Annotated in this window: 35 protein-coding genes; 17 read left to right on the top strand and 18 right to left on the bottom strand. The window is 70.1% G+C overall.

Translation table 11 applies throughout. From position 1 onward, the window contains the following. The 4 genes from BKE38_RS12210 to BKE38_RS12195 form a co-directional block, all read left to right on the top strand. Positions 1 to 1757, top strand: a 1757-nt coding sequence (locus tag BKE38_RS12210; RefSeq protein ID WP_076957589.1) for a protein-disulfide reductase DsbD family protein, incomplete at its 5' end; no start/stop codon positions are given. A 41-nt stretch (positions 1758 to 1798) separates the two neighbouring features. Further along, entirely contained in the window at positions 1799 to 2434 is a 636-nt protein-coding gene (locus BKE38_RS12205) for a redoxin domain-containing protein (RefSeq protein WP_076957588.1), read from the top strand. Positions 2435 to 2558: 124 nt separating this feature from the next. After that, entirely contained in the window at positions 2559 to 4091 is a 1533-nt protein-coding gene (locus tag BKE38_RS12200; protein ID WP_076957587.1) for a UxaA family hydrolase, read from the top strand. A gap of 308 nt (positions 4092 to 4399) precedes the next feature. Then, the gene (locus BKE38_RS12195; protein WP_076957586.1) at positions 4400 to 5122 is read left to right on the top strand and encodes a calcium-binding protein; all 723 of its coding nucleotides are present in this window, start codon (positions 4400 to 4402) and stop codon (positions 5120 to 5122) included. A gap of 24 nt (positions 5123 to 5146) precedes the next feature. Here BKE38_RS12195 and urtE read toward each other — a convergent pair whose 3' ends face one another. The 5 genes from urtE to urtA form a co-directional block, all read right to left on the bottom strand. Beyond that, positions 5147 to 5839: an urea ABC transporter ATP-binding subunit UrtE gene (gene urtE / locus BKE38_RS12190; protein ID WP_076957585.1), complete on the bottom strand. Its 693-nt coding sequence runs from the start codon at positions 5837 to 5839 to the stop codon at positions 5147 to 5149. A gap of 3 nt (positions 5840 to 5842) precedes the next feature. Beyond that, entirely contained in the window at positions 5843 to 6580 is a 738-nt protein-coding gene (gene urtD / locus BKE38_RS12185) for an urea ABC transporter ATP-binding protein UrtD (RefSeq protein ID WP_076957584.1), read from the bottom strand. Then, positions 6577 to 7677 carry an urea ABC transporter permease subunit UrtC gene (urtC, locus tag BKE38_RS12180; protein WP_076957583.1) on the bottom strand — a complete coding sequence of 367 codons (1101 nt, stop codon included), beginning with the start codon at positions 7675 to 7677 and terminating at the stop codon, positions 6577 to 6579. The genes urtD and urtC overlap by 4 nt, the downstream gene beginning before the upstream one ends. Beyond that, complete coding sequence (gene urtB, locus BKE38_RS12175; RefSeq protein WP_076957582.1) at positions 7674 to 9227, bottom strand: urea ABC transporter permease subunit UrtB; 1554 nt, start codon at positions 9225 to 9227, stop codon at positions 7674 to 7676. The genes urtC and urtB overlap by 4 nt, the downstream gene beginning before the upstream one ends. Before the next feature lie 83 nt (positions 9228 to 9310). Then, positions 9311 to 10558: an urea ABC transporter substrate-binding protein gene (gene urtA, locus BKE38_RS12170; RefSeq protein WP_076957581.1), complete on the bottom strand. Its 1248-nt coding sequence runs from the start codon at positions 10556 to 10558 to the stop codon at positions 9311 to 9313. A 184-nt stretch (positions 10559 to 10742) separates the two neighbouring features. Between urtA and BKE38_RS12165 the strand changes: the two genes are divergently transcribed. From BKE38_RS12165 to pncA, 10 genes are read left to right on the top strand one after another with little or no spacing between them, the layout of a single operon-like run. Beyond that, a complete protein-coding gene (locus BKE38_RS12165) occupies positions 10743 to 14066 on the top strand; it encodes a hybrid sensor histidine kinase/response regulator (protein ID WP_076957580.1) in 3324 nt (1107 codons plus the stop codon). After that, positions 14066 to 14962, top strand: coding sequence for a response regulator transcription factor (locus tag BKE38_RS12160; RefSeq protein ID WP_083747505.1), 897 nt, complete (start codon positions 14066 to 14068; stop codon positions 14960 to 14962). Before BKE38_RS12165 ends, BKE38_RS12160 begins: the two co-directional genes overlap by 1 nt. Positions 14963 to 14989: 27 nt before the next feature. Beyond that, the gene (locus BKE38_RS12155; protein ID WP_076957578.1) at positions 14990 to 15817 is read left to right on the top strand and encodes an urease accessory protein UreD; all 828 of its coding nucleotides are present in this window, start codon (positions 14990 to 14992) and stop codon (positions 15815 to 15817) included. Between the two features lie 48 nt (positions 15818 to 15865). Continuing rightward, positions 15866 to 16168: an urease subunit gamma gene (locus BKE38_RS12150; protein WP_076957577.1), complete on the top strand. Its 303-nt coding sequence runs from the start codon at positions 15866 to 15868 to the stop codon at positions 16166 to 16168. A 10-nt stretch (positions 16169 to 16178) separates the two neighbouring features. After that, entirely contained in the window at positions 16179 to 16484 is a 306-nt protein-coding gene (locus tag BKE38_RS12145; protein ID WP_076957576.1) for an urease subunit beta, read from the top strand. A 3-nt stretch (positions 16485 to 16487) separates the two neighbouring features. After that, complete coding sequence (ureC, locus tag BKE38_RS12140; protein WP_076957575.1) at positions 16488 to 18200, top strand: urease subunit alpha; 1713 nt, start codon at positions 16488 to 16490, stop codon at positions 18198 to 18200. Positions 18201 to 18214: 14 nt separating this feature from the next. Further along, positions 18215 to 18754: an urease accessory protein UreE gene (locus tag BKE38_RS12135; protein WP_076957574.1), complete on the top strand. Its 540-nt coding sequence runs from the start codon at positions 18215 to 18217 to the stop codon at positions 18752 to 18754. Next, the gene (locus tag BKE38_RS12130) at positions 18657 to 19427 is read left to right on the top strand and encodes an urease accessory protein UreF (protein ID WP_420014324.1); all 771 of its coding nucleotides are present in this window, start codon (positions 18657 to 18659) and stop codon (positions 19425 to 19427) included. Before BKE38_RS12135 ends, BKE38_RS12130 begins: the two co-directional genes overlap by 98 nt. Further along, entirely contained in the window at positions 19424 to 20101 is a 678-nt protein-coding gene (gene ureG, locus BKE38_RS12125) for an urease accessory protein UreG (protein WP_242662332.1), read from the top strand. The genes BKE38_RS12130 and ureG overlap by 4 nt, the downstream gene beginning before the upstream one ends. Beyond that, positions 20098 to 20715, top strand: coding sequence for a bifunctional nicotinamidase/pyrazinamidase (gene pncA / locus BKE38_RS12120; RefSeq protein WP_076957573.1), 618 nt, complete (start codon positions 20098 to 20100; stop codon positions 20713 to 20715). The genes ureG and pncA overlap by 4 nt, the downstream gene beginning before the upstream one ends. A gap of 51 nt (positions 20716 to 20766) precedes the next feature. Here the strand turns inward: pncA and BKE38_RS12115 are convergent, their stop codons facing one another. The 9 genes from BKE38_RS12115 to BKE38_RS12075 form a co-directional block, all read right to left on the bottom strand. Continuing rightward, positions 20767 to 21609 (bottom strand): fumarylacetoacetate hydrolase family protein, encoded by an 843-nt coding sequence (locus tag BKE38_RS12115; protein WP_076957572.1) that lies wholly within the window; start codon positions 21607 to 21609, stop codon positions 20767 to 20769. Positions 21610 to 21685: 76 nt separating this feature from the next. After that, a complete protein-coding gene (locus tag BKE38_RS12110; protein WP_076957571.1) occupies positions 21686 to 22435 on the bottom strand; it encodes an SDR family oxidoreductase in 750 nt (249 codons plus the stop codon). A 16-nt stretch (positions 22436 to 22451) separates the two neighbouring features. Next, positions 22452 to 24233 carry an IlvD/Edd family dehydratase gene (locus BKE38_RS12105; protein ID WP_076957570.1) on the bottom strand — a complete coding sequence of 594 codons (1782 nt, stop codon included), beginning with the start codon at positions 24231 to 24233 and terminating at the stop codon, positions 22452 to 22454. A gap of 146 nt (positions 24234 to 24379) precedes the next feature. Then, positions 24380 to 24631 (bottom strand): hypothetical protein, encoded by a 252-nt coding sequence (locus BKE38_RS12100; RefSeq protein ID WP_076957569.1) that lies wholly within the window; start codon positions 24629 to 24631, stop codon positions 24380 to 24382. A 39-nt stretch (positions 24632 to 24670) separates the two neighbouring features. Continuing rightward, complete coding sequence (locus BKE38_RS12095) at positions 24671 to 24880, bottom strand: hypothetical protein (protein WP_076957568.1); 210 nt, start codon at positions 24878 to 24880, stop codon at positions 24671 to 24673. A gap of 185 nt (positions 24881 to 25065) precedes the next feature. Beyond that, entirely contained in the window at positions 25066 to 25272 is a 207-nt protein-coding gene (locus BKE38_RS12090) for a cold-shock protein (RefSeq protein ID WP_076957567.1), read from the bottom strand. A gap of 212 nt (positions 25273 to 25484) precedes the next feature. Further along, on the bottom strand, positions 25485 to 26531 hold the full coding sequence (locus BKE38_RS12085) for an alpha/beta hydrolase (RefSeq protein ID WP_076957566.1): 1047 nt from the start codon (positions 26529 to 26531) through the stop codon (positions 25485 to 25487). Between the two features lie 87 nt (positions 26532 to 26618). Next, entirely contained in the window at positions 26619 to 28190 is a 1572-nt protein-coding gene (locus tag BKE38_RS12080; RefSeq protein ID WP_076957565.1) for an ABC transporter substrate-binding protein, read from the bottom strand. Positions 28191 to 28384: 194 nt separating this feature from the next. Then, a complete protein-coding gene (locus BKE38_RS12075; RefSeq protein ID WP_076957564.1) occupies positions 28385 to 29584 on the bottom strand; it encodes an MFS transporter in 1200 nt (399 codons plus the stop codon). A 154-nt stretch (positions 29585 to 29738) separates the two neighbouring features. Here BKE38_RS12075 and BKE38_RS12070 point away from each other — a divergent pair, with 154 nt between their 5' ends. Next, the gene (locus BKE38_RS12070) at positions 29739 to 31148 is read left to right on the top strand and encodes an MATE family efflux transporter (RefSeq protein ID WP_242662331.1); all 1410 of its coding nucleotides are present in this window, start codon (positions 29739 to 29741) and stop codon (positions 31146 to 31148) included. Between the two features lie 82 nt (positions 31149 to 31230). After that, positions 31231 to 32229: an asparaginase gene (locus tag BKE38_RS12065; RefSeq protein ID WP_076957562.1), complete on the top strand. Its 999-nt coding sequence runs from the start codon at positions 31231 to 31233 to the stop codon at positions 32227 to 32229. Between the two features lie 299 nt (positions 32230 to 32528). Here the strand turns inward: BKE38_RS12065 and BKE38_RS12060 are convergent, their stop codons facing one another. Then, entirely contained in the window at positions 32529 to 33449 is a 921-nt protein-coding gene (locus BKE38_RS12060) for an EipB family protein (protein WP_076957561.1), read from the bottom strand. A gap of 59 nt (positions 33450 to 33508) precedes the next feature. Beyond that, positions 33509 to 35311, bottom strand: coding sequence for an aspartate--tRNA ligase (gene aspS / locus BKE38_RS12055; protein ID WP_076957560.1), 1803 nt, complete (start codon positions 35309 to 35311; stop codon positions 33509 to 33511). A 232-nt stretch (positions 35312 to 35543) separates the two neighbouring features. Between aspS and rnd the strand changes: the two genes are divergently transcribed. Next, positions 35544 to 36728, top strand: a complete 1185-nt coding sequence (rnd, locus tag BKE38_RS12050; RefSeq protein WP_076957559.1) for a ribonuclease D — start codon at positions 35544 to 35546, stop codon at positions 36726 to 36728. A 292-nt stretch (positions 36729 to 37020) separates the two neighbouring features. Here rnd and BKE38_RS12045 read toward each other — a convergent pair whose 3' ends face one another. Then, positions 37021 to 38496: a Ppx/GppA family phosphatase gene (locus BKE38_RS12045; protein WP_076957591.1), complete on the bottom strand. Its 1476-nt coding sequence runs from the start codon at positions 38494 to 38496 to the stop codon at positions 37021 to 37023. A gap of 248 nt (positions 38497 to 38744) precedes the next feature. After that, positions 38745 to 41024, bottom strand: a complete 2280-nt coding sequence (locus BKE38_RS12040; RefSeq protein WP_083747504.1) for an RNA degradosome polyphosphate kinase — start codon at positions 41022 to 41024, stop codon at positions 38745 to 38747. Between the last annotated feature and the right edge of the window lie 83 nt (positions 41025 to 41107).

Here is a 41107-nt window from a genome sequence, read left to right as displayed (position 1 = left end):
ATGAGGGCGCGGTGGTGCTGCCGCTGACGGTGACGCCGCCCGCCTCGCTGAAGCCCGGCGACGTCTTCACGCTGGAGGCCCGCGCCAGCTGGCTGGTCTGCGAGAAGGTCTGCATCCCCGAGGAAGGCGTCTTCCGCCTCGACTTCCCGGTCGAGGCCGCGCCGCGGATGGATCCTGCCCAGGCGGCCGATTTCGCCGGCGCCGAGGCCGCCCTGCCCCGCCCCGCCCCCTGGGCCGCCGCCATCGGCTTCGACGGCCAGCAGGGCGCCATCCGCATCGACAGCCCCGACCTCACCCCGGCGACGGTGAAGTCGGCCGAATTCTTCCCCGCCGAATGGGGCGTGCTGGACCATGCGGCGCCACAGGTCCTGCAGGTGGCCGATGGCGCGCTGCGGCTCGGCCTGCCGCGCGGCGCGGCGCCGATGCCGCCCGGCCCGATGCAGGGCGTGCTGGTGCTGACCGATGCCGGCGGCCAGCGCAGCGCCTTCACCGTCGCCGCCCAGCCCGGCGCGCTGCCGGCCGCCGTCTCGACCGCCGCCGCCCTGCCGCTGTGGCAGGCGGCGCTCTGGGCGGCGCTGGGCGGGCTGATCCTCAATTTGATGCCCTGCGTCTTCCCGATCCTGGCGATGAAGGCGATCGGCCTGGCGCGGCTGTCGGGCGCGGCGCGCGGCACGGTGCGCGCCCATGCCGCCAGCTACACCGCCGGCGTGGTTCTGTCCTTCCTGGCGCTGGCGGGGCTGATGCTGGGGCTGCGCGCGGCGGGCAGCGTCGCCGGCTGGGGCTTCCAGTTCACGGCACCCTTGTTCGTCACGGCGATGGGCTGGCTGATGCTGGCGGTCGGCCTGAACCTCTCCGGCGTCTTCGAATTCGGCCGGCCGGTGCGGATGGGCTCGACCGTCGCGGCGCGCGGCGGGCATCTCGGCAGCTTCGCCACCGGCGGGCTGGCGGTGCTGGTGGCGACCCCCTGCACCGCTCCCTTCATGGCGGCGGCCATCGGCGCCGCCATGGCCATGCCGCCGGTCTCGGCCCTGGCGGTCTTCGCGGCGATGGGCTTCGGCATGGCGGCGCCCTATGCGCTGCTGGCCCTGGCCCCGGGCCTGGCGGCGCGGCTGCCCAAGCCCGGCGCCTGGATGGCCCGGCTGAAGGAAATCCTGGCGTTTCCGATGTATGGCGCGGCGCTCTGGCTGCTCTGGGTGCTGGCGCAGCAGGTCGGGCCCGAGGGGCTGGCCGCCGCCCTGGCCGGGGGCCTCGCCATCGGCTTCGCCGGCTGGGCGCTGGGCAGCGCCCAGGCGGCGCGGCGGCGCGGCGCGCAATGGCTGGGCCGCGGCACCGCGGTGCTGGCCGTCTGCGCGGCGCTGGCCCTGCTGCCGCAGATGGTCGGCGCGCCGGCGGCCAGCGCCAATACCGCGGCCGAGGCCGGGTCGGAGCCCTGGTCGGAGGCCCGCCTCGCCCAGCTGCGCGCCGAGGGCCGCCCGGTCTTCGTCAACATGACCGCCGCCTGGTGCATCACCTGCAAGGTGAACGAGCGGGTGGCGCTGCAATCCGACGGCGTCCGAAAGGCCTTCGAGGCCGGCAACATCGCCTATCTCAAGGGCGACTGGACCGATGGCGGCCCGGCGATCGCCGCCGTGCTGCGCGCCCATGGCCGGGAGGGCGTGCCGCTCTATCTGGTCTATCCCGCCGGCGGCGGCGCCCCCGTGGTGCTGCCGCAGATCCTGACCGAGCAGATCGTCCTGCAGGCGCTGCCGGCCAGCTGATTTCCCGACACCTCCAAGAGACACAGACAGGAGTGACCGACATGGCTCTGATCTCCCGCCGCGCCACCTTGGCCGTGCCGCTGGGCGCCATCCTGATGCCGCTGGCGCCGCGCCTGGCGATGGCCGCCCCTGCCATCGGCGCCGCCGCCCCCGCTTTCAGCGCCCCCGACCAGGACGGGCAGACCCGCAGCCTCGCCGATTACCGCGGCAAGGTCGTGGTGCTGGAATGGACCAACCACGACTGCCCCTTCGTCAAGAAGCACTACGGCAGCAACAACATGCAGGCGCTGCAGCGCGAGGCCGCGGCCAAGGGCATCGTCTGGCTGTCCATCGCCTCCTCCCCCCAGGGCGAGCAGGGGCATGTGACGCCGGCCCAGGCGAAGGCCCTGACGACCGAGCGCAGCGCGGCGCCCGCCGCCGTGCTGCTGGACCCGCAGAGCCGCATCGCCCGCGCCTATGCCGCCACCACCACGCCGCATATGTACGTGATCGATGCCGAGGGCGTGCTGCGCTACATGGGCGGCATCGACAGCATCGCCTCCAACCGGATCGACGACGTGGCCAAGGCCGAGCCGCTGGCCAAGAACGCCATGCTGGCGGTGGCCGAGGGGCGCCCGGTCGCCCAGGCCGTCACCCGCAACTACGGCTGCGCCATCAAATACGCCCCCGCCGCCTGAGCGGGTCGGCCGGCCGAGGTGGCAAGGGCCTGGGGGAAACTTCCTCCGGGCCCTTTCTTTTTCCGGCGGGTTGGGGGCTAGACTGATCATCCCCAGCCCTGCCTGCCGGAGGAAACAAACCAAGATGGACGCTGTCGCCGACACCCCTTTCATCCGCCTGCATCCCGAGGACAGCGTGCTGATCGCCCGCCGCGCCGCCCCCGAAGGAACCCCGGTCGGGCCCAATGTCCTGGCCCGCGCCCGCATCCCGCCCGGCCACAAGGTCGCGCTGCGCGCCCATGCCCCGGGCGAGGCGGTGAAGCGCTACGGCCAGATCATCGGCTTCGCCACCCAGCCCATCGCCCCGGGCGACTGGGTGCATGTCCAGAACCTTGGCATGGGCGATTTCGACAAGGACTATGCCTGGGGGGTGGATGCTCGGCCGACCCTCTACGTGCCGCAGCCCGCCACCTTCCAGGGCATCCTGCGGCCCGACGGGCGGGTGGCGACGCGCAACTACATCGGCATCGTCACCAGCGTGAACTGCTCGGCGCATGTCGCCTCGCTGATCGCCGACGCCTTCAAGCGCAATCCCTTCACCAGCAGCGACCCGCTGGCCGAATTCCCCAATGTCGACGGCGTCGTGGCCCTCACCCACAAGACCGGCTGCGGCATGGGCGACAATGACGGGTTGCGCATCCTGCGGCGGACGCTGGCGGGCTATGCCCGGCACGTCAATTTCAGCCATGTCATCGCCATCGGCCTGGGCTGCGAGGTCAACCAGATTTCTGGTCTATTGGCCGAGCAGAACCTGGCGGGCCGGCTGCGCAACATGGACATCCAGGAGATGGGCGGCACCCGCAAGACGGTGGAGGCCGGCATCGCCTTCGTCCGCGAGGTGCTGGCCGAATCCAACCAGGTGCACCGCCAGCCGGTCCCCGCCAGCCACCTGACCATCGCCCTGCAATGCGGCGGCTCGGACGGCTATTCGGGGATCACCGCCAATCCGGCACTCGGCGCCGCCTCCGACCTGCTGGTGCGGCACGGCGGCACCGTCATCCTGTCGGAGACGCCGGAAACCTATGGCGCCGAGCACCTGCTGACCCGCCGCGCCACCTCCCGCGCGGTCGGCGAAAAGCTGGTCGGGCTGATGCGCTGGTGGGAGGACTATGCCGAGCGCGGCCAGGCCGAGCTGAACAGCAACCCCTCCCCGGGCAACAAGGCCGGCGGCCTCACCACCATCCTGGAGAAGTCGCTGGGCGCCATGGCCAAGGCCGGCAACAGCAACCTGACCGCCGTCTACGACTATGCCGAGCCGGTGACCGAGAAGGGCTTCGTCTTCATGGACACGCCCGGCTACGACCCGGTGGCGGCGACCGGCCAGGTGGCGGGCGGCGCCAACATGGTCTGCTTCACCACCGGCCGCGGCAGCGTCTTCGGCTGCAAGCCGGCGCCCTCGATCAAGCTGGCCACCAACTCGGCCATGTATGAGCGGATGGAGGAGGACATGGACGTCAATTGCGGCACCATCCTCTCGGGTCGCGAAAGCGTCGAGGAATGCGGCGAGCGCATCTTCCAGCTGATCCTGCGGGTGGCCTCGGGCGAGCGGACCAAGAGCGAAAGCTATGACTTCGGCTCGGCCGAATTCGCGCCCTGGCCGATCGGCGCCACCATGTGACGCAGCCACGATTGTTCAGGCATCCGCAACAGGCCGGGGAGCGTCGCTTCCCCGGCCTGCTTCATGCCAGCTGCACCGCCGTGCCCCGATCATTGCAGGCCGGCAATACTCTTCCAATATTCACCATGAACAGAGACCATGTCGCGGGAAATCGCAGTCAACAAACGATTAACAATTTACATACCTTGTCGTGATCGATGTAAATTTCGGATTGCACAGGATCGTTACTTCATTTTACTGCATGCCGCCGCCAGCATGACCCGCGCAGCACCTCGCTGTTTCGCTGCAGCATCGGGAAGACACAGGTCATGGCGCGCTACGAAGGCACTCTGAAGAACGACAACTTTCTGTTCTCCAGCCACACCGAGGCCGATACCATCCTGGCCGACGGCCTGGCCTCGCCGCGCGACGGGGCCGGCGGCAGCAACCTGATCATGGCCGGCAGCGGCAGTGACAGCCTGTTCGGCGGCTATGGCCGCGACGTCATCTATGGTGGCGACGGCAACGACTATATCACCGGCTATGGCGTGGCCGGGCCGACGCCCAGCGCCGAGAATATCTTCGCCTCCGAGGACCAGGCCGACCGGCTGTTCGGCGGCCGCGGCCGCGACACCATCCTGGGCGGCGGCGGCGACGACCTGATCGACGGCGGCAGCAACCATGACATCCTGTATGGCGGCAGCGGCAACGACACCATCAAGGGCGGCAGCGGCAACGATGTCATCCACAGCGGCGCCGGCGCCGACCAGCTCTGGGGCGGCTCGGGGGCGGACAGCTTCGTCTATGCCTACGACCCCTCCAACAGCGAGCGGGCCTATGACGCCAATGACGGCATCGACACCATCCACGACTTCCAGGTGGGCATCGACACGATCGACCTGCGGCCGCTCTATCTCCGCGCGGAGGACGTGACCCTGGTCGACACCGCCGCCGGCCTCGAGCTGCATTTCTTCGCCGTCTACGAGGACACCGAGATCCATCTGAAGGGCGTGCACGCCCTGCAGGCCGGCGACATCCTCTTCGCGGCCTGAGGCAGCGACGCCGGCGGCCGACGGTCAGACCGTCAGCAGCCGGCGCACCGCCGCCTCGTCCAGAGCGCCGGACTGGCCGGCCAGCGCCACCTCGCCGCGCACCATGATGGCCAGCTGGTCGCCGAGCTCGCGGGCGAATTCGTAATACTGCTCGACCAGCACCACGGCCATGTCGCGGCGCTTCGCCAGCAGCGCGATGACGCGGGCGATGTCCTTGATGACATTGGGCTGGATGCCCTCGGTCGGCTCGTCCAGGATCAGCAGCCGCGGCCGCGCCGTCAACGCCCGCGCGATCGCCAGTTGCTGCTGCTGGCCGCCCGACAGGTCGCCGCCCCGCCGGCGCAGGAACTGCTTCAGGACGGGGAACAGCTCGAAGACGTCGTCCGGCACCTTCGACCCGCGCGGCGCCGCGGCCAGCGCCGTCTCCAGGTTCTCCCGCACCGTCAGGAAGGGAAAGATCTCGCGCCCCTGCGGGACGTAGCCGATGCCGGCCCGCGCCCGGTCGGCGGCGGAATCGCTGGTGACATCGCGCCCCTCCCAGACGATGCGACCGGATTTCACCCGTTCCAGGCCGACGATCGCCCGCATCAGCGAGGATTTGCCGACGCCGTTGCGCCCCAGCACGCAGGTGATGCGCCCCGGATCGGCTTCGAGGGAAACCCCCCGCAAAGCCCGGCTGGCGCCATAGAACAAATCGATGCCGTCGACGCGCAGCATGGCTCAGCGCCCCAGATAGACGTCGACGACCCGCGGGTCGTTCTGGACATGGTCGATGCTGCCTTCCGACAGCACGCTGCCTTCGCAGAGCACGGTGACCTTCTCCCCCAGGGCGCGGACGAATTCCAGGTCGTGCTCCACCACCACGACGCTGCGGCTGCCGGCGATGCGGCGCAGCAGGGCGGCGGTGTGCTCGGTCTCCTGGTCGGTCATGCCGGCGACCGGCTCGTCGACCAGCAGCAGCTTCGGGTCCTGCATCAGCAGCATGCCGATCTCCAGCCATTGCCGCTGGCCATGCGACAGGATGGCGGCACGGTGGTCGGCGCGCTCGGCCAGGCCGATCTCCTCCAGCACCGCCTCGATGCAGCGGCGGGCGGTGCCGGACAGCCGCCAGCGCAGGCAGGACCAGGGGTCGCGTGGCGCCTTCAGCGCGAGCTCCAGGTTCTCGAAGACGGTCAGCGCGTCGAAGACCGTGGGCTTCTGGAATTTCCGGCCGATGCCGAGATTGGCGATGGTCGCCTCGTCCAGCCTGGTCAAGTCGCGGTCGCCGAAGCTGACGGTGCCGGCGGTGGGCCGCGTCTTGCCGGTGATGATGTCCATCATCGTGGTCTTGCCGGCGCCGTTCGGCCCGATGATCGCCCGCAATTCTCCTGGCTCGACGATCAGGGAAAGATTGTTCAGGGCCCGGAAGCCGTCGAAGACCACCGAGACACCGTCGAGATACAGCCTTCCGTCCCTCATCGGCCGGGCCCCTTCTGCAGGAGACCCACGATGCCGCGCGGCAGCAGCAGCGTGACCGCGACGAACAGCCCACCGAGCACGAAGAGCCACAGGTCCGGCGCGAAGGAGGTCAGCCAGGTCTTGATCGCATTGACCGAGAAGGCGCCGAGCAGCGCCCCCACCAGCGTCCCGCGCCCGCCGACCGCGACCCAGACCACGGCCTCGATCGAATTGCCCGGGCTGAACTCGCCCGGGTTGATGATGCCGATCAGCGGCACGTAGAGCGCGCCCGCCAGCCCCGCCAGCATCGCCGACAGCACGAAGACCGACAGCTTCACCGCGGTGGTGTCGTAGCCCAGGAAGCGCACGCGGCTTTCGGCGTCGCGCACCGCCACCAGCACCCGGCCGAGCTTGGATTTCGTGATGTGGCGGCACAGCAGCAGCGACGCCCCCAGCGAGGCCAGCGCCGCGTAGAACAGCGCGGCGCGGGCGCCGGCGGTGTTCAGCGGCATCCCCAGCAGCTCCTTGAAGTCGGTGAAGCCGTTGTTGCCGCCGAAGCCCATGTCGTTGCGGAAGAAGGCCAGCATCAGGGCATAGGTCATCGCCTGGGTGATGATGCTGAGATAGACGCCGGTGATGCGGCTGCGGAAGGCGAGCCAGCCCAGCACCCCCGCCAGCACCCCCGGCACGATCAGCGCCATGGCGAAGGCGAAGGGGAAGAACTGGAAGCCCTGCCAGTACCAGGGCAGCTCGGTATAGCCCAGGAAGACCATGAAATCCGGCAGCACCGGATGGCCATAGACGCCGCGAGGGCCGATGAGGCGCATCAGGTGCATGCCGATGGCATAGCCGCCGAGCGCGAAGAAGGCGCCATGCCCCAGGCTGAGGATGCCCGCATAGCCCCAGGCCAGGTCGATCGCCAGCGCCAGGATGGCGTAGCAGATCCACTTGCCCGAGACCGCCACCACGAAGTCGGAGACATAGAGCGCCGCGTCGGGCGGCAGCCGGTTCAGCACCGGCAGCAGGGCCAGCAGGGCCAGGCCCGCCAGCAGCAGCCCGCGCAGGATGGTGCCGGGTGCGGGGCGCAGCCGCCCGCCCAGGGTGATGGAGGCGCTCATTGTTCCGCCGCCCTTCCCTTCAGCGCGAACAGCCCCTTCGGCCGCCGCTGGATGAACAGCATGATGCCGACCAGCACGGCGATCTTCGCCAGCACCACGCCCGCCCAGGGCTCCAGCATCTTGTTGACGACGCCGAGCGTGAGGGCCCCGATCATGGTGCCGGCCAGGCTGCCGACGCCGCCGAAGACCACCACCATGAAGCTGTCGATGATGTAGCCGGTGCCGAGGTTCGGCGAGACATTGTCGATCTGGCTGAGTGCGACGCCCGCCATCCCGGCGATGCCCGACCCGAAGGCGAAGGTCATCGCGTCGACGCGGCCGGTGCGGATGCCCATGGTCGCCGCGATCCGCCGGTTCTGCACCACGGCGCGCATCTCCAGCCCGAAGCGGCTGAAGCGGATCGCCGCCACCGTCAGGCCCAGCACCACCAAGCTGAAGAGGATGATCCACAGCCGGTTCTGCGTGACCTCGATGCCGCCCGGCAGCAGCAGGGTGCCCTGCATCCAGGAGGGCGACACCACCTCGCGGTTCTGCGCGCCGAAGAGCAGCCGCACCCCCTGCTGCAGGATCATGCCCACGCCGAAGGTCATCAGCAGCGTCTCCAGCGGACGCCCGTAGAGATGCCGGATCAACCCGCGCTCCAGCGCCACGCCCACTGCCGCCGTCACCAGGAAGGCCGCCGGCACCGAGATCGGCAGCGACAACGGCGCCAGCCAGGGCACGCCGCGGCACAGCTCCTGCACCAGCACCGTCGTATAGGCGCCGAGCATCACCATCTCGCCATGCGCCATGTTGATCACGCCCATCACCCCGAAGGTGACGGCCAGCCCCAGCGCCGCCAGCAGCAGGATCGATCCCAGCGACAACCCCTGGAACGCCGTCTCGGCGACGCGCTTCAGCTGCAGCCTCGTGTCGATGGCGGCGACCGCGGCATCGATCTCGGCGGCCAGCGCCGGATTGGCGGCCCGCGCCTCCAGCAGCAGCCCGCGCGCCTCGGCCGAGGCCGTGCCGCCAAGCACCACGATGCCCTGGCGCTTCGCCACATCCTCGGGCGCCGCCAGCCGGGACGCGGCCAGCGCCAGCGTCATCCGGTCGCGGATCGCAGGATCGGTCTCCCGCCCGACAGCGTCTTCAAGCAGAGAGACATTCTCGGGGGATCGGCTGCGGAACAGCCCCTCGGCGGCGGCGATGCGCTCCGCCGGATCCGGCGACAGCAGCTGCAGCCGGCCGAAAGCCCCGCGCAGCGCGCCGCGCACCCGGTTGTTGATGCGCACCACCTCGCCGGCCTCGGCAGCGGCGCCGGTCAGGGCGTCGCGCACCGCGCCACCCTCGACGATCAGCAAGCCCCCATCGGCCCGCTTTTGCATCCGCCCCTCCGCCAGCGCCCGCAGGATCGGCACGGCGCGCGGATCGCCGATCGCGCCCAGCCGCTCCACCGCCTCGGCCTGCTGCGCGAAGCCGCCGGCCAGGCCAGGCAGCGCGGCCTCGAAACCGCCCTGGGCACGCACGGGCAAGGCAAACACCAGGAGCAGCAGCACCACGCGCCACATCGACCCAGCCCTCCAAAGGAAGGTTGGGGGGAAGTATCCCCCCCGCAAACCTATAGGTTTGCGCCCCTTCTATTTTTGAATAATCAGGTCGGCTTCCGGCGAGACGCGTTCTCCGGAATGAATGGCGACCAGTTCTCGGCAGGAATGGCCGAGGACGTCTTCCAGACCACGTTGAACTGGCCGTTCTCCATGATCTCGCCGATCATCACCGGCTTCGACAGGTGATGATTCTCGAACATCTGCTCCTCATAGCCCGACGGCGTCGCGACCTTCTGGCCATACATCGCGGTGCGCACGGCATCGACGCTGGTCGAGCCCGCCTTCGCCACCGCCTGGCTCCACATCTTGAAGCCGGTATAGGTGGCCTCCATCGGGTCGTTGGTGACCCGCTTCGGGTTCTTGATATAGGCGGACCACATCGCCTTGAACTCGGTGTTCACCGGGCTGTCGACACTCATGAAATAGTTCCAGGCGGCCAGGTGCCCGACCAGCGGCTTGGCGTCGATGCCCGCCAGCTCCTCCTCGCCGACCGAGAAGGCGACGGACGGGATATCCTCCGCCTTGATCCCCTGGTTGCCCAGCTCGCGATAGAAGGGGACATTGGCGTCGCCGTTGATCGTCGAGACGATGGCGGTCTTCTTGCCCTCGCCGGCGAAGCGCTTCACCCGGCTGACGATGCCCTGCCAGTCGGAATGGCCGAAGGGGGTGTATTCCTCCATGATGTCGGCGTCGGAAATGCCCTTGCTGTTCAGGAAGGCGCGCAGGATGCGGTTGGTCGTGCGCGGATAGACATAGTCGGTGCCCAGCAGCGCGATCCGCCTGGCGGCGCCGCCATCCTCGCTCATCAGATACTCGACCGCGGGAATGGCCTGCTGGTTGGGCGCGGCGCCGGTGTAGAAGACGTTCTTGGACTGCTCCTCGCCCTCATACTGGACCGGGTAGAACAGCAGGCCGTTCAGCTCCTCGAAGACCGGCAGCACCGACTTGCGCGACACCGAGGTCCAGCAACCGAAGGTCACGTCGACCTTGTGCACCTGCAGCAGCTCCCGCGCCTTCTCGGCGAAGAGCGGCCAGTTGGAGGCGGGGTCGACCACCACCGCCTCGACCTTGCGGCCCAGGATGCCGCCCTTCTTGTTGGCGTCCTCGACCATCATCAGCACGGTGTCGCGCAGCGCGGTCTCGCTAATCGCCATGGTGCCGGACAGCGAATGCAGCACGCCGACCTTGATCGGGCCGGATTGCGCGGAGGCCGGGCGCAGCGCCGGCATGGCCAAGGCGCCGGCGCCCGCCGCCAGCAAAGCGCGGCGGGAGAAGGGGGTCCTGATCGTCATGGGATCGCTCTCCGGGTCGCGGCGCGCAGGCCGCCTGATGCATGGTGCGGAGCAGCATCGCGGGGACCGTTTCCGAAGCGTATACGTCAAATGACGTAGGCCGGCCGGGCGCCGCCGCGCTTGACGGGCTTCCGGGCCACGTCCCACTCTCGGCCCTCGGCTAGCCTCGAGGACCCCGCCCAGCATGGCGACACGCCAGCGCATCCTGCGCATCCGGCGCGACTACAACCGCTGGGTCGCCGACGAGACCATGGAAGACTATGCACTGCGCTTCACCGCCGAGAGTGCGCGCAAATGGTCCGCCTTCCGCGTCGCCAGCACCGCGCTGGGCTCGATCTCCTTCCTGGCGCTGGAGGCGATCGGCGGCGCCCTGACCGTCGCCCACGGCTTCACCAACAGCGTCGCCGCCATCCTCTTCGTCTCGGTGCTGATCTTCGCGGCGTCCTTGCCGATCTGCGTCGCCGCCGCCCGCGCCGGCGTGGATGTCGACCTGCTGACCCGCGGCGCCGGCTTCGGCTATATCGGCTCCACCATCACCTCGCTGATCTATGCCAGCTTCACCTTCATCTTCTTCGGCATCGAGGCGGTGATCCTGGCGGCGATGCTGGACAGCTTCTTCGGCGTCCCGCTCTGGCTGGGCTACATCCTCTGCGCCGTGGTGGTGGTGCCGCTGGTGACGCATGGCATCACCTTCATCAGCCGGGTGCAGACCTGGACCCAGCCGGTCTGGCTGGTGCTGAACGTGCTGCCGCTGATCGGCCTGCTGGTCGCCCATCCCGACTGGATCGCCGGCTGGACCGAATACGAAGGCGAGCGCGGCACCGGCGGCTTCGATCTTCTGGCCTTCGGCGCCGCCGCCTCGGTGCTCTTCGCGCTGATCACCCAGACCGGCGAGCAGGTCGACTACATTCGCTTCCTGCCCGCTGAGAACCGCCAGAAGAAATGGGTCTGGTGGACGGCGCTGCTGGCCGGCGGCCCGGGCTGGATCGTCTTCGACGTGGTCAAGCTGCTGGCCGGCTCCTTCCTGGCCTATGCCGCGCTGCAGGCCGGGCTGACCCTGGCCCAGGCCGTCCAGCCGGCCGAGATGTACCGCCTGGCCTTCGGCACGCTGATCGCCTCGCCGACGCTCGTGCTGGTGGTGACCGCGGTCTTCGTCGCCCTGTCGCAGATCAAGATCAACGTCACCAACGCCTATGCCGGGTCGCTCGCCTGGTCGAATTTCTTTTCCAGATTGACCCATAGCCATCCCGGGCGCGTCGTCTGGCTGGTCTTCAACATCGCCGTGGCGCTGCTGCTGATGGAGCTCGGTGTCTACAACACCATCGAGCAGGTGCTCTTCGTCTATTCCAATGTCGCCGCCGCCTGGATGGGGGCGCTGGTGGCGGACCTGGCGGTGAACAAGCCGCTCGGCCTCAGCCCCAAGGGCATCGAGTTCAAGCGGGCGCATCTCTACGACGTCAACCCGGTCGGCGTCGGCGCCATGTTTCTTTCAGTCGTCGCCTCCTTCCTCGCTTACTACGGGATGCTCGGCACGCTGGCCCAGGCCATGTCGACCTTCATCGCCTTCGGGGTCGCCTTCGCCGCGGCACCGGCGATCGCCTGGGCCACCGGCGGCCGCTACTACCTGGCCCGCAAGCCGCGCGCCGCATGGGCCACGCGATCCCAGCTGCAATGCGTCATCTGCGAGCACGGCTTCGAGCCGCGCGACATGGCCTATTGTCCCGTCTACACCGGCCCGATCTGCTCGCTCTGCTGCTCGCTCGACGCGCGTTGCGGCGATGGCTGCAAGCCGCATGCCCGCCTCTCCGCCCAGATCGTGACCCCGCTGCGCGCCATCCTGCCGGCGCCGGTGATGCAGGCGCTGGGCACCCCCGTCGGCTCCTTCATGCTGGTTTTTCTGGCGTTCGCCGCGACCATCTCCGTCGTCTTCCTCGGCATCCGGGCACAGACGCCAGCGAACGCGCATCTCGACACTGCCTTCTGGAAGGCCTTCTTCGTACTGATGGTGATCGGCGGCATCACCGCCTGGACCCTGGTGCTGGCCCGCCAGTCCCGCCTGGTCGCGCAGGAAGAGACCCGCCGCCAGACCAGCCTGCTGATGAGCGAGATCCGCGCCCACCAGCGCACCGACGCCGCGCTGCAGAAGGCCAAGGAAACCGCCGAGGCCGCCAACATGGCGAAGAGCCGCTATGTCATCGGCATCAGCCATGAGCTGCGCTCGCCGCTGAACGCCATCCTCGGCTATGCCCAGCTGCTGGAGCGCGACCCCGCCATCCCCGAGCGCCGCCGCGACGGGTTGCGCACCATCCGCCGGTCGGGCGAGCACCTGGCGGCGCTGATCGAGGGGCTGCTCGACATCTCCAAGATCGAGGCAGGCCGCATCGAGCTCTATCGCGACGAGGTGCGGCTGCCCGACTTCCTCGAGCAGATCGTGCAGATGCTGCGGCTGCAGGCCGAGGCCAAGTCGATCGGCTTCGCCTTCGACCCGCCCGAGCGCCTGCCCGAGCTGGTCCATACCGACGAGCGCCGGCTGCGGCAGATCCTGATCAACCTGCTGTCCAACGCCATCAAGTTCACCCGGCAAGGCCAGGTGACCTTCCGCCTGCGCTTCCGCTCCGAGGTCGCCGAATTCGAGATCATCGACACCGGCATCGGCATCGCCGAGGACGACCTGCCGCGCATCTTCGAGCCCTTCCAGCGCGGCGGCAATTCCCACGCGCCCTCCACCCCCGGCGTCGGGTTGGGGCTCACCATCACCAAGACGCTCACCGAGATCATGGGCGGCGAGATTTCCGTCAGCAGCCGCCTGGGCGAGGGCAGCCGCTTCAAGGTGCGTCTTCTCCTCTCTGGCAAGGCCGCCCGCGCGCCCGAGGTCGAGCGCCGCATCACCGGCCATGTCCCGCGCGGCCGGGCGCCCGCGGTGCTGGTGGCCGATGACGACGCGGCGCATCGCGCCCTGGTCGCCGACCTGCTGCAGCCCTTGGGCTTCTCCGTGCGCCTGGCCGCCGATGGCGCCGAGGCCCTGGCTATGGCGGCGGAAGCATCGCCCGACATCTTCCTGCTGGATATCGCCATGCCCGGCATGACCGGCTGGGACCTGGCGCGGCGCCTGCGTCTGGCCGGGCAGAGCGCGCCGATCCTGATGGTCTCGGCCAATGCCCTGGAGCTTGGCGCGCCATCGGAAGGCCAGCACCATGACGACGTGCTGCCCAAGCCGCTGTCGCTGTCGTCTCTCCTCGACAAGATCGGCGCGCTGCTCGGGCTCGACTGGACCTTCGCCGACCCGGCGCCGGCGCCGGCCGGGGATGCCGCCCGCCTGACCCCGGCCCAGGCCGCCAATCTGCGCCAGCTGGCCGCCATCGGCTATGTCGGCGGCATCCGCGAGCGGCTGGATGCGCTGGAGGCCGAGGCGCCCGAGGCCGCCCCCGCCATCGCCCTGCTGCGCGGGCTGATCGCCGATTACCGGCTGGACGCCTTCATGGCCGCCCTGCCGGAGGAGGAAGGCTGATGGAACGCCGCGACATCGTGCTGGTGGTCGACGACGCGCCGGGCACGCTGGGCCTCTTGAACGACACGCTGGAGGGCGCCGGCTACATGGTGCTGGTGGCGCAGTCGGCGGCCGCCGCCATGACGGTGATCGAGCGCATCACCCCCGACATCGTGCTGATGGATGCGGTGATGCCCGGCATGGACGGCTTCGAGGCCTGCCGCCGGATGAAGCGCAACGCCCGGCTGGTCTCCGTCCCCGTCATCTTCATGACGGGGCTCACCGAGAGCGAGGACGTGGTGCGCGGCTTCGATGCCGGCGGCGTCGACTATGTCGTCAAGCCGGTGGTGCCGGACGAGGTGGTGGCCCGCATCGCCGCCCATCTGGCCAATGCGCGGCTGACCCGCAGCGCCCATGCCGCCCTCGACGTCGCCGGCCGCTTCCTGCTGGCGGTCGACCGCGACGGCGCCCTGCTCTGGGCGACCCCCCAGGCAGCGACCCTTTTGCGCGACGCCGCCCCGCTCCCCGGCGACGGCCCGGCCGGCCTGGCCCTGCCCGGCTGGGTGCCGCTGGCCGAGGGCGAAACCCCCCGCCTGCCCCCGGTGCCGCTGGCCGATGGCCGCCGCGTCGAGTTCCACCATGTCGGCGCCATCGCGCCCGACGAGCTGCTGCTGCGCGTCACCGCCTTCGATCCCGGCCGCGAGGAAGGCATGCTGCGCGACCGCCTCGGCCTGACGGCGCGGGAGGCGGAGGTGCTGCTCTGGCTCGGCCGCGGCAAGTCGAACCGCGACATCGCCGATATCCTGGTCCTGTCCCCGCGCACGGTGAACAAGCACCTGGAAGGCGTCTTCGCCAAGCTCGGCGTCGAGAACCGCGCCTCGGCCGCGGCGCTGGCCGTGCGCGTTCTCGGCGGTTAGGCACGGGGATTGCTGGGGAACCCGCCGATGCCCCTCGACACCCCCCGCCACCAGCGCGCCCATGGCCGCGCCGAGCTCGGTTTCCGCCAGACGCCGCGCGGCACTGCGCTCGGCCATCTGTTCCATGCCGCGCCCTATCGCATCCTCTTCCCGGTGCCGGAGCCGGACGACCTGCCCTCCGCCGCGCTGGTCAATGTCGGCGGCGGCCTGGCCGGCGGCGATTCCCTGTCCCTGGAGGTCACGCTGGAGGCAGGCGCTGCCGCCCAGGTGACCACGCCGGCGGCCGAGAAGATCTATCGCAGCCTGGGAGATGCCACCCGCATCGACAGCCGGCTGGTGCTGCCCCCCGGCGCCACGCTGGAATGGCTGCCGCAGGAAACCATCCTGTTCGACGGCGCCCGGCTGGAGCGGCGGATGCGCGTCGAGATGGCACCCGACGCCCGGCTGCTGGCCACCGAGATGCTGGTGCTCGGCCGCGCGGCCCGGGGCGAAGCCTTCGACCACGGTTCCCTCTTGGATTCCTGGCGGCTGCAGCGCGGCGGCCGGCTGGACTGGGCCGATGCGCTGGACCTGTCGGGCGACCTGCCGGCCCGCCGCACCGCTCCCTTCGGCTACGCAGGCGCCAATGCCATGGCGCTGCTGCTCTTCGCCGCCCCCGTCGCCGAAGCGCTCGCCGCACGCGACCTGATGCGGGACGAGGGGCTGGACGCGACGCTCGCCCGCCCTGGCCTGCTGCTGGCGCGCTGGCTGGGCGAGGCCTCCTCGGTGCGTGACGGATTGACGAAGATCCTGCCGAAATTCCGGGCATCGCTGCTCGGCCTGCCGCCGCGCCTGCCCCGCCTGTGGACGAGCTGAGCAAAGCCGCGCCACAATGTCCCCACTCGCCGCTACCAGGATGGCCCCATGCAACTGACCCCGCGTGAGAAGGACAAGCTGCTGATCGCCTTGGCGGCCGAGGTCGCCCGCAAGCGGCTGGCCCGCGGCGTGAAGCTGAACCACCCCGAGGCCATCGCACTGATCACCGATTTCGTCGTCGAGGGCGCCCGCGACGGCCGCAGCGTTGCCGAGTTGATGCGCGACGGCGCCACGGTGCTCAGCCGCGACCAGGTGATGGAAGGCATCCCCGAGATGATCCACGACATCCAGGTCGAGGCCACCTTCCCCGACGGCACCAAGCTGGTCACCGTCCACCACCCGATCCGCTGAGGAGCCGCCCATGATTCCCGGAGAGATCATCGCAGCCCCCGGCGAGATCGCGCTGAACGAGGGCCGCGAGGCGATCGAGCTGGAGGTCGCCAACACCGGCGACCGCCCGGTGCAGGTCGGCAGCCACTACCATTTCTTCGAGACCAATGAAGGGCTTTCCTTCGACCGCGCCGCCGCGCGCGGCAAGCGGCTGGACATCGCCGCCGGCACCGCGGTGCGCTTCGAGCCCGGGCAGAGCCGCCGCGTCCGGCTGATCGACATCGCCGGTGGCCGCGTGGCGCATGGCTTCCGCGGCCTGGTCGAAGGGAAGCTCTGAGCCATGGCCACCCGCATCTCCCGCGCCGCCTATGCCGGCATGTATGGACCCACCACCGGCGACCGCATCCGCCTGGCCGACACCGAGCTCTTCGCCGAGGTGGAGCGCGACCACACCATCCACGGCGAGGAGGTGAAGTTCGGCGGCGGCAAGGTGATCCGCGACGGCATGGGCCAGAGCCAGGTCAGCCGTGCCGGCGGCGCCATGGACACGGTGATCACCAATGCCGTGGTGATCGACCATTCCGGCATCGTGAAGGCCGATATCGGGCTGAAGGACGGCCGCATCGCCGCCATCGGCAAGGCCGGCAACCCCGACACCCAGCCGGGCGTCACCATCGTCATCGGCCCGGGCACCGAGATCATCGCCGGCGAGGGAAAAATCCTGACGGCGGGCGGCATCGACCCGCATATCCATTTCATCTGCCCGCAGCAGATCGAGGAAGCGCTGGCCTCCGGCATCACCACCATGTTCGGCGGCGGCACCGGCCCGGCGCATGGCACGCTGGCCACCACGGCAACGCCCGGGCCGTGGCACATGGCGCGGATGCTGCAGGCGGCGGAAAGCTTCCCGATGAACCTCGGCTTCCTCGGCAAGGGCAATGCCGCCCTGCCCGAGGGCCTCGAGGAACAAATCCGCGCCGGGGCCTGCGGGCTGAAGCTGCATGAGGATTGGGGAACGACGCCGAAGGCGATCGACACCTGCCTGTCGGTGGCGGACAAATACGACATCCAGATCGCCATCCACACCGACACGCTGAACGAAAGCGGCTTCGTCGAGGAGACCATCCGCGCCATCGGCGGCCGCGCCATCCAGGCCTTCCACACCGAGGGCGCCGGCGGCGGCCATGCCCCCGACATCCTGCGTGTCATCGGCGAGCCGAATTTTCTTCCCAGTTCCACGAACCCGACCATGCCCTACACGGTGAACACCGTGGACGAGCATCTCGACATGCTGATGGTCTGCCACCACCTGGACCCGCGCATCGCCGAGGACGTGGCCTTCGCCGAATCCCGCATCCGCCGCGAGACCATCGCCGCCGAGGACATTCTGCACGACCTAGGCGCCATCTCGATGATGAGCTCCGACAGCCAGGCCATGGGCCGCGTCGGCGAGGTGATCATCCGCACCTGGCAGACCGCCCATAAGATGAAGGTGCAGCGCGGCCGCCTCTCGGGCGAGCAGGGCGAGAACGACAACCTGCGCATCCGCCGCTTCATCGCCAAATACACGATCAACCCGGCGATCGCCCAGGGCATCAGCGCGCATGTTGGCAGCGTCGAGCCCGGCAAGCTGGCCGATCTGGTGCTGTGGTCGCCGGCCTTCTTCGGCGTGAAGCCGGACATGGTGCTGAAATGCGGCAGCATCGCCATGGCGCCGATGGGCGACCCCAATGCCTCGATCCCGACGCCGCAGCCGGTGCATTACCGGCCGATGTTCGCAGGGTTCGGCCGGGCGATGCAGGCGAGCTCGATCACCTTCGTCTCCGCAGCGTCGCTGGAGTCCGGTGATCTGGCGGGGCAGCTTGGGCTCAATCGCACGCTGCTGCCGGTGGCCAATACCCGAAAAATCGGCAAGCGGGACATGGTGCTGAACGACACCCTGCCGAAGATCGAGATCGACCCGGAGACCTACGAGGTCCGCGCCGATGGTGAGCTGCTGATCTGCGAGCCGGCCACGGTGCTGCCCATGGCCCAGCGCTATTTCCTGTTCTGATCAAGAGCCTTGCGATGACCACTGAAGACAATCTCCCCCGCGCCACCCAGGTTCTGCCGGCCGGCGAATGGCAGGCGGGCACGGCGCGCGACCGCATCACCGTCGACTTCGACGACCGCCACCGCCGCCGCAAGCGCTACACCGGCGAAGGGGGGAAGAGCTTCCTGCTCGACCTGCCCGAGGCAACGGTGCTGCGCCATGGCGACGGGCTGCTGCTGGAAGGCGGCGGCGTCATCCTGGTGCAGGCCGCGCCGGAGCCGCTGGTGGAGATCCGCGCGCGCGACATCCACCACCTGCTGCGCCTGGCCTGGCACCTGGGCAACCGCCACCTGCCGGCCGAGATCGATGCCGAGCGCATCCTGATCCGCGCCGACCATGTGATCGAGAAGATGCTGGTCGGCCTCGGCGCGAGGCTGGCCAAGGTCGACGCCCCCTTCAACCCCGAAGGCGGCGCCTATGGCGAGCACAACCGCCATGCCGGCCACCATCACGGCGACCATGACCACGACCACCATCACGGCCACGACCATGGACACGGCCATCACCACCACTGAAGCCGATCTGCAGCGCCTGCTGACCTGGCTGTCACCGGCCTATCCGGTCGGCGCCTATACCTATAGCCACGGGCTGGAGATGGCGGTGGAGGCCGGCGCGGTGCGCAACCGCGCCGATCTTCGCGCCTACATCGAGACCGTGCTGGAGGCCGGCGCCGGCCGGATCGACGCGGCGCTGCTGGCGTCTGCCTTCCGGGCCGCGCTGGCCGATGACGGGGCCGCGCTGGACGAGGTCGCAGCCCTCGCTGCCGCCTGGCGCGGCACCGCCGAGACGGCGCTGGAAACCATGGCCCAGGGCAGCGCCTTCCTGAAGGTCACCAACGCCGCCTGGCCGAAGCCGCGGCTGGTTGCCTTCGCCGCGCGGCATGCGGGGGTGCTGGCGCATCCCGTGGCCTTCGGTGCGGCGGCCGCCTGGCAGGGCCTGCCGCTGCCCATGGCACTGTTCGGCTTTCTGTCGGCTTTCGCCGCCAATCTGGTCTCGGCGGGGGTGCGGCTGGTGCCGCTGGGCCAGACCGACGGGCAGATCGCGACCGCTGGCCTGCTGCCAGCACTGCAGGCGGCGACGGCCGCGGGCATGGCCGCCGACCTCGACCGCATCGGGACTTCGGCGCCGATGCTCGACCTCTTCTCCCTGCGCCACGAGACGCAATATACGAGGCTCTTCCGATCATGAGCACGCATGATATCGACCGGCCGATTCAGACCTCCGCGCCGGAACGGCGCTCCGGTCATCGGACGGACAACGGCCCCTTCCGCGTCGGCATCGGCGGTCCCGTGGGCTCGGGCAAGACCGCGCTGACCGAGCGGCTGTGCAAGCATCTGCGCGACAGCCACAACATCGCGGTCATCACCAACGACATCTACACGCGCGAGGATGCCGAGTTCCTGACCCGCAACGATGCCCTCGCCCCCGAGCGCATCATCGGCGTCGAGACCGGCGGCTGCCCGCATACCGCGATCCGCGAGGACGCCTCGATCAACCTGGCCGCCGTCGCCGAGATGAGCGAGCGTTTTCCGGGGTTGGAAGTGCTGTTCATCGAGAGCGGCGGCGACAACCTGGCCGCGACCTTCAGCCCGGAGCTGGCGGACCTGACCATCTATGTCATCGACGTCTCCGCCGGCGACAAGATCCCGCGAAAGGGGGGGCCGGGCATCACCCGCTCCGACCTGCTGGTGATCAACAAGATCGACCTGGCGCCGCTGGTGGGGGCGGATCTCGGCGTGATGGATCGCGATTCGAAGAAGATGCGGGGGGCGCGGCCCTTCATCTTCACCAACCTCAAGGCGCAGCAGGGCGTCGCCGAGATCGCCGATTTCGTGCTCAAAGCCGGCGGCATCCGCGCATGATTTCTTCCAGCGACCTGCTGCTGATCGTCGACGTGCAGCCGGACTTCATGCCCGGCGGCGCGCTGCCGGTGCCCGAGGGCGATGCGGTGCTGCCGGTGATCAACCGGCTGCAGCCTTTCTTCCCGATGATCGCCGCGACGCAGGACTGGCACCCTGCCGACCATTCTTCCTTCGCTTCCCAGCATCCGGGGCGATCGCCCTTCGAGACGGTGACGCTGGAGTATGGCGAGCAGGTGCTGTGGCCGGACCATTGCATCCAGGGCACGCCGGGCGCCGCGCTGCATCCGGCGCTGGAGACGGATCGCATCGAGCTTGTGCTGCGCAAGGGTTTTCGCCGGACGATCGACAGCTATTCGGCCTTCCGCGAGAATGACCGCAAGACGCAGACCGGGCTGCACGGCTATCTGCAGGAGCGCGGGGTGAAGCGGGTCTTCATCGCCGGGCTGGCGCGCGGCTATTGCACCGACTTCTCGGCCGAGGATGCGGCGGAACTGGGCTACGACGTCGTGCTGATCGTTGATGCCTGCCGCGGCATCACGCCCGAGGCGACCGCGGCAGGCACCGACCGGCTTCGGGCCCGCGGCGTGCAGTTCGTGCCGAGCGCCGCTTTCTGACAGAAATAGATGGGGGACCGGGGGAATACCTTCCCCCGGCCTTTCTTGCTGTTACCCAGCGACGGTCTTCTGCGTCTGCTCGCCCAGCCCTTCGATGCCGAGGCGCATGCTCTGCCCCGCCTTCAGGAAGACGGGAGGCTTCTGGCCCAGCCCCACGCCCGGCGGGGTACCGGTCGAGATGACGTCGCCCGGATGCAGCGTGAAGAACTGCGAGACATAGGAGACCAGCTTCTGCACGCCGAAGATCATCGTGCGGGTCGAGCCGTCCTGGTAGCGATGACCATCGACCTCGCAGAACATCGTCAGGTTCTGCGGGTCGGCGACCTCGTCCTTGGTCACCAGCCAGGGGCCGAGGGGGCCGAAGGTCTCGTGGCCCTTGCCCTTGTCCCAGGTGCCGCCGCGCTCGGTCTGCCATTCGCGCTCGGAGACATCGTTGCAGACGGCATAGCCGGCGACGTAGCTGAGCGAATCCTCTTCGGAGACGTTCTTGGCGCGGGTGCCGATGATGATGGCGAGTTCCACTTCCCAGTCGGTCTTGACGCTGCCGGGCGGGACCTCGACGTCGTCATTCGGGCCGGACAGGGCGCCGAGCGACTTCAGGAAGATGATCGGCTCCTTGGGGATCGGCGCGCCGGTCTCGGCGGCGTGGTCGGCATAGTTCAGGCCGATGCAGACGAAGTTCTTCATCCCCGTCACCGGCGAGCCCAGGCGCGGATTGCCTTCCACCTTCGGCAGGCTGGCGGCGTCGAGGGCCGCGAGCTTGGCGAGGCCCGCTTCCGACAAGGCCTCGCCCGAAAGGTCGGCGATGACGCCCGACAGGTCGCGGATGGTGCCGTCGGCGGCCAGCAGGCCCGGCTTTTCCTGGCCCGGCGGGCCGTAGCGCAGCAGCTTCATGATTCTGCGTTTCCCTTGAGCGTGATCATCGCGGGCCGGCACGGCCGGAGGCGTGAAGCACGCGAAAAAACAAACACTAGTTGGTCCAGCCGCCGTCGATGACGATGGCCTGCGCCGTGACGAAAGCCGATTCCGGCGTCGAGAGATAGAGCACCAGGGCGGCGATCTCCTCCGCGGTCGAAAGGCGCCCCATGGCCTGGCGGGCGACGAAGGCGGCCCGCGCCGCTTCCACGCTGCCGGCGGCGGCCGCATTGGCCTCGATCCGCTCGCCAAGCGAGGGGGTGTCGACGGTGCCCGGGCAGACGCAGTTGCAGCGGATGCCGCGGGCGACATAGTCGGCGGCGACGCTCTTGGTCATGCCGACCACCGCGGCCTTGGTGGCGCCATAGACGAAGCGGTTGGCGACACCCTTCACCGAGCCGGCGGCGGAGGCCATGTTGACGATGGCCCCGCCGCCATTGCCCAGCATGCCGGGGATCGCCGCCTGCATCACCTTCCACTGCGCCCGCACGTTGAGGGCGAAGGCGAAGTCCCACTCCTCGTCGGTGCAGGTTTCCGCCGTGTTCTGGTGGACGAAGCCGGCGCAGTTGAACAGCACGTCGAAGGGGCCGTGGCCGGTGACCGCGCTGGCCACCGCCACGTCGTCCAGCACGTCGAGCGCGAGCGTGGTGATGCCGCGCTCGCGCAGGCTCTCCAGCTTGGCGGCGTCACGGTCGGTGGCGACCACCGCCGCCCCTTCCGCCGCATAGGCCAGGGCGGTCGCCCGCCCGATCCCCTGCCCCGCCGCCGTGACGAAGCATTTCTTTCCTGCGAGCCGACCGGCCATGCGCGCTGCCCCGTTCTTAGTGGTTGTGGCGGCTCTCGCCGCGGGTCTCGAGGATGTTGAGGTAGAGCGTCGCCGGCTCCAGGCAGCCGCCGGTGCCGAGCTGCCCGACCATGGAGCGGTAGATCTCCTCCCAGGGCGTCTTGTGCTGCAGCTTGGGCGGGGTCCAGGCGGCGCGGCGGGCTTCCATCTCCTCGGCCGGGATCAGCAGGTCGACCTTCCGCGTCTTCAGGTTGATGCGGATCGGGTCGCCGGTCTTCAGCAAGGCCAGGCCGCCGCCCACCGCCGCCTCGGGCGAGACGTTGAGGATGGAGGGCGAGGCGGAGGTGCCGCTCTGCCGCCCGTCGCCCATGGTCGGCAGGGCGTCGAGCCCCGCTTTGATGAGCGCGCCAGGGGGCTGCATGTTCACCACTTCGGCGCTGCCCGGATAGCCGACGGGGCCGCAGTTGCGGATGACCAGGACGCTGCGCTCGTCGACGCCGAGATCGGGGTCCTCGATGCGGTCGTGATAGTCCTCCGGCCCCTCGAAGACGATGACCTTGCCCTCGAAGACGTCCTCGGGGTTGGACAGGAAGCGCTTGCGGAACTCGGCGTCGATGACGCTGACCTTCATCACCGCGCTGTCGAAGATGTTGCCGGAGAGCACGACGAAGCCGGCATGGGTCTTCAGCGGCTCGGCATAGGGACGGATCACCTGGCGGTCGGGCTCGGGCGCCTGGGCCAGGTCCTCGGCGAGGGTCTTGCCGGTGGCGGTGCGCACGCCGGTGTGCAGCTTGCCGGCATCGGCCAGCTCCTTCATCACCGACTGCACGCCGCCGCCGCGATAGAACATCTCTCCCAGGAAGCGGCCGGCCGGCTGGCAGTCCACGAGGAGAGGAATATCGGCGCCGATGGTCTGCCAGTCCTCGGTGGTCAGCTCGACGCCCATGTGGCGGGCAATCGCCACCAGATGCGGCGGGCAGTTCGAGGAGGCGCCGATGGCGCTGGCCAGCACGATGGTGTTCTCGAAGGCCTCGCGCGTCATGATGTCGGAGGGGCGCAGATTCTCCTTCACCATCTCGACGATGCGCATGCCGGTGGCATGCGCCATCTGGCCGCGCTCGCGATAGGCGGCGGGGATCGAGGCGCAGCCGGGCAGCGACATGCCCAGCGCCTCGGCCAGGCTGTTCATCGACAGCGCCGTGCCCATGGTGTTGCAGTGGCCGATCGAGGTGGCGGAGCTTGCCACCATCTGCATGAAGCTGTCGTAGTTGAGCTCGCCGGCGGCCAGGCGCTTACGCGCCTCCCAGACGATGGTGCCCGAGCCCGACAGTTTTCCTTTCCAGTGGCCGTCGAGCATCGGCCCGCCGGAGAGGACGAGCGCTGGGATGTTCACCGTGGCGGCGCCCATCAGGCAGGCCGGCGTGGTCTTGTCGCAGCCGGTGGTCAGCACGACGCCATCCAGCGGATAGCCGTGCAGCACCTCGACGAGGGAGAGATAGGCCAGGTTGCGGTCCAGCGCCGCGGTCGGGCGCTTGCCGGTCTCCTGGATCGGGTGGATCGGGAATTCCAGCGGGATGCCGCCGGCGTCTCGGATGCCGGCCTTGACCCGCTCGGCCAGGGCCAGGTGGTGGCGGTTGCAGGGGGCGATGTCGCTGCCGGTCTGGGCGATGCCGATGATCGGCTTGCCCGACTGCAGCTCGCCACGGGTCATGCCGAAATTCAGGAAGCGCTCGATATAGAGCGCCGTCATCCCGGGATCCTCCGGGTCGTCGAACCAGCGCTGGCTGCGCAGCCGGAACTTCTTCTGTGTTTGATCCATGGTCCGCATTCTCCCCTCGTCCTGGAGGGAAGCGTCGACCGGGCCGGTTGGGCTGTCAACGGGCGGAAAAGACCCGGCAAAAACGCGGCCGGCGGCGGGGCTGAGCGCCACCGCCGCCGGCATCGCGCCAGGGCTGGCCCCGGCTGCTACTTCTTCTTGCCGAAGGGCACCTTGACCGGCTTGGCCACCGGGCTGCGGGACAGCTCGGCGATCACCGGCCGCGGCTTGCCCGAAGCCTTGGCGATCTCCTCGTCCTGCCCCTCGATCAGCGTGCGGGCCGGCTCGTCGCCGTCCAGCCCGCCCAGGATGTCGCTCGGCACCTTGCGGTTGGAGCGGCGGGTGCCGTCCTCGTAGACGACGTCGAAGAAGGTGAAGGCACCCGTGTTGCGCGACGCCATGCGGTCACTCCCGCGCCCTGCCGATGGCAGGGCGCCTGCTCAGCCGCGCTCGCCCGGGGTCGGCGCCTCGTCGTCATCGGCCGGCGGCAGGGTGACCGGCTCGCCCATGTCAGGGTCGAGGCCAGCCTCGATCGCGGCCTTGCGGCGGGCGCGCTCCTCCTCGCGGGCGGCGGCCTTGGCGTCGGCCTTGGCCTGCTTGGCGCGGGTGCGATCGGCGCGCTGCTGTCCGTAATTGGGTGTGCGTCCCATACGGGCATGCCTCCGAGGTCAGGGGCCGGGTGAGCGGCCTGTGGTTTAAAGGGGGTCGAGAGACGAAACGGGCGCGCCGTTGCCGGCGCGCCCGTCTCTTGGTCCGGCCTCTTGGTCCAGCCTCTTGGTCCAGCCAGGGCCGAGGGCCGCCCGCCCGGGACAACCGGGCCGGCGGCCGATCCGGGTCAGGCCTGCTTCAGGTTCGACGCCGACAGCTTGCCCTCGCGGCCGCGCTGCAGCTCATACTCCATCCGCTCGCCTTCCTGCAGGCCCTGCAGGCCGGCGCGCTGCACATCGGAGATGTGCACGAAGACGTCCTTGGAGCCGTCTTCCGGCTGGATGAAGCCATAACCCTTGGTTGCGTTGAACCACTTCACGGTACCGATCGGCATCGGGGTGCTCCGTTAGAATGCGTTGCCGCCGCGCAACATGCACGACGGATCAACCTCGAAAAGGAACGGGCACCAGGCACGCTACGCACCCGCCCCGGGCAGGGGCGGGCTGGGGCGAGCTGGAACAGCAAGCCGAACCAAAACAGTCGACGGGCTACATGTAGGACGGGAGGGGGGCCATCGACAAGCAGGGCCGTTGATCAAAGCCCTGTTCAACCGGCAATCGGCTCCTCGAGGAAAACCTGGACGGCCTGGAACAGGGCGCCGCGGTTGCGCTCCAGCAGGATGCCATGGGTGCCCTCGGCGAGCACCACCAGGCGCTTGCCGGGGCTGCGGGTCAACAATGGAAACAAGGCCATGGCCAGCGCCGGAGGGGTGTCGCGGTCCCATTCGGCCAGCACCAGCAGGGTCGGCGCGGTGATCGCCGCCGGGTCGTAGAAGGGTTTTCCCGATTGCCAGTAGGCGCGGGAATCGGCCAGCACGCCATTCGGTGCGCGCAGGGCCGACGGCACCTGGCGCATGCCCTCGGGGTCGGTGGCGAAGGTGGCGTCGGCCCAGTGCTCGTACCAGCCGGCCGGGAAGAGGCTGGCGCGCTTCGCCTCGGGCACGCCGTTGAACCAGCGGGCGCGGGCATCGGCGCGCGTCACGCTGCGATAGGCGCCGAGCGTCTCGCCCGCCCCGGCGGCGGCCGGGCTCGGCCCGTCGCGCAGCCATTGCGGGGCGTAGAGCACCAGGCGCTCGACCAGCGACGGATTGTCGGCGGCGAAGCGGGCCTGCAGGCTGGTGCCCCAGGACCAGCCGAGATGGACGATCTTGGGCACGTTGCGGCGCTGGCGGATGAAGGCGGCGGCGGCGGCGATGTCCTTCTGGGCGATCTCGCCCGAGGTCAGCGGCGCATTGGCCTCGGGCGGCTGGCCCATGGCGGCCTCGCGGGTCGAGCGGCCGTAGTTGCGCAGGTCCAGGCACCAGACGTCGAAGCCGCGCCCCGCCATGTAGTCCATCCAGGAGACGCCGCCGACCGGTAGGTCGAAGCTGGTGCTGGCCGGGTAGGTGGCGCCGTGCAGGCAGAGCACGACGCGGTCGCCGCGCCCGGCCGGCGTCGATTCGCCGCGCTTGTTGCGAAGATAGAGCTGGATGCCCGGATCCCCCCCGGGGACGAGGAATTCCTCGAAGGCGACGCCGGCGGGCTGCGCCCCGGCGGTGGAGGCCAGGAGCGGCGTGGCGAGAAGCGGCGCTGCGAGCATGGTGCGTCGGCGCATGGCGTGTCCCCGTGTGGCGTTGGGGAGGAGTCTAATGAAGGTGGGGGTCCGGGGGAACTCAGTTCCCCCGGTGCTTGCTGTCTGTGGTCAGGAGTTGCCCGGCGTCACGTCCATCGCCCGGGTGCGCTCGTCCATGCGCGGATTGTGGTTCAGGCTGCGCTTCACCGCCCAGGTATTGACCAGCTGGTGCAGCGGGATGATGGCGACGTCGTCGATCGCCATCTTGATCGCCTGGCGCAGCAGCTCCTCGCGCTTCACATCGTCGAGGGTGCCGGCGGCCCGCTCGGTCAGCGCGTCGAGCGCCGGGTTGGAGTAGCGGCCCTGGTTGTTGGCGCCGGTGCGCCTGGCCGGGTCCTGGGTCGCCAGGATGTTCACCAGCGCATAGGAGGCCTCGCCGGTGACGCTGCCCCAGCCGAGCAGCCGCATGCCGAATTCCTGGCGCGAGGAGCGGGCCGAGAAGGCCGCCCAGGGCAGCGCCTCGACCTGGGTCTGCACGCCGATGCGGGTCCACATCTGCGCCACCGCCTGGGCGGTGCGCGAGTCATTCGGGTAGCGGTCGTTCGGCGTGTGCAGGGTCATGCGGAAGCCGTTGGGGAAGCCGGCCTCGGCCAGCAGCTTGCGGGCGCCCTCCAGGTCCTGCTTCGGCGGGGTGATGCTGTCGTTGTAGGAATAGGCGCCCGGCGGCAGCCACTGCCCGGCCGGCTGGGCGGTGCCCAGCATGACGCGCTCGGCCAGGGCGTCGCGGGCGATCGCCATGGTCAGGGCGCGGCGGACGCGCAGATCGTTGAAGGGGTTGGTCGCCAGCGGCTTGCCGTCGTTGTCGGTGACGAAGACGGGGTTCTCGCTGCGCGAGCGGTCGGGCGCCAGGTAGATGACGCGCAGGCCCTGGATGCTGGTCAGCTTCAGCGCCGCCTCGCCACGCAGCCCCTGGATGTCGGAGGAGGGCACCGCATCGATGATGTCGACATCGCCCGCCAGGATCGCCGCGGTGCGCGCCGGTGGCGAGGAGATGACGCGGTAGTCGACCTCGGCCCAGCTCGGCCGGCCGCCCCAGTAGGTGTCGTTGCGCCGCATCAGGGTGCGGTTGCCGGGGGCGTAGGAGACGAAGCGGTAGGGGCCGGTGCCGATCACCGCGCGGCCGCTGTTGTAGTCCTCGGTGGACGCCCCCTCGCCCGCATGGCGCGAGATGATGGCGAGCGAGGCGAAGTCGCCCAGCAGCATCGGATAAGGGCCGGGGGTGTGGATGCGGATGGTCAGCGGGTCGATGATCTCGACCTTCTGCACGGCGCGCACGAAGGCGCCGAAGCCGCCCGGGCTGTTCGGCACGTTGGGGGCGCGCTGAAAGGTGTAGGCGACGTCCTCGGCGGTGAAGTCGCGGCCGTCATGCCACTTCACCCCGGCGCGCAGCTTGAACTCCCACACGGTCTCCGAGACGGTGCGCCAGGATTCGGCCAGCGAGGGCACCAGCTGCGCCTTGGCATCGAACTCGACCAGCTTGTCGAAGAAATGCGCGGTGACGCTGTTGTTCGGCGAGGCGTTGTAGAAATGCGGGTCCATCGAGGTGACCGAGCCGCCGATGGCGATGGTCAGCTTCTGCGCCGCGGCCTGGCCGGGCGCGGCCAGGGCGGCGAGGCCCAGCAGGGCGGCAGCGCCCAGCATCAGGCGGCGCTTGAGCGGGAAATTCCTGGAAGTCACAGTCCGTAGCCCCCGTGGCAGGTTTTGTTGGGGGTTGGCAGCAAAAAGCATGCCTTCCCGGAACGAGCCTGACATGAAAGCGCGAAGCCGCTCCAGCCTCCCGATGGAGGAAAGTTCAGAAATCGTTTCTGCCCAGGAAAAGCGCAGGCACGGGTGGTTCAGGTGGCAGGCCGGGCCCGCGCCGGGCGCTCGGTCGCCCAATAGGCCAGCGCTGTGACCGGCAGCGCCAGGCCGGCCAGGCTGGACCAGAACCAGCCGCCGGCGGCGAAGGCCCAGCCGCCCAGCGCCGAGCCCAGCGCGCCCCCGAGGAAGAAGGTCGCCATGTAGAGGCCGTTCAGCCGGCTGCGCATCTCGGCGCCGAGCGTGAACAGCACGCGCTGCCCGAGCACGACATTCGCCGAGACGCCGAAGTCGAGCAGGATGGCCGAGGCCACCAGCAGCCCGAGCGCCAGCGTCGAGCCCTGCGGCGCGATCCAGGTCATCGGGAAGGAGACGGCGACGGCCAGCATGGCCAGGCCGCTGGCCGGCCGGACGAGGCCGCGATCGGCGACCCGCCCGGCGATGGGGGCGGCGACGGCGCCGGCCACGCCGGCCAGGGCGAACAGCGCAATGCCGGTCTGCGTGAGATAAAAATCCTGGGCCAGATGCAGCGGCACGGTGGTCCAGAACAGGCTGAAGGCGCCGAACTGGCCAGACTGGTACAGCGCCCGCCGCCGCAGCTGCGGCACGCCCACCGCCAGCCGCCCCATCGAGCCCAGCAGCTGGCCGTAGCGCAGCCCTGGCGGCGGCTGCCGCACCGGCAGGGCGACGCGCAGCACCAGCCCGAGCAGCACCATCGCCGCCGCCGAGATCCAGAAGATGGCGTGCCAGCTGCCCAGGGCGGCGGTCGCGAAGCTGGAGACCGGCCGCGCCAGCATGATGCCCAGCATCAGCCCGCTCATGACGTTGCCGACCATGCGGCCGCGCATCGTCTCCGGCGCCAGATGGGCGGCGAGCGGCACCAGGATCTGCACCGCCACCGAGCCCAGCCCGATCACCAGCGCCGCGGCCAGGAAGACCGCCGCCCCCTGCGCCAGCGCCGCGCCCAGCAGTCCGAGAAAGGCCAGCCCCATCACCGCCAGCACCAGCCGGCGGTTCTCCACCAGGTCGCCCAGCGGCACCACCAGCAGCAGCCCGGCGCCATAGCCGATCTGCGTCATCGTCACGATCAGCCCCGCCGCCCCCGGCGACAGGCCCAGCGCCGCGCTGATCGGCCCGATCAGCGGCTGGGCGTAATAAATGTTGGCGACGATCACCCCGCAGGCGGTGGCCAGCAGCAGGGTCAGCCAGGCGGGGATGGCGGCAGGGGTGGCGGTCATCGGCGCGCTCCACGCATCAGGGGTCGCGCATATGGCACCGCGGCAGCCGCCTGTCCCCGACGCCGCGGCGCATGGCAGCCCCCCGCGGCCCGCCCCCGGCGTCGCCGGATCGCCACAAGCCAGCCGCGCCGTTTCGCGCTACAGCCATCGGGCCATGTCACAACACGCCGCGGGGACCAACCCCCAGACCGGCTGGGGGAGGGAGCTCGGCGCCATGCTGGCGCTGGCCTGGCCCCTGGCGCTCACCAACCTGTCGCAGATCGCGCTGGTGCTGACCGACACCTTCTTCCTGGGCCAGCTGGGAGAGCTGCCGCTGGCTGCGGCGACCCTGGGGGGCAACCTGTATTTCATCGCGCTCGCCTTGCCGATGGGGCTGGCCTTCTCGGCCGCCGCCATGCTGGCGCAGGAGCGCGGCCGGGTGCGCCACCACATGCGCGAGATGCGCCGCACCTTCCGCCAGGCCGCCTGGCTCATTGTGCCGCTGTTCGCCGTGCTCGGCACGCTGCTGTGGAACACGGGGACGCTGCTGCGGCTGGCCGGGCAGGACCCGGCGCTGGCCGAGGCGGCGCAGCACTACAACCGCGCGCTGCTCTGGGGCCTGCCCTTCGTCTATGGCTTCCTGCTGCTGCGCGGTTTCCTGGCCGCCCTGCAGCGGCCGGGGCCGGCACTCTGCGTGGCGCTGGCCGCCGTGCTGCTGAACGCGCTGCTGGTCTGGCTGCTGGTCGGCGGCGGCTTCGGCCTGCCCTCGCTCGGCGCCTTCGGGGCCGGGCTGTCCAGCGCCATCGCCAACCTGGCGATGTTTCTCTCCCTCGCGCTGTGGATCCGGCTGGATCGCCGCCTGTCCCGCTTCAAGCTGGCCGGCCGGTTCTGGCGCACCGACTGGCGCCGCATGCAGGAGATCGTGCTGATCGGCCTGCCGATCGCCGGCTCGATGCTGATGGAGATCGGCATCTTCTCGGCCACCGCACTGGTCATGGGCTGGATCAGCCCGCGGGCGGTGGCCGCCCATGCCGTCGCCCTGCAGATCGCCAGCGCCTGCTTCATGATCCCGATGGGCATCGGCCAGGCCGCCACCGCCCGCGTGGGCCTGGCCGCCGGCGCCAGCGACGCCCGCGGCGCCTGGCGCGCCGGCTGGACCGCGATCGGCATGGCCGCTGGCTTCATGGCGGTGACCGCGCTGCTGCTGCTGACCCTGTCGGAGCAGATCGCGGCCCTGTTCCTGGCGCCGGAACTGGCCGAGACCCGGCAGCTCGCCGCCAGCCTGCTGGTCATCGCCGGCATCTTCCAGCTGGCCGACGGCGTGCAGGCGGTCGCCGCCGGCGCGCTGCGCGGGCTGAAGGACACGCGGCTGCCGCTGCTCTTCGCCGCACTCGGCTATTGGGGGCTGGCGCTGCCGGTCGGCCTCGGCCTCGGCTTCCCCGCCGGCTTCGGGCCGCAGGGCGTCTGGGTCGGGCTGGCCTGCGGCCTGGCCATCGTCGCGGTGATGATGACGCTGCGCTGGCAGAACCTGGCCCAGCGCGGCGGCTTCCGCGCCCGCCGCCTGGCGCCGCTGCCCCGCGCGTAAAAAAGCTGCCGCGGGGGCCTGGGGGAATTCCCCGCCCCCGCCCTATCCTGTCATCACCGAGACACAGACAGGAGCAGCCCCGATGTCCCTTCCCCGCGTCGCCTTCATCGGCACTGGCGGCACCATGGCCTCGCTCGGCCGGCACGCGCTGGACATCCAGGATTACTCGACCCTCGGCCAGGTGATGGCGACCGAGACCATCATGGCCCGCGTCCCTGAGCTCGCCATGGTCGCCGAGGTCATCGCCCGTCCCTATGGCGCCGTCATCTCCAGCCGCATCGGCTTCAAGGACTGGCGCGCCCTGGCCGAGGCCTGCCACGCCGCGGTGGACGAGATCCCCGGCCTCGCCGGCATCGTCATCGGCCATGGCACCTCCACCATGGAGGAGACCGCCTTCGCCCTCTCCCTCGGCCTGAAGATCGACGTGCCCGTGGTCATGGTCGGCGCCCAGCGCCCGGCCACCGGCCTGTCCTCGGACATGCCGATGAACCTGCTGAACGCGGTCCGCGTCGCCGCCTGCCCGGATGCCCGCGGCATGGGCGTGCTGCTGATGCTGAACGACGAGATCCACGCCGCGCGCGAGGTGACCAAGACCGCCACCTGGCGGATGCAGACCTTCCGCACCCCCGATTTCGGCGTGCTCGGCCAGGCGGACGCCGACAAGGTCGCCTTCTACCGCCGCCCGCTGCGCAAGACCGCGCCGAACACCGAATTCGACCTGCGGACCATGGAGTCCCTGCCCCGCGTCGACATCACCTACGCCTATGCCGATTCCGACGGGACGGCGGTGCGCGCCTTCGTCGCCGCCGGCGCCCAGGGCATCGTCAGCGCCGGCTTCGCCCCCGGCAACCCGACGCCCTGGGAAGCCGAGGCCCTGGCCGAAGCGGTGAAAGGCGGCGTCACCGTCGTCCAGTCCGCCCGCGTCGGCAGCGGCCGCGTGGTCGCCGGCGCCAAGATGCGCGAACAGGGGATCCTGGCAGGCGACAACCTCAACCCGCAGAAAGCCCGCATCCTTCTGGCCTTCGCGCTGACGGTGACGCGCGACCCGGCCGAGATTGCGCGGATCTTCGAGACTTATTGAAGATCAGGCTTTCTCAGAGAAGGCAGGGCGAAGGCTGGGGGAATGAATTCCCCCAGACCCCCATCTTCTTTCTGTTCACCGGCCGTAGACAGGCCAGCGCCTTGGCCGGCAGCGGCACCAGGGCATCACGGCGGGACGCCGTATACGAAAAAAACAGCGCGACCACAAAGGTCGCGCTGCGCATTAGCCGTTTCACGTACTGTCGTCACGTGGACACGGCAGTCTGAAAGAAAAAAGATGGGGTCCAGGGGAATTCATTCCCCTGGCCTGCCCTCTGCCTTCGCTTCAGACGCTTCTCTTCAGCAAGCCGCCGGCACAGCCTCGAGGCTCTGCATCAGCCCGTCGACCGCGAAGTCGCCGAAGTCCATCTTCATCTCGTCGGCGACGCCGTTGGCGAAGTAGCGCAGGCCCACCTCGTATTCCGGCGCGCTGGCCCCGGCGGCGGCGGCCGATTCCTTGCCGAAGAAGGCGATGCGCATCCGCGCGCTGGCCTGCTGGCTCAGCAGGGGGAAGCGCGGCTGCGCCTGGGCCTCGGTCCAGGGCGACAGCAGGGTCGTGCTGTCCTGCGCGCCGTCCTCGCTGGTGCCGTCGAACAGCGGCGCGTTCAGCATGCGCTGCTGGCCCGCCTTGGCCAGGGCCAGGGCGCGGATGGTGTGCATCATCGGCAGCAGCGTGCCGCGCGGCAGGGTGACCTGCTGCGCCGAGGGCTGCTCATAGCGGACGGTGCCGCCTTCGGCACCCGGCTCGGCGCCGGCCAGTTCGGCCTCGCCGCTGATCCGCTGGGTCACCGCGCCCTGCGCCGTCTGGGTCAGCGAGAAGCGCAGCCGGCGGCCGTCCTTGCTCTCCCAGGTGGAATAGTCGGAGCTGGTCTCGACCTGGTCGCCGGAGCGGTTGACCACGGTCAGCTGCAGCCGCTGGCGGGTGGCCCAGCCGTCGCAGGCGTCGAGCACCTCGAACAGCATGGCGCCGCCGGCCTGGACCACGTCGCTGCCCTGGCGCACGCGGTCGAGGCGCAGGCGATAGGCGGCGCGGTGCGGCGCCATGGCCTCGGTGCCGGGAAGGACGGCATGCGGCGCGCCGGCGGCGGGAGCCGGAGCCGCCGGGGCGGCAGGCGCGGCGGGCTGCTGGGCCGAGGCCGGCCCCGCGGCTGCCAGACCCAGCGCCAGCAGCGCCGCGGCGGGAAGGGCGTGGAATCCGGCCAGGGTATCGCGCAGCCGCATGTCATACTCCTTCTCGAGCGCCCGGGGGGATGTCCCCCCGGGCTGATGGCCTTCCTTAGTTAGGAAGCCTTGGGCCCGGCCGCACCCTTGGCCGGGGGCAGATCGAGCTTGATGGAGAGTTCTTTAAGCCGGGCATGGTCCACGGCCGCGGGGGCGCCCATCATCAGGTCCTGGCCCTGCTGGTTCAGCGGGAACAGGATGACCTCGCGGATGTTCGGCTCGTCGGCCAGCAGCATGACCATGCGGTCGATGCCCGGGGCCGAGCCGCCATGCGGCGGCGCGCCGTAGCGGAAGGCGTTCAGCATGCCGCCGAAGCGCTCCTCGACCGTCTGCTCGGTGTAGCCGGCGATCTCGAAGGCACGGATCATGATGTCCGGGCGGTGGTTGCGGATGGCGCCCGAGGACAGTTCGATGCCGTTGCAGACGATGTCGTACTGGAACGCCTTGATGTCGAGCGGGTTCATCGAGTTCAGCGCCTCCAGCCCGCCCTGCGGCATGCTGAACGGGTTGTGGCTGAAGTCGACCTGGCCGGTCTCCTCGTTCAGCTCGTACATCGGGAAGTCGACGATCCAGCAGAAGCGGAACTCGTCCTGCGTGATCAGGCCGAGCTCCTCGCCCAAGCGCGTGCGCACCTTGCCGGCAAACTTGGGGGTCTCGTCCTTCTTGCCGGCGGCGAAGAAGACGGCGTCGCCGGTCTGCAAGCCGCAGGCGACGCGGATCGCCTCGACGCGCTCGGCCTCCAGGTTCTTGGCGATCGGGCCCTTGGGGCCTTCGGCGGCAAACTGGATGTAGCCCAGGCCGCCGGCGCCCTCGGCGCGGGCCCATTCGTTCAGCTTGTCGAAGAAGCCTCTAGGCTTGTCGGCGGCGCCCGGGGCCGGGATGGCGCGGACGATGCCGCCGCCGGCGACCACCTTGTTGAACAGGCCGAAGCCCGAATCGCGGTAGCTCTCGGTGACGTCGGTGATCTTCAGCGGGTTGCGCAGGTCCGGCTTGTCCGAGCCGTAGTCCAGCATCGCCGTGTCGTAGGGGATGCGCGGGAACGGCGCCGGGGTGACCTTACGGCCGTTGCCGAACTCGACGAAGATGCCCTCCATCACCGGCTCGATGGCGGCGAAGACGTCTTCCTGGGTGACGAAGCTCATCTCGAAGTCGAGCTGGTAGAACTCGCCCGGGCTGCGGTCGGCGCGGCTCGCCTCGTCGCGGAAGCAGGGGGCGATCTGGAAGTAGCGGTCGAAGCCCGCCACCATCGCCAGCTGCTTAAACTGCTGCGGCGCCTGCGGCAGGGCGTAGAAGGTGCCCGGGTGGTTGCGCGACGGCACCAGGAAGTCGCGCGCGCCCTCCGGCGAGGAGGCCGTCAGGATCGGCGTCTGGTATTCGACGAAGCCCTGCTCGATCATGCGGCGGCGGATCGAGGCGATGACGCCGGCGCGCAGCAGCATGTTGCGGTGCTGCTTCTCGCGGCGGAGATCGAGGAAGCGGTAGCGCAGGCGCAGGTCTTCCGGGAACTCCTGGTCGCCGGCGACCTGGATCGGCAGCACCTCGGCATGGGACTGCACCGACAGCTCGGCGACGCGCAGCTCGATGGCGCCGGTCGGCAGCTTGTCGTTGACCGTCGCGCCCTCGCGCGCGACGACCTGGCCGGTCACCGTGATCACGCTCTCGGGGCGGATCGCCTCGGCCTGGTCGAAGACGGCGGTGCCGGCCGGCAGCACGCACTGCGTCAGGCCGTAATGGTCGCGCAGGTCGATGAACAGCAGGCCGCCATGGTCGCGCTTGCGGTGCACCCAGCCGGAGAGGCGGGCGGTCTGACCCGCATCGCTGGCGCGCAGCGCGCCGCAGGTATGGGTGCGGTAGGCGTGCATCGATCGAAAACCCCGAGGCTCGGACGGAAAGGGGGGCAGAAGGGGCGGCGGGCGGCCCCCTGTCAAGGGATTGCATGCCCGGCAGGCGCCGCGGCCCCCGCGAGACGCCCAGGAAACCCTCCTGCCCCGCCCTTCGCAAGCCCCGATCGGCCGCTTTCGCGACGCTTCACCGCTTTGCTTCCGCCCCCTGGACTTTGCGGGATGGCGGAGCTTCGCTAGAAGCATGAGTGCCATGAGCCGACGCAACCAGGCCCAGGACCCCGACCCCGTCCTGATCACCACCACCGAGGCGCTTTCAGAGCTCTGTGCGCGGCTGCGCACGGAAGCCTTCGTCACGGTCGACACTGAATTCATGCGGGAGAGGACCTACTGGCCCGAGCTCTGCGTCGTGCAGCTCGCCGGCGAGCACGAGGTGGCCGTCATCGACGCCCTGGCCGAAGGGCTGGACCTGGCGCCGCTGGGCGAGCTGCTGGCCGACACGGCGGTCACGAAAGTGTTCCACGCCGCCCGCCAGGACGTGGAAATCTGCATCCTGCGCTTCGGCGCGCCCCCCAAGCCGCTGTTCGACACGCAGATCGCCGCCATGGTGGCCGGCTTCGGCGACCAGGCCAGCTATGACAGCCTGGTGCGCGGCCTGGCCAATGCCTCGATCGACAAGGCGCACCGCTTCTCCGACTGGGCGGCGCGGCCGCTCTCGGCAGCCCAGATCAACTACGCCGCCGCCGACGTCACCCACCTGCGCCGCGTCTACGCGGCGCTCGTCGACCGCCTGACCGAGGACGGCCGGCTGTCCTGGGTGGCCGAGGAGATGGCCGAGCTGACCGACCCGGCGACCTACCGCCAGGACCCGGAGACGGCCTGGGAACGCCTGAAGCCGCGCTCCAGCAACCGCCGCTTCCTGGCCGCGGTCCGCGCCATCGCCGCCTGGCGCGAGCGCGAGGCGCAGCGCGTCAACATCCCCCGCCAGCGCCTGGTCCGCGACGAGACGCTGATGGAGATCGCCGCGACCGGCCCGACGACCGCCAACGACCTGTCCCGCGCCCGCGGCATCAGCAAGGGCTTCGCCGACGGCAAGACCGGCGCCGGGCTGCTCGCCGCCCTGGCCTCGGCCAAGGAGCTGCCCGAGGCTGCCCTGCCCGAGGCGCCGAAGGAAAGCCGCCAGGGCCCGCCCGCCTCGCCGGCGCTGATCGCGCTGCTGAAGGTGCTGCTGGCCGCCAAGGCCGAGGAACACCACGTCGCCCCGCGGCTGATTGCCAGCAGCGACGAGCTGGAACGCCTGGCCACCGAGAACGAACCCCAGGTCCCGGCCCTGCACGGCTGGCGGCGGCAGGTGTTCGGTCAGGCCGCCTTGTCTCTGAAGGGGGGGAAGCTCGCCCTCGGAGTCGAAGGGCGGAAAGTGAAGCTGATCGAAAGCTGAGAGTCGGACAGAGAAGACAGAGGCAGGCCGGGGGAATGAATTCCCCTGCACCCCTTCTTTTTTCTGTCAGATTGCCATGTCCACGTGGCGACCACGGGCGAAACGGCCCGGCAGCAGCGCGACCTTCGAGGTCGCGCTGTTTTTGTATGAAATCGGCGTCCCGCCGTGATGCCCTGGTGCGGGTGCAGGCGAGGCGCTGGTCTCGCATAGGCCGGTGATCAGAAAAAAGATGGGCGCAAACCTGTAGGTTTGCGGGGAGAATTCATTCCCCCAGCCTGCCAAACCCTTCGCTTCAGCCCGCTTCGATTTCCACCACGGCGAGAAGACCCAGCGTCGCGGCCAGCGCTTCGACGCGGCGTTGCACGCTGTCGCCGGCGAAGGTGCCGCCGCCTTCGACCAGGCGCAGCACCAGGCGGTCCTGCTGCATGACCAGGGTGGTGCTGCGCAGCAGCTCGGGCGTGCCGCCGGACAGGGTATAGGCCAGGCGGAGCGCGGCGCCGACCACTTCGGCGCGGCGCAGCGCCGGCGCGTCCAGCAGCACGCGGGCCGCGGCCAGCCAGGGCGCGTCGAGCTCGGGCTCGTAGCGCAGCGCCACGGCAAGCGCCAGGAAGGCGCGCTCGTGGTGGTCCAGGCCGATGCCGGGTTGGCGCAGCACGCGCAGGAAGGACTGCTCGGCCCGGTAGTCGGGGTGGTCATGGCTGCCGATGTCGGACAGCCAGCAGGCGGCCTGGCGCAGCGCCTGGGCAGCCGGGGCCTCGTTCGGGAAGAGCGGCGCGGTCCAGGCCGACAGCGCCTCGGGCAGCGCGTTGTCGCGGCCGTAGCGGCCGGCCATCTCGCGGCCGGCGGCCAGCAGTGGGTCCTCGCGGCGGACCTCGGGGGTCAGCAGGCGGGCATACCAGCCCTCGCGGAGGCCATTGGCGCTGAAGACCACGCGGCGGGCGCCGGTGGCGCGCAGCAGGCGGCGCAGCACGGCCGCGGCGAAGGGCAGGTCCTGCAGCCGCTTCGACGGCGCGCCGGGCAGGCGCTCCAGCGTGCGGCGGGTCGCGGCCATCACCACGCCGCAGAGGTCGCGGGCCTCTTCCCGGCGCAGGACATAGTGGTGGACGATCGACAGCGGATAGGCGGTCTGGGCGATGTGGATCTTGGCCAGCGCGCGCCAGGCGCCGCCGACCAGATACAGATCGCGGTCCTTGCCATGCGCCAGCCAGGGCAGCTTGCCCAGCTCCTGCTCGGCGATGCCGCGGGCGCGGCCGATGTCGTTGTTGGCGCGGTCGGCCAGGCGGATGGCGCCGATCTGCAGCGAGGCGCTGGCGCCGGCGCGGCCCTGGGTCAGCTCGACCAGCTCCAGCGAGCCGCCGCCCAGGTCGCCCAGGATGCCGTCGGCCTGGGGGAAGCCCAGCAGCACGCCGTCGGCGGAGAAGGCGGCTTCCTCGTCGCCGTCGAGGATGCGGATCGGCACGCCCGGCATGCGCTCGGCCAGCGCCGCGGCGAAGGCCGGGCCGTTCTCGGCGTCGCGCACGGCGGCGGTGGCCAGGACTTCCAGGGGGGCGGCGTCCATGGCGCGGGCGACGGCGTGGTAGCGCTCGAGCACGGTCAGCGCCTGCGGCACCGCCTCCTCGTTCAGCCGGCCGGTGGTCTGCAGGCCGCGGCCGAGGCCGAGCACCGCCTTCTCGTTGAAGATGGCCAGCGGATTGCGGCCGCGCCCCTCGTAGACGACCAGTCGGACCGAGTTGGAACCGAGATCGACGATCCCCGCCCGCCGGGGCATGGCGCCCCGTTCGGCAGGGGCATCGGCGACGGCGGGGCTGTCAGGACGGTCCAAGCAGGGAGTTCCTCGGCGGGCATGGGCAGGTCGAGCGCCCCCTTAGCACCGCTCGCGCCGAGTTCCGACCCCAGCGCGGCGGCGCGGCGATGCGGGCGCGGCAGGTCAGCTGACGGCCGCTTCACGATGAAATCAGGGAGAAAGATCTACGGCCATGGGGAGAACCGATCGGAAATCCCATGGCCGCAGCGGCTTCAATCCTGGGTGACCCGGTCCTGGCGGCGCCGCGCGGTGCGGGCGGTGACGTGCTGCAGCGCGCTGCCGCGGCCCGACAGGGAGGGATTTGTCATGAAATATTCATGGGCCGAGACCGGATGCGCGCCGGGCGGCAGGCGGCGCCAGGTGCCGTCGGACTGCAGCTGCCAGGACTGCGCGGTGTCCTTCAGGTTCACCGCCATGATCTGGTCGAGGATCTGCGCATGCACCGTCGGGTTCTCGACCGGCACCATGGTCTCGACGCGCCAGTCCATGTTGCGCGCCATCCAGTCGGCGCTGCTGATATAGACCCGGGCGCGGCGCGACGGCAGGCGGTGGCCGTTGCCGAAGACCAGCACGCGGGAGTGTTCCAGGAAGCGGCCGACGATCGACTTCACCCGGATGTTGCTCGACAGGCCGGGCACGCCCGGGCGCAGCCGGCAGATGCCGCGGATGACGCAGTTGACCTTCACCCCCGCCTCGCTGGCGCGGTAGAGCGCGTCGATCAGCTGCTCGTCGACCAGGGAGTTCATCTTCAGCCAGATGCCGGCCGACTTGCCCTCGGCGGCGAAGGCGATCTCCTGCTCGATCAGGCCGAGGATGGCAGGCCGGATGGTCAGCGGCGAGAAGGCCAGCCGCTCCATGGTCTCCGGCCGGGCATAGCCGGTCATGTAGTTGAACAGCTTCTGCGCGTCGCGGGTCAGCGCCGGATCGGCGGTGAAGAAGCTGAGGTCGGTGTAGATGCGCGCGGTGATCGGGTGGTAGTTGCCGGTGCCGAAATGCGCGTAGGAGCGCAGCGAGCCGCTCTCGCGCCGCACCACCAGCGACATCTTGGCGTGGGTCTTCAGGTCGACGAAGCCGTAGACCACCTGCACGCCGGCGGCTTCCAGCTCGCGGGCCAGCGCGATGTTGCGCTCCTCGTCGAAGCGGGCCTTCAGCTCGACCATGGCGGTGACCGACTTGCCGAGCTCGGCGGCCTCGATCAGGGCGCGGGCGATCGGGCTGTCGCGCGAGGTGCGGTACAGCGTCTGCTTGATCGCCACCACGCTGGGATCGCGCGCCGCCTGGCGCAGGAACTGCACCACCACGTCGAAGGACTCGTAGGGGTGGTGGACCAGGATGTCCTTGGCGCGGATGGCGGCGAAGCAGTCGCCGCCGAAATCCAGGATCCGCTCCGGGAAGCGGGGCGTGTAGGGCGTGAACAGCAGGTCGGGACGGTCGTCGACGATCAGCTGCTTCAGGTCGGCCATGCCGAGCAGCCCGTCCGCCACGAAGATCTCCGCCCGCGGCGCGTCGAGCTCTTCCACCACGAAATCGACCAGGTCGGGCGCCATGCGCGCGTCGACGGTCAGCTGGATGGCGCGGCCGCGGCGGCGGCGCTTCAGCGCGCTCTCATAGGCGCGCACCAGGTCCTCGGCCTCTTCCTCGAACTCGACGTCGGTGTCGCGGATGAGGCGGAACAGGCCCTGCTCGACATTGATGTAGCCGGGGAACAGCCGCGGCAGGCAGAGGGTGATCAGGTCCTCCAGCAGCACGAAGCGGATCGGGCCGGTGCCGGGGGTGATCTGCGGCGCGTCCTCGGCCGGCGGCAGGCGGATGAAGCGGTCGATCTGGCTGGGCAGCGGCAGCAGGGCGCGCATGGTGCCGCCATCCTCCTCGCGCACCAGCTTCAGCACCATGCAGAGCGCCAGGTTGCTGATGAAGGGGAAGGGATGCGCGGGGTCCACCGCCAGCGGCGTCAGCACCGGGAAGACGCGGTCGAGGAACCAGGTCTCCAGCCAGGCGCGCTCGGCCGCGGTCAGCTCCTCGACCGGGCAGACGCTGATGCCGGCCTCGCCCAGCAGCCGGCGCAGGTCGCGCCAGCTCGACTGCTGCTCCTCGGTCAGCGCCGCGGCGCGGGCATGGATGGCCGACAGCTGCTGGCCCGGGGTCAGCCCGTCCGGCGAGGAGGGGGTGATGCCCGCCCGCTCCTGCCCGACCAGCCCGGCGACGCGCACCGAGTAGAACTCGTCCAGGTTGGAGGAGGAGATGGCGACGAAGCGCAGCCGCTCCAGCAGCGGGTGGTGGGCGTTGGCCGCCTCCTCCAGCACCCGCGCGTTGAAGTCCAGCCAGGACAGCTCCCGGTTGATGAAGCGCTCAGGGGCGTTCGGCGCCATCGCCCCCGCCGCAGGGGCGGCGGGCTGAGTCGCGGAAGCCTGCGGCGCGGCGCTCTCGGTCGAGGCGGCGGCGGGCTGGGGGGCGGCGGCAGGGGCGTGCTGCTTGGCGTCGGCGGCGTCCATGCCGCCAGACTACAGCAAGGGCAGCGCCGACAGCGAGGGACTCGTGGCAGTTTCCATGGAAACGTCATCAACCGGCTCGAAGC

The sequence above is a fragment of the Teichococcus deserti genome (genome assembly GCF_001982615.1).
Lineage (GTDB): Bacteria > Pseudomonadota > Alphaproteobacteria > Acetobacterales > Acetobacteraceae > Pseudoroseomonas > Pseudoroseomonas deserti.
The sequence above is the reverse complement of the archived record's forward strand: the minus strand, read 5'-3'. Positions and strand labels throughout refer to the sequence as shown.

Bases quoted from the DNA above. Each gene is read 5' to 3' on its own strand.
- BKE38_RS12135 (WP_076957574.1), top strand. From the start codon at position 18,215: ATGACCACTGAAGACAATCTCCCCCGCGCCACCCAGGTTCTGCCGGCC.
- BKE38_RS12040 (WP_083747504.1), bottom strand. From the start codon at position 41,024: ATGGACGCCGCCGACGCCAAGCAGCACGCCCCTGCCGCCGCCCCCCAG.
- BKE38_RS12070 (WP_242662331.1), top strand. From the start codon at position 29,739: ATGTCACAACACGCCGCGGGGACCAACCCCCAGACCGGCTGGGGGAGG.
- ureC (WP_076957575.1), top strand. From the start codon at position 16,488: ATGGCCACCCGCATCTCCCGCGCCGCCTATGCCGGCATGTATGGACCC.
- BKE38_RS12090 (WP_076957567.1), bottom strand. From the start codon at position 25,272: ATGCCGATCGGTACCGTGAAGTGGTTCAACGCAACCAAGGGTTATGGC.
- BKE38_RS12195 (WP_076957586.1), top strand. From the start codon at position 4,400: ATGGCGCGCTACGAAGGCACTCTGAAGAACGACAACTTTCTGTTCTCC.
- urtD (WP_076957584.1), bottom strand. From the start codon at position 6,580: ATGAGGGACGGAAGGCTGTATCTCGACGGTGTCTCGGTGGTCTTCGAC.
- BKE38_RS12165 (WP_076957580.1), top strand. From the start codon at position 10,743: ATGGCGACACGCCAGCGCATCCTGCGCATCCGGCGCGACTACAACCGC.
- BKE38_RS12110 (WP_076957571.1), bottom strand. From the start codon at position 22,435: ATGGCCGGTCGGCTCGCAGGAAAGAAATGCTTCGTCACGGCGGCGGGG.
- BKE38_RS12085 (WP_076957566.1), bottom strand. From the start codon at position 26,531: ATGCGCCGACGCACCATGCTCGCAGCGCCGCTTCTCGCCACGCCGCTC.
- BKE38_RS12145 (WP_076957576.1), top strand. From the start codon at position 16,179: ATGATTCCCGGAGAGATCATCGCAGCCCCCGGCGAGATCGCGCTGAAC.
- urtA (WP_076957581.1), bottom strand. From the start codon at position 10,558: ATGACGATCAGGACCCCCTTCTCCCGCCGCGCTTTGCTGGCGGCGGGC.
- BKE38_RS12150 (WP_076957577.1), top strand. From the start codon at position 15,866: ATGCAACTGACCCCGCGTGAGAAGGACAAGCTGCTGATCGCCTTGGCG.
- pncA (WP_076957573.1), top strand. From the start codon at position 20,098: ATGATTTCTTCCAGCGACCTGCTGCTGATCGTCGACGTGCAGCCGGAC.
- BKE38_RS12200 (WP_076957587.1), top strand. From the start codon at position 2,559: ATGGACGCTGTCGCCGACACCCCTTTCATCCGCCTGCATCCCGAGGAC.
- BKE38_RS12100 (WP_076957569.1), bottom strand. From the start codon at position 24,631: ATGGCGTCGCGCAACACGGGTGCCTTCACCTTCTTCGACGTCGTCTAC.
- BKE38_RS12095 (WP_076957568.1), bottom strand. From the start codon at position 24,880: ATGGGACGCACACCCAATTACGGACAGCAGCGCGCCGATCGCACCCGC.
- urtE (WP_076957585.1), bottom strand. From the start codon at position 5,839: ATGCTGCGCGTCGACGGCATCGATTTGTTCTATGGCGCCAGCCGGGCT.
- BKE38_RS12075 (WP_076957564.1), bottom strand. From the start codon at position 29,584: ATGACCGCCACCCCTGCCGCCATCCCCGCCTGGCTGACCCTGCTGCTG.
- BKE38_RS12080 (WP_076957565.1), bottom strand. From the start codon at position 28,190: ATGCTGGGCGCTGCCGCCCTGCTGGGCCTCGCCGCCCTGGCCGCGCCC.
- ureG (WP_242662332.1), top strand. From the start codon at position 19,424: ATGAGCACGCATGATATCGACCGGCCGATTCAGACCTCCGCGCCGGAA.
- aspS (WP_076957560.1), bottom strand. From the start codon at position 35,311: ATGCACGCCTACCGCACCCATACCTGCGGCGCGCTGCGCGCCAGCGAT.
- BKE38_RS12155 (WP_076957578.1), top strand. From the start codon at position 14,990: ATGCCCCTCGACACCCCCCGCCACCAGCGCGCCCATGGCCGCGCCGAG.
- BKE38_RS12205 (WP_076957588.1), top strand. From the start codon at position 1,799: ATGGCTCTGATCTCCCGCCGCGCCACCTTGGCCGTGCCGCTGGGCGCC.
- BKE38_RS12045 (WP_076957591.1), bottom strand. From the start codon at position 38,496: ATGCCCCGGCGGGCGGGGATCGTCGATCTCGGTTCCAACTCGGTCCGA.
- BKE38_RS12065 (WP_076957562.1), top strand. From the start codon at position 31,231: ATGTCCCTTCCCCGCGTCGCCTTCATCGGCACTGGCGGCACCATGGCC.
- urtC (WP_076957583.1), bottom strand. From the start codon at position 7,677: ATGAGCGCCTCCATCACCCTGGGCGGGCGGCTGCGCCCCGCACCCGGC.
- BKE38_RS12160 (WP_083747505.1), top strand. From the start codon at position 14,066: ATGGAACGCCGCGACATCGTGCTGGTGGTCGACGACGCGCCGGGCACG.
- BKE38_RS12105 (WP_076957570.1), bottom strand. From the start codon at position 24,233: ATGGATCAAACACAGAAGAAGTTCCGGCTGCGCAGCCAGCGCTGGTTC.
- BKE38_RS12115 (WP_076957572.1), bottom strand. From the start codon at position 21,609: ATGAAGCTGCTGCGCTACGGCCCGCCGGGCCAGGAAAAGCCGGGCCTG.
- BKE38_RS12130 (WP_420014324.1), top strand. From the start codon at position 18,657: ATGGCGAGCACAACCGCCATGCCGGCCACCATCACGGCGACCATGACC.
- rnd (WP_076957559.1), top strand. From the start codon at position 35,544: ATGAGCCGACGCAACCAGGCCCAGGACCCCGACCCCGTCCTGATCACC.
- urtB (WP_076957582.1), bottom strand. From the start codon at position 9,227: ATGTGGCGCGTGGTGCTGCTGCTCCTGGTGTTTGCCTTGCCCGTGCGT.
- BKE38_RS12060 (WP_076957561.1), bottom strand. From the start codon at position 33,449: ATGCGGCTGCGCGATACCCTGGCCGGATTCCACGCCCTTCCCGCCGCG.